This window comes from Corallococcus sp. AS-1-6 (genome assembly GCF_020037015.1).
Lineage (GTDB): Bacteria > Myxococcota > Myxococcia > Myxococcales > Myxococcaceae > Corallococcus.
The window spans coordinates 113937-171607 of sequence record NZ_JAIQDE010000012.1; the positions used below are offsets into that span (position 1 = coordinate 113937).

At 71.5% G+C, this 57671-nt stretch carries 40 protein-coding genes and 1 riboswitch (2 of these 41 cut by a window edge); of the genes, 18 read left to right on the forward strand and 22 right to left on the reverse strand.

Annotated elements, in window-relative coordinates:
• The 3 genes from K8612_RS18485 to K8612_RS18495 form a co-directional block, all read left to right on the forward strand.
• Positions 1 to 141, forward strand: partial view of a hypothetical protein gene (locus K8612_RS18485; RefSeq protein WP_223763227.1) — the 3' end only. Its footprint begins 459 nt before the window's first position; 141 of the gene's 600 nt are visible here — the last part of the coding sequence; its start codon lies beyond the left edge, outside the window; it ends in the stop codon at positions 139 to 141.
• Between the two features lie 1673 nt (positions 142 to 1814).
• Complete coding sequence (locus K8612_RS18490) at positions 1815 to 3602, forward strand: tetratricopeptide repeat protein (protein ID WP_223763228.1); 1788 nt, start codon at positions 1815 to 1817, stop codon at positions 3600 to 3602.
• Positions 3603 to 3749: 147 nt separating this feature from the next.
• Complete coding sequence (locus K8612_RS18495) at positions 3750 to 4328, forward strand: hypothetical protein (RefSeq protein WP_223739036.1); 579 nt, start codon at positions 3750 to 3752, stop codon at positions 4326 to 4328.
• Positions 4329 to 4373: 45 nt separating this feature from the next.
• Here K8612_RS18495 and K8612_RS18500 read toward each other — a convergent pair whose 3' ends face one another.
• The gene (locus K8612_RS18500) at positions 4374 to 4964 is read right to left on the reverse strand and encodes a DUF938 domain-containing protein (RefSeq protein WP_223763229.1); all 591 of its coding nucleotides are present in this window, start codon (positions 4962 to 4964) and stop codon (positions 4374 to 4376) included.
• Positions 4965 to 5158: 194 nt separating this feature from the next.
• Between K8612_RS18500 and K8612_RS18505 the strand changes: the two genes are divergently transcribed.
• The 3 genes from K8612_RS18505 (at position 5159) to K8612_RS18515 (ending at position 10221) form a co-directional block, all read left to right on the forward strand.
• Positions 5159 to 6760, forward strand: coding sequence for a cell wall anchor protein (locus K8612_RS18505; RefSeq protein ID WP_223763230.1), 1602 nt, complete (start codon positions 5159 to 5161; stop codon positions 6758 to 6760).
• A gap of 139 nt (positions 6761 to 6899) precedes the next feature.
• A complete protein-coding gene (locus K8612_RS18510) occupies positions 6900 to 8849 on the forward strand; it encodes an FG-GAP-like repeat-containing protein (protein WP_223763231.1) in 1950 nt (649 codons plus the stop codon).
• A gap of 91 nt (positions 8850 to 8940) precedes the next feature.
• Positions 8941 to 10221 carry an amidohydrolase family protein gene (locus K8612_RS18515; protein ID WP_223763232.1) on the forward strand — a complete coding sequence of 427 codons (1281 nt, stop codon included), beginning with the start codon at positions 8941 to 8943 and terminating at the stop codon, positions 10219 to 10221.
• Positions 10222 to 10229: 8 nt separating this feature from the next.
• Here the strand turns inward: K8612_RS18515 and K8612_RS18520 are convergent, their stop codons facing one another.
• Both K8612_RS18520 and K8612_RS18525 read right to left on the reverse strand, forming a co-directional pair.
• Positions 10230 to 10475, reverse strand: a complete 246-nt coding sequence (locus K8612_RS18520; protein WP_223739031.1) for a hypothetical protein — start codon at positions 10473 to 10475, stop codon at positions 10230 to 10232.
• Complete coding sequence (locus tag K8612_RS18525; RefSeq protein WP_223763233.1) at positions 10472 to 11602, reverse strand: hypothetical protein; 1131 nt, start codon at positions 11600 to 11602, stop codon at positions 10472 to 10474. Before K8612_RS18525 ends, K8612_RS18520 begins: the two co-directional genes overlap by 4 nt.
• A 151-nt stretch (positions 11603 to 11753) precedes the next feature.
• Here K8612_RS18525 and K8612_RS18530 point away from each other — a divergent pair, with 151 nt between their 5' ends.
• Entirely contained in the window at positions 11754 to 12716 is a 963-nt protein-coding gene (locus K8612_RS18530; protein WP_223763234.1) for a hypothetical protein, read from the forward strand.
• Between the two features lie 567 nt (positions 12717 to 13283).
• On the opposite strand, the gene K8612_RS18535 is transcribed toward K8612_RS18530, so the two are convergent.
• From K8612_RS18535 to K8612_RS18570, 8 genes are all read right to left on the reverse strand, one after another.
• The gene (locus K8612_RS18535; RefSeq protein ID WP_223763235.1) at positions 13284 to 15077 is read right to left on the reverse strand and encodes a hypothetical protein; all 1794 of its coding nucleotides are present in this window, start codon (positions 15075 to 15077) and stop codon (positions 13284 to 13286) included.
• Positions 15078 to 15190: 113 nt separating this feature from the next.
• The gene (locus K8612_RS18540; RefSeq protein ID WP_223763236.1) at positions 15191 to 17158 is read right to left on the reverse strand and encodes a putative metal-binding motif-containing protein; all 1968 of its coding nucleotides are present in this window, start codon (positions 17156 to 17158) and stop codon (positions 15191 to 15193) included.
• A gap of 139 nt (positions 17159 to 17297) precedes the next feature.
• Complete coding sequence (locus K8612_RS18545) at positions 17298 to 18542, reverse strand: hypothetical protein (RefSeq protein WP_223763237.1); 1245 nt, start codon at positions 18540 to 18542, stop codon at positions 17298 to 17300.
• 66 nt (positions 18543 to 18608) lie between these two features.
• Positions 18609 to 19808, reverse strand: coding sequence for a cytochrome P450 (locus tag K8612_RS18550; protein ID WP_223763238.1), 1200 nt, complete (start codon positions 19806 to 19808; stop codon positions 18609 to 18611).
• Positions 19805 to 21319 (reverse strand): condensation domain-containing protein, encoded by a 1515-nt coding sequence (locus tag K8612_RS18555; protein ID WP_223763239.1) that lies wholly within the window; start codon positions 21317 to 21319, stop codon positions 19805 to 19807. The genes K8612_RS18550 and K8612_RS18555 overlap by 4 nt, the downstream gene beginning before the upstream one ends.
• The gene (locus tag K8612_RS18560; protein WP_223763240.1) at positions 21316 to 26460 is read right to left on the reverse strand and encodes a non-ribosomal peptide synthetase; all 5145 of its coding nucleotides are present in this window, start codon (positions 26458 to 26460) and stop codon (positions 21316 to 21318) included. Before K8612_RS18560 ends, K8612_RS18555 begins: the two co-directional genes overlap by 4 nt.
• A 179-nt stretch (positions 26461 to 26639) precedes the next feature.
• The gene (locus K8612_RS18565) at positions 26640 to 27443 is read right to left on the reverse strand and encodes a hypothetical protein (protein WP_223763241.1); all 804 of its coding nucleotides are present in this window, start codon (positions 27441 to 27443) and stop codon (positions 26640 to 26642) included.
• 29 nt (positions 27444 to 27472) lie between these two features.
• Positions 27473 to 28039 (reverse strand): ATP-binding protein, encoded by a 567-nt coding sequence (locus K8612_RS18570; RefSeq protein WP_223763242.1) that lies wholly within the window; start codon positions 28037 to 28039, stop codon positions 27473 to 27475.
• 450 nt (positions 28040 to 28489) lie between these two features.
• Between K8612_RS18570 and K8612_RS18575 the strand changes: the two genes are divergently transcribed.
• Together K8612_RS18575 and K8612_RS18580 are read left to right on the forward strand one after the other, a co-directional pair.
• Positions 28490 to 29362, forward strand: a complete 873-nt coding sequence (locus K8612_RS18575; RefSeq protein WP_223763243.1) for a DMT family transporter — start codon at positions 28490 to 28492, stop codon at positions 29360 to 29362.
• A gap of 122 nt (positions 29363 to 29484) precedes the next feature.
• Complete coding sequence (locus K8612_RS18580) at positions 29485 to 29745, forward strand: hypothetical protein (RefSeq protein WP_223739019.1); 261 nt, start codon at positions 29485 to 29487, stop codon at positions 29743 to 29745.
• A gap of 60 nt (positions 29746 to 29805) precedes the next feature.
• Here K8612_RS18580 and K8612_RS18585 read toward each other — a convergent pair whose 3' ends face one another.
• The 3 genes from K8612_RS18585 to K8612_RS18595 all read right to left on the reverse strand — a co-directional run bounded on the left by K8612_RS18585 (position 29806) and on the right by K8612_RS18595 (position 33462).
• Positions 29806 to 30342, reverse strand: coding sequence for a DUF4833 domain-containing protein (locus tag K8612_RS18585; RefSeq protein WP_223763244.1), 537 nt, complete (start codon positions 30340 to 30342; stop codon positions 29806 to 29808).
• 84 nt (positions 30343 to 30426) lie between these two features.
• Positions 30427 to 31929, reverse strand: coding sequence for an acetyl-CoA acetyltransferase (locus tag K8612_RS18590; protein ID WP_223763245.1), 1503 nt, complete (start codon positions 31927 to 31929; stop codon positions 30427 to 30429).
• Between the two features lie 90 nt (positions 31930 to 32019).
• On the reverse strand, positions 32020 to 33462 hold the full coding sequence (locus K8612_RS18595; protein WP_223763246.1) for a PLP-dependent aminotransferase family protein: 1443 nt from the start codon (positions 33460 to 33462) through the stop codon (positions 32020 to 32022).
• 83 nt (positions 33463 to 33545) lie between these two features.
• Here K8612_RS18595 and K8612_RS18600 point away from each other — a divergent pair, with 83 nt between their 5' ends.
• The 3 genes from K8612_RS18600 to sthA all read left to right on the forward strand — a co-directional run bounded on the left by K8612_RS18600 (position 33546) and on the right by sthA (position 35737).
• Positions 33546 to 34001 (forward strand): cupin domain-containing protein, encoded by a 456-nt coding sequence (locus K8612_RS18600; protein WP_223763247.1) that lies wholly within the window; start codon positions 33546 to 33548, stop codon positions 33999 to 34001.
• Positions 34002 to 34073: 72 nt separating this feature from the next.
• The gene (locus K8612_RS18605; RefSeq protein WP_223739015.1) at positions 34074 to 34247 is read left to right on the forward strand and encodes a hypothetical protein; all 174 of its coding nucleotides are present in this window, start codon (positions 34074 to 34076) and stop codon (positions 34245 to 34247) included.
• Positions 34248 to 34339: 92 nt separating this feature from the next.
• Entirely contained in the window at positions 34340 to 35737 is a 1398-nt protein-coding gene (sthA, locus tag K8612_RS18610; protein WP_223739014.1) for a Si-specific NAD(P)(+) transhydrogenase, read from the forward strand.
• Between the two features lie 70 nt (positions 35738 to 35807).
• On the opposite strand, the gene ahcY is transcribed toward sthA, so the two are convergent.
• From ahcY to K8612_RS18625, 3 genes are all read right to left on the reverse strand, one after another.
• Complete coding sequence (gene ahcY / locus K8612_RS18615; protein ID WP_223739013.1) at positions 35808 to 37238, reverse strand: adenosylhomocysteinase; 1431 nt, start codon at positions 37236 to 37238, stop codon at positions 35808 to 35810.
• A 92-nt stretch (positions 37239 to 37330) separates the two neighbouring features.
• A riboswitch (S-adenosyl-L-homocysteine riboswitch) is annotated at positions 37331 to 37403 on the reverse strand.
• Between the two features lie 213 nt (positions 37404 to 37616).
• Entirely contained in the window at positions 37617 to 37967 is a 351-nt protein-coding gene (locus K8612_RS18620) for a hypothetical protein (protein ID WP_370639889.1), read from the reverse strand.
• A gap of 152 nt (positions 37968 to 38119) precedes the next feature.
• A complete protein-coding gene (locus tag K8612_RS18625) occupies positions 38120 to 39067 on the reverse strand; it encodes a DUF2381 family protein (protein ID WP_223763248.1) in 948 nt (315 codons plus the stop codon).
• A 157-nt stretch (positions 39068 to 39224) separates the two neighbouring features.
• Here K8612_RS18625 and K8612_RS18630 point away from each other — a divergent pair, with 157 nt between their 5' ends.
• From K8612_RS18630 to K8612_RS18645, 4 genes are read left to right on the forward strand one after another with little or no spacing between them, the layout of a single operon-like run.
• Positions 39225 to 40523, forward strand: coding sequence for an AHH domain-containing protein (locus tag K8612_RS18630; protein WP_223763249.1), 1299 nt, complete (start codon positions 39225 to 39227; stop codon positions 40521 to 40523).
• Positions 40510 to 41130, forward strand: coding sequence for an imm11 family protein (locus K8612_RS18635; RefSeq protein ID WP_223763250.1), 621 nt, complete (start codon positions 40510 to 40512; stop codon positions 41128 to 41130). Before K8612_RS18630 ends, K8612_RS18635 begins: the two co-directional genes overlap by 14 nt.
• A 24-nt stretch (positions 41131 to 41154) precedes the next feature.
• Positions 41155 to 41970, forward strand: coding sequence for an SDR family NAD(P)-dependent oxidoreductase (locus K8612_RS18640; protein WP_223763251.1), 816 nt, complete (start codon positions 41155 to 41157; stop codon positions 41968 to 41970).
• A 44-nt stretch (positions 41971 to 42014) separates the two neighbouring features.
• On the forward strand, positions 42015 to 44786 hold the full coding sequence (locus K8612_RS18645; RefSeq protein ID WP_223763252.1) for an HAD-IC family P-type ATPase: 2772 nt from the start codon (positions 42015 to 42017) through the stop codon (positions 44784 to 44786).
• On the opposite strand, the gene K8612_RS18650 is transcribed toward K8612_RS18645, so the two are convergent.
• The 3 genes from K8612_RS18650 to K8612_RS18660 form a co-directional block, all read right to left on the reverse strand.
• The gene (locus K8612_RS18650) at positions 44783 to 46231 is read right to left on the reverse strand and encodes a glycosyltransferase (RefSeq protein WP_223739007.1); all 1449 of its coding nucleotides are present in this window, start codon (positions 46229 to 46231) and stop codon (positions 44783 to 44785) included. The genes K8612_RS18645 and K8612_RS18650 overlap by 4 nt on opposite strands.
• A 10-nt stretch (positions 46232 to 46241) precedes the next feature.
• Entirely contained in the window at positions 46242 to 47597 is a 1356-nt protein-coding gene (locus K8612_RS18655) for a universal stress protein (RefSeq protein ID WP_223763253.1), read from the reverse strand.
• A 122-nt stretch (positions 47598 to 47719) separates the two neighbouring features.
• Positions 47720 to 49612: a bifunctional acetyl-CoA hydrolase/transferase family protein/GNAT family N-acetyltransferase gene (locus K8612_RS18660; RefSeq protein WP_223763254.1), complete on the reverse strand. Its 1893-nt coding sequence runs from the start codon at positions 49610 to 49612 to the stop codon at positions 47720 to 47722.
• Positions 49613 to 49728: 116 nt separating this feature from the next.
• On the opposite strand from K8612_RS18660, the gene ppsA reads away from it, so the two are divergent.
• Positions 49729 to 52071, forward strand: coding sequence for a phosphoenolpyruvate synthase (gene ppsA / locus K8612_RS18665; protein ID WP_223763255.1), 2343 nt, complete (start codon positions 49729 to 49731; stop codon positions 52069 to 52071).
• 7 nt (positions 52072 to 52078) lie between these two features.
• Here ppsA and K8612_RS18670 read toward each other — a convergent pair whose 3' ends face one another.
• Together K8612_RS18670 and K8612_RS18675 are read right to left on the reverse strand one after the other, a co-directional pair.
• Positions 52079 to 54898: a PAS domain S-box protein gene (locus tag K8612_RS18670; RefSeq protein ID WP_223763256.1), complete on the reverse strand. Its 2820-nt coding sequence runs from the start codon at positions 54896 to 54898 to the stop codon at positions 52079 to 52081.
• The gene (locus tag K8612_RS18675) at positions 54895 to 57378 is read right to left on the reverse strand and encodes a cation-transporting P-type ATPase (RefSeq protein ID WP_223763257.1); all 2484 of its coding nucleotides are present in this window, start codon (positions 57376 to 57378) and stop codon (positions 54895 to 54897) included. Before K8612_RS18675 ends, K8612_RS18670 begins: the two co-directional genes overlap by 4 nt.
• A gap of 247 nt (positions 57379 to 57625) precedes the next feature.
• Here K8612_RS18675 and K8612_RS18680 point away from each other — a divergent pair, with 247 nt between their 5' ends.
• Positions 57626 to 57671: the 5' portion of a flavodoxin domain-containing protein gene (locus tag K8612_RS18680; protein WP_223763258.1), read on the forward strand. The gene runs 491 nt beyond the window's last position; the window shows 46 of its 537 coding nt (coding positions 1–46); the start codon lies at positions 57626 to 57628; its stop codon lies off the right edge, out of view.

Genomic DNA, 57671 nt, shown 5'->3' on the forward strand with positions numbered 1-57671 from the left:
CAGCCCCTGAGCGCTGGCAGCAACGTGATTCCCATCGCGGTGCGCGGCCAGCGGCCGGGGCGCTATCTGGTGACGGCGCTGGCGCGCGCGGGCGACCAGCGCATCGAGCACGACGTGGTGCTGGAGGTCACGGGCGGATGAAGACGGGGTACTCGACACCGGCGCTCGCCGTCCTCCTCTGGTTGGGAGGCGGAGCCGCGCACGCCCAGCAGGCACCGGCCCCTCCGCCAACGGAGGCCGCGAGGCCGCCCGAGGCGCCCGTGCCGCCCCCTCCATCCGGAGCGCAGCAGGCGCACGTGCGCAGCTCGCACACGGTGGACGTCATCGCGCCGGGGGAACAGGTGGACACCATCCTGGGGCGCAGGAACGCGGAGCGCCCACCCCCGCCGCCCCGGGGAGACAGGGTCCGTCCAGCGCCGGGTCCGGACGCCCGGGGCCCTGCGGGAGGGCCGGGACATGACGGACGGCCCAACGGGTCGCGCCAGCCAGGGGATGAGGGCCGCATGCGCTCGCCGTCGCCCAGGACCGATGGAGCGCCACCGCCGCCCAATCAGCAGCCGCCCACGCAGCCCCACCAGGCACCGCGGCGCTGAACGAAGGCCTGTTGAGGAGCGCGGCACGCTGGCGTGCGAAGCCTGGACCTCTCCAGGAACAAGCCGTGCCCAAGAGCCGCGCTCGCGCCTCATGAAGCAGCAAGGAGCCAGGGGCGCCCCCCGCCCGAGGCGGTTCTCCAAAACCTGTCCGACAGTCGGACAGGTTTCCGCGGCTCGAATGGAACAGAGGTCCTCCAACCAGGTTGGCTGACGCGCCAGGTCCAAGGAGGGGACATCGGAGTGGCGGCCAGGAGTGCCACCCGCTTCGTCCAAACCTGTCCGACAGGTTCGCGCGATGCACCGCCAAGGAGGGCGTCCGCCACGCCCAAGCCTCTCCTTGTGGGCCGCGCAGCCCTCATGTCCGGAAGCCCCGCGCGGCCCAACCGGTCCGACAGTCCGACAAGCCCCCTCGGCCCGAATGAAGAGGCAGCGCCGTCCTGCCGCGGTTCACCCAAACCTGTCCGACTGTCCGACAGGTTGGTGCGGTTCACCGCCAAGGGGGCCGCCCCCACGGGTCTTCGACTCGCCGGCAGAGCGTCTCGGTGTTCCAGAACCTGTCGGACTGTCCGACAGGTTTCTGCAGTGCCCCCAAGGAGGGCGCACCCATGGGTCTTCGACTCGAGGGGAGAGCGTCGCTGTGCCCCCGAACCGGTCCGACTGTCCGACCAGTTGGTGCGGTGCACCGCCAAGGGGGCGGCCCCCACGGTCTTCGACTCGAAGGGAGAGAGTCTCGGCGCCCCTGAACCGGTCCGACTGTCCAACTGGTTGGGGCGGTGCGCCGCCAAGGGGGGCTCCCACGGAGGTTCTCGACTCGCAGAGAGAGCGTCCTGGTGCTCCAAACCTGTCCGACTGTCGGACAGGTTTCCGCGATGCATCCCAGGAGGGTTCTCGGCTCGCAGGGGGAGCGTCTCGGTGTTCCAGAACCGGTCCGACTGTCGGACCGGTTTCCGCGATGCATCCCAGGAAGGTTCTCGGCTCGCAGGGAGAGCGTCTTGGTGCTCCAGGACTGGTCCGACTGTCGGACAGGTTTCTACGGTGTGCCTCCAAGGGGCGCTCCGATGGAGGTTCTCGGCTCGGCTCTGGATGGACTTGGGCCTGGACTGGTGACTGGCGGGGCCGTTTGCACGGGATGGGTCTGTGCACACCGGTCCCTGCTCCTGTGCCTGCGGGGGCGGTGCGCCGCCCTCGCACCCTTGCGGGGAATGCGCTACGTCGCGATGCGTGTGGACGGGCCTGCTGCTTCTGGTAGCGCTCGCGGCCGGGGAGCCGCTGGAGGACGCGCGCGAGTCCTTCGCGGCGGGCCGGTATGCGGAGGCGGAACAGCAGGCACTCCTGGCCCCTTCTTCCGGCGCCTCGCTGTACCTCGCGGGCCTGGCCCGCTTCCGCCTGGGCCGCCCCGAGGAAGCGCTGGCGGCCCTGGATGCCGCGGGGCGTGCTCCGGATGCTCCCGAGCCCGACGCCTGGAACTTCAACCGGGGCGCTTGCCTCTATGCGCTCGGGCGCTTCGCGGAGGCCGAGGAGGCCTTCGCCCGCGTCCGTGAAGGGGCCCCGCTCGCTCGCGTGGCGTGGATCAACGCGGGCTTCGCCGCCTTCGACGCGGGCGCTCCAGAGCGCGCCGCGCAATGGGCGGAGCGCGCCTCGGCCGGTGCCTCCACGGAGGAGGCGCTGCAGGTGGAGGAGCTGCGCGCCCTGCTCGCGCCTCCCGTGAACGAAGGCGATGAGGCCTACCGACAGGGGCTCGCGTCCTTCGACGCCGGCCGCTTCGACGAGGCCCGTGCCCACTTCCTGCGCGCGGCGGAGCGACAGCCCGACTCCGGCAGGGCCCGGCTCATGGCGGGCGCGTCGGCCTGGCGCCTGGGCTTGCGCTCGGCGGCCCGCGAGGACCTCACCGCGGCGCTCGCGCTGACGTTGACTCCGGTGGACCGCGCGACGGCGCATCAGTACCTGGACCTGCTCTCCCACGGACTGCGCGCCAGCGGCCCGGGCCTCTGGGCCTCCGCGAGCGTGGGGCCGGGCTTCGACAGCAACGTGCTCCAGGTGGGCGTCGCCGCCCGCGACGTGTCCGGCGCGAACGCGGACGTGGTGACCGCGAGCGCCTTCGCCGAGGCCGGCGTGGGCCTCACCGCCCGCTTCCGCCTGTCCGACCGACTCTTCGCGGCCCTGTCCTACGGCGGCAGCCAGCGCGCCTACGCCGTCTCCTCCGTGCGGGACTACTCGCTCCAGCTCCACCGCGCGACGGCGTCCGCGGAGTGGGAGGCCGCGCGCAGGGTGCGCGTGGGGCTCCTCGCGGGCGGCGACATCTTCTTCACCGGCCTGGAGGACTTCCGGGGGCTCCAGGCCTCCGTCAACGCCAACGCGTGGCTGGCCTGGGACGAGACCGAACACACCCGCACGCGGCTGGACCTGGGGGTCGCCGGCAAGGACGGAATCGGAGAGGAGTTCGCCTACCTCACCGGTCCACGCCTGGACGCGACGCTGTCCCAGGAGTGGCACCTGGGCCCCGCGAACCTCACCGCGTGGTACCGCTACCGGCAGGACCGCATTGGCACGCTGGAGCAATCCTTCACCAGTGACGGCTCGGTCCTCCTGTCACAGACGTATGTCATTCCCTTCGGCTTCACGGGCCACGCCGTGGGCGCCTCCGGCCGGTGGCAACCGCGGCCCTGGCTCACCGCGAGCCTGGACGCGGACGTGGAGTGGCGCCGCTACCTGGACGACAACGCCCTGCGCGTCGTGACGGCCGGAGGAGACAGCGAGACGTGGAACGTCCGCCGCCGCCACGACACGCGCTTCGTGCTGATCCCCACCGTGAGCGCCCGGCTGTCAGGCCACCTGCGGCTCACCGCCCGCTACGAGCTGCTGGTGAACCGCTCCAACATCGACATGCGGCTGACGGACGACGACCCCGCCGCGTGCGAAGGCGCGGAGCACCTGTGCCACGCGTATGACGCCACGAACGGCAACTACGAGAAGCACGGGGTGATGCTCCAGCTCGAAGCCGCGTGGTGAGCCGGGCCCCCGCGTGTCGGCTCCGCGATGGAGCGGTCCACCTCCGGGGTGGGGCCTTCAGGCAGGGCGGCGCACAGGGCGCGTTGCGAGGGCGGGGGCGGCTCGCCACCTTGCCGCACGACGAACCCACGACAGAGGAGGCACACCATGCCCACGTCCCGACTTCCGCTGACGCTCGCCGCGGCCGCGGCGCTTTGTTTCTCCGCGGGTTGTTCCAAGAAGGGGATGCACAAGGAGGAGTCCCAGCAGCCGCTGCCCGCGTCCGCCCAGTCCGCCGCGACGCCGGCCACCACGGACCCGCGCTGCCCCATGTCGGTCCCAGGCACGCAGGTCCACACGAAGGACACGCCCAACGGCGTGTCGATGATGTTCACCACGTCCGACCCGTCGCAGGTGGGGGACCTCCAGATGCGCGCCCGGCGGCTGCTGGACGAGCAGTCCAAGCGCACCAACTCCGAGCCCGTCATGAACAGGGCGCAAGCGGAGGACCTGGGCGACAGCAGCACGGAGATCCAGAGCGGGCTCGACGAGAGCGGCACCGGCGGCGGCGGCAACCGGGACATGGCCGGAGCGCCCACCGTCCCCGCCGCCGCCGTGGGCGAGGACACGCCGGATGGCATCACCATCACCTACACCGCGCAGGACCCCAGGCAGACGCGCCGCCTCATCGACGAGATCCATGAGACCGCGCGCCAGATGCAGGGCGGCCACTGCCCCGGCATGTAGCCCCCGCGCCGGGACGGCGTGGCGAACGCCGTCCCGGTGGAGGCCCTACCGGCGGAACACCACCGTGAGGTTGTTGCTCGGCATCTCCACCACGCGCTCGCGCTGGAGCCCGTGGCGCGCCGCCTCGGCGGTCACCGCGCCCAGCTCGCGCACGCCCCAGGACGGGTCTCGCGCGCGGAGCGATTCGTCGAAGGCGAGGTTGCTCGGCGCGGTCTGCGTCCCCTCCACGAAGTAGGGGCCGTACAGCACCAGCCGCCCGCCCGGGCGCAGCACCCGCGCCGCGCCCCGCATCAACCCCTGGCAGGCCGCCCACGGCGCGATGTGGATCATGTTCACGCAGAGCATGGCGTCCGCGTGCTCCACCGGCCACGCGTCCGAGCTCGCGTCCAGCACGCGCGCGGGCAGGACGTTGGACAGCCCCTCCTCCCCGCGCCATGCGTCGATGCTCTCCAGCGCCGCCGGGTCGCCGTCCGTCGGCTGCCAGGCCAGCCCTGGGAACGCCTTCGCGAAGAAGGCCGCGTGCTGGCCGGTGCCGCTCGCCACCTCCAACAACGTGCCCTCCGCGGGCAGCACCTCCCGGAGGACGGCGAGGAGCGGTTCGCGGTTGCGTTCGGTGGCCGGGGCGTGACGCTTCATGCCCTCCCCTCTTCCACACCCGCGCACGCGAAGAAAGGCCGCTCGCGGAAGATTGCAATCACAGCCAACACAGCGGCCGCCCGCGCAGGGAATCCGCAACACTTTCCGGGTCCCTTCGAAAACCTCCTGCCTTGACTCGCCTCATCCCCCAGGCAGGAGTGACCTTGAGGTTCTTCAACCGGAATGTTTCACGCATGCTGTGCTCGGTGTCGCTGCTCGCGTTCGCGGGCTGCGGGCCGATGACGGAAGACGCCCCCTCCCTCCCCGAGCAGGAGGTCGCGACCGCCCGGCAGGCGGTGTCCACCATCGCGTACCGGAGCAGCGCCACGGCGGGCGGCAGCACGCGCACGTCGCTGAGCATCGCGCTGCCCGCGGGCACGGCGGCGGGTGACGTGCTGCTGGCGCGCATCATCAACCGCAACAACGTGGCCGCGGTGGCGACGCCGCCCGCGGGCTGGACGCTGGTGCGCTCGGACCAGAGCGCGTCGCAGATCAAGGCGTGGATCTTCTACAAGGTCGCCACCGCGTCCGAGCCGTCCACGTACGCGTTCAACATCGACATCGCCAGCTACATGGCCGGCAGCATCTCCGCGTTCTCCGGAGTGGACACGGCCAACCCCATCGACGCGCAGACGGGCCAGAAGAACGGCCTCACCGCCAGCTTCAACACGCCCGCCCTCACCACCAGCACGGCCAACGGCGTCGCGGTGTGGTTCGGCTCGCAGTTGTGGACCGGCACCGCGTGCCCGGCGAGCCCCATCGTCCCGCCCGCGGGCTTCACCGAGCCCGTGGACACCTGCCTCGTGTCCTCGTCCACGGGCCTCCTCTACAACGTGGCCCACAAGGACCTGGGCGCCGCGGGCGCGCAGGGCTCGTTCAACGGCTCGTCCCCCTACGCGGAGACGAACATCGCGCAGGTGGTGGCGCTGCGCGCGGCCAACGCCTCCGCCTCCTGCTCCGTGGGGGACACCTTCTCCACCGCGTACACCACCCAGGGCACCGTGACGGCCACCGCGCTGGTGGAGCCGTCCGGCCTGGCCGCCAGCCGCCTCACGCCGGGCGTCCTCTACGCGCACAACGAGGACACCACCGCCATCGTCGCCATCAGCACCGCGGACGCGAGCACCCGGGGCACCTTCACCGTGTCCAACGTGACGCCCGCGGACTGGGAGGACGTCGCCACCGGCCCGTGCCCCGCCGGCCAGTGCATCTACATGGGCGACATCGGCCGCTCGAGCGCCAACTTCCCCACGCCGCCGTCCACCTTCGCCGTCTACCGCATCCCGGAGCCCGACATCGGCGCGGGCCAGACGAGCGGAAACCTCACCGCCGAGGCCTTCCCCTTCCAATACCCGGACACGCCCAAGGACGCGGAGACCCTCATGGTCCACCCCACCACGGGCGACATCTACATCGTCACCAAGTCCTACTCGGGCGCGAGCAAGGTCTACAAGTTCCCCCAGCCGCTGCCCACGCCGGGAACCCTGAGCACGCTGGTGTTCGTGGCCAACCTGCCGCTGCCCACCACCACGGACACCAACTACGGCGCCGCCACGTCCGGCGCCATCCACCCGTGCGCCAACCGCTTCCTGCTGCGCACCTACCGCAAGGTGTATGAGTTCCGCGCCGCCGCCGGCGCGGCCTTCGAGACCGCGTTCGCCGCCACGCCCGTCTCCCTGACGGACACCGTGGAGGGCCAGGGCGAGGCCATCGAGTACGATCCGACCGGCACGGCCTATTACACGATGAGCGAGTCGCCCTCGCCCTTCAGGCTCAAGCGCGTCGTGCGCCAGTAGCGCGCAATCGCAGCCATGCGCAGGCCGCGTCCGGCGCCCGGGCCGGGCGCGGCCCCTCGTACGCCATGAGACATCCACGCCGTGACAACGCCTGGATGGAATTTAAGTTATTTCTCGTTTTCCGTGTATAATCGCAACCATGCGATGCCTCCGTTCCCGTCTCTCGCGCGCCGCCGCGCTGCTCTCGGTGTTCACTCCGCTGCTGGCCTGCGGGCCGGAAGCGGGCGCGCCGCCCTCCGCTGACGCGCTGTCCGCGCAGCCTCGGCCGCTGGCGGCGACGGGCCACAAGGCGTTCCGGGTGATGACGTACAACGTGCGCGGTCCGCTGGACACGGGGGTGCGCGCGTGGCCCAACCGCAAGGCGGCGGTCATCGAGCGCATCCTCGCGAACAACGCGGACATCGTCGGCGTGCAGGAGGCCCAGGCGCCCTCGGGCGGCCCCAGCATCCCCGCGGACCTCATCGCGGGGCTGACGGGCACGGACAAGCCCTACGGTGTCTTCAACCCGGGCGGCGGCAGCCCGAAGCTCATCTTCTTCAAGAAGAGCCGCTTCGAGCTGGCCCCGGAGGTGGGCCAGGGCAACGAGGCGCTCGTGAACCCCTACGCCTCCAGCGACCCGTGCTTCAGCCACGCGGAGGGGAAGAGGCTCGCCTGGGTGGGCCTGCGCGACCTGACGTCCGGCCAGGTGTACTTCGTGGCCAACACGCACTTCGCCTACGCGGCGGCGTGTTCCCTGGGGCGGCTCAAGGAAGCGGAGCAGATGGCGTCCTTCCTGGCCACGAAGCCCGGGGGCCTGCCGGTCGTCGCCATGGGGGACTTCAACTCCGACGCGCAGGGCCTGTCCACGCCGGGGGAGACGACCATCGCGGACCTGGAGGGCGGGGCCCGGCTGTTCCGCACCGCGCGCTTCGACGGCGTGACGGGCGTGGATGACGCCACGTTCAACAACGCGTGGAGCTTCTCCACGTCCACGAAGTACCAGCGGCTGGACTACATCTTCCACAACGGCGGCGCGCTCACCTCGTCCGCGCCCGCCATCGACCGGACGGAGAGCGGCGGCCTCACGCCGTCCGACCACTACCCGGTGCTCGCCACCCTTCGCCCGGCCGTCTTCTCCGCGGGCTCCACGCTTTCGCCGACGCCCAACGGCACGTCCACCAGCACGCAGCTCTTCTTCGCGGACGTCACCGGCGACGGCTGCGCGGACCGCATCACCTGGAACTACGCGGTGGGCGAGGGCGAGACGTGGGTGGCGAAGTCGAGGTGCGACGGCGGCTTCGCCACGGCGGTGAAGAACACGGGCGCGACGAGCGGTGTCGCCACCACGCGCTTCTTCTTCGCGGACGTCACCGGCGACGGCTGCGCGGACAAGGTCCTCTGGCGTCCCAACCTGGGGGACGGCGAGGTGCGCGTCTACCCCGCGAAGTGCGACGGCACCTTCGGCGACCGCGTGGCCGTCACCCAGGCGGCGAGCACCAGCGACGCGACGCGCTTCTTCTTCGCGGACATCACCGGTGACGGGTGCGCGGACCTGGTGCGCTGGAACCCCACGCAGAAGTCCGGCGCCTTCGACGCCTTCGTGTCGAAGTGCAACGGCACGGTGTCCTTCGGCGCCGCGGTGACGAGCACGACGGGGGCGAACACGAGCGCCGGCACGCGCGTGTCCTTCGCGGACGTGGACGGCGACGGCAAGGCGGACCGCATCCTCTGGAACCCGGACCAGGAGGGGGGCCGCACGCGCGTGTACCGCTCCACCGGCGCGGGCGCATTCGCGCTGTTCTTCCTGCACGAGGCAGGCACCAGCGGCGTGGACACGTCCCGCTTCTACTTCGCGGACGTGGACGGCGACGGCAAGGCGGACAAGGTCTTCTGGCGGCCGGGCTTCCGCGAGGGCCGGATGCAGATCTACCCGAGCACCGGCACCAACTTCGCGGGCAGCCCGGTGATGGACAACACGGGCTACAGCAACTCGGAGAACACCGGCTTCTTCTTCGCGGACATCGACGGCCGGGATGGCGCGGACAAGGTGTACTGGAACCCCAACAACTACGACGGCGACACGAAGGTGTTCCGCGCGCTGGCGCCGTAGCGCCCTCGTGCACGAAGCAGGGCACTCCGTGGGCACTGCCCCAGGAACCCATGGCCCCGGACGGTGCGACGCGCGCAGACTGCGCCTCCACATGCGCGCCCTGCTCATCGCCACCGTCCTGTCCGGGGTCCTCGGCTCCGCGTCCGCGCGGGCCCAGGCCCCCGCCCGTTCCTACGTGCTGCGCCCCGCGCGCGTCTTCGACGGCGCCACCGCGAAGCCCCACACGGGCTGGGTGGTGGTCGTCACCGGAGAGCGCATCGCCGCCGCGGGGCCCGCGCAGGGCGTGAAGGCGCCGGAGGACGCGGAGGTCATCGACCTGCCCGGCGCGACGCTGCTGCCCGGGCTCATCGAGGGCCACTCGCACCTGTTCCTGCACCCGTACAACGAGGCGCCCTGGAACGACCAGGTGCTCAAGGAGTCCCTGGCGCTGCGCGTGGCGCGGGCCACGAACCACGCCAGGGCGGCGCTGATGGCGGGCTTCACCACCACGCGCGACCTGGGCACGGAGGGCGCGGCGGACGCGGACGTGGGCCTCAAGCAGGCCATCGACCAGGGCATCATCCCGGGCCCGCGCATGGTCGTCACCACGCGCGCGCTGGTGGCCACCGGCAGCTACGGCCCCAAGGGCTTCGCGTCCGAATGGACGGTGCCCCAGGGCGCGGAGGAGGCGGACGGCGTGGACGGCCTCACGCGCGCGGTGCGCGGGCAGATGGGGCGCGGCGCGGAGTGGATCAAGGTCTACGGCGACTACCGCTGGGGCCCTCGCGGCGAGGCGCTCCCTACCTTCTCCCTGGAGGAGCTGCGCCTCATCGTGGAGACGGCCAGGAGCGGCGGGCGCCCGGTGGCCGTGCACGCCAGCACGCCGGAGGGCATGAAGCGCGCGGTGCTCGCGGGCGCGGAGAGCATCGAGCACGGCGACGCCGGCACGCCGGAGGTCTGGAAGCTGATGGCCCAGCGAGGCGTGTTCCTGTGCCCCACGCTGGCGGCGGGCGACGCCATGCTCCAGTACCGGGGCTGGAAGCGCGGCGTGGACCCGGAGCCCGAGTCCGCGAAGAAGAAGCGAGAGGGCCTCAAGGCCGCGCTGGCCGCGGGCGTGCCCCTGTGCGTGGGTGGGGACTCGGGCGTCTTCCCGCACGGGGAGAACGCGCGCGAGCTGGAGCTGCTGGTGGCCAGCGGCGTGACGCCCGCGCAGGCGCTCCAGGCCGCCACCTCCGGCAACGCGCGGATGCTGCACTGGGAGGACCGCGTCGGACAGGTGAAGGCCGGGCTCCTCGCGGACCTCGTGGCCGTGGAGGGCGACCCCACGCAGGACATCCGCGCCGTGCGCCAGGTGCGGCTGGTGATGAAGGGCGGCACGCTGTACCGGCGCTGAAGCGGCGCTCAAGGCCTCTCACGGCGGACGCGGCCGAGCAGGGCGTCCGCGAGCCCCGCCAGCAGCAGCACCGGCGCGGCCAGCACCGCGCCGAACCAGGACAGCGCGTAGAGGACCCCGAAGCCCATGCGCCAGGGACCGCCCACGACGGTCCCGGACAGCACGCCCACGGACTCGATGCCTCCGCCCAGGTGCAGCGCCAGGAAGAGCGCGCCAAGGCCCAGCGCGACGAGCACGAACGGGTGTCGCATCATCGGTGTTCCTCCTGGGTGAGGCGCCAGAGGGGTCCTTCGACGAGCGCGTACAGCAGCACCGCGTCCGCGAGCGGATTGCCCGCCGCGAAGCGCAAGCCGGTGCCGTCGTGCACCGGGAACGCCGCGAAGTGGAGGCTGGTGAGCAGCCCGTCCAGGGCCTCCTCGTCGTCGAACGCCGCCGCGCCCACGAGCGCGAGCCCGCTGGAGCCCGCGTTCGCGTTCACCCACGGAATCGTGGGACCGGAGTCGATGTCCTGCACCGCCTCCGCCTCCCCTGGCCACTCCCCCGCCCACGCGAAGCCCAGCGCCTGCCCCAAGAGCGCGGCGCGGGCCCGCTGGTACTGGTCGCGCGCGAAGTCCGCGTCCACCACCTGGAGCATGTGCGCCGCGAGCCACAGCGTGGAGCCCTCCGGCCCGTCCTTCGTCGCGCCGTCGTAGGTGAAGCTCGACACGAGCAGACCGGTCCGGCGGTCGGACAGGTGCTCCCGCGCGGAGGCCACCCACCGGCGCAGGAGCGCGCCATGGTCCCGCCCGTCCACCCGGTCCGACAGGCGCAGCGCCGCGAGCGCCACCGTGTTGCAGAAGGTCCAGCCCTCATCCGGGTAGCTCTCCGCGGCGAGCACCGGCGCGCGCTCCAACTGTCCGGCGATGAGGTTCACGCGCTCGCGCAGGAGCGGCGAATAGTCCGCGCGCTCCTCCACGCTCTGACGCGCGGCGAGCATCAGCGCCAGCTCGCCGTCCACGAAGAGGCTGCGCCCGGCCGGATCCTTGAAGGGGCCCGCGTGCACGTAGGGAAGGAAGAAGGCCTCATGCGCCCGCCGCTCGTCTCGCAGCGTCCGGGCGATGAGCACGTCCACCACGGCCAGGTGCTCCGCCTTCCGCGCGGGCTCCGACAGCGCGAGGTTGGCGAACGACAGCACGGAGAAGGTGCGCACCATCAGGTCCCACTCCGGGTTCGTGCGGTGGAGCACGTCGCGCTCCGCGCTCGATTCCTGGAGCGAGAACGCGCGTTGACGGGGGGCCAGCGCCGCCGTCAGCGCTCCCCGGTCGCGGGGCCGGAACAAAAGCTGGAGCGCCGGCAGCCACACCGCCACGGCCAGCACCAGCAGCACGAGTTTGCGTCGCATGCCCGGCAGTCTCGGCCGCTGGCAGGGCTGAAGCGTGGCCCCTCGGGCCGGACGGTCGGGCCCGCTCGCTGAACGGTCGCGGGCCCGCCCGAACCGGCGCATCCCTTGAACGTCATGTCCCAACCCGCCGGGCTCGCGTGTCCCAAGGGCCATGAAGACACCCGGATGGACCGCGCTGACGGTGGGAGTGTTCCTGGGAGGGCTGGGCCTGGCGAAGCCTCCTTCGGCGGAGGCCTGCAGTGGCGTCGCCTGTGACCCGCGGATGATCCGTGTCCCGCTGCCGGAGGACCCGGTCGTGCCCGCGAACGTGCCGGCCCTGGTGATGCTGCCGATGGGCTGGCCCCTGTTCGATTCCGAAAGCCTGCGCCTGCGCACGGAGGACGGCGCCGACGTGGAGGCGAGCCTCCTGCAGGGCCGTCACGGGAGCGCGGTCCTCGTTCCGGCCACCCCGCTCACGCCGGGAACCCGCTATCGCATGGAGGGCCACAGCCCGTGCGCGGGCTACCCGGAGGAATGGGACACGGTGTCGGCGACGTTCACCGCGGGCCCGGCGGTCGCGCTTCCAGCGGCCTCGGGGACCCTGCGAGCCGCTCCCGAGCAGCATGGCCCCTTCCAGGTCTTTGGCGGCGCTTCCTGTTCGACGGAGGTGGAGGGCAGCCAGGTGACGCTGGGCTTCACGCCCTCGCCGGAGCTGGTGCCCTTCCTGCCGTGGGTGCACTGGGCGCTGGATGTGGATGGGCAGCCGTGGGCCTCCGCACCGCACGGCGCGGTGGGGCCGGCGGGCACCCTCCTCTTCCTGGACCGGCTCCAGTACCCGCATGCGCTGCTCACCGTGTACTCGGTCTGCGAGTTCTCCCGGCAGCAGCCGCCCCCCACGGACCCGGGGCTCGCTCCCGGGACGCACGTGGCCACGCTGCGTCCGGTGCTCGAACAGTCCGGCACGCCGCTCTCGCCCCTGGAGGTCTTCTTCGAGCTGACGTGCCCCGAGAATGAGCCCGAGCCCGAGGCCCCCCGGAGCGAGGGGTGCTCCCAGGCGGGCGGGGGCCTCGCGGCGTTCGGGCTCCTGGCCACGCTCCGGCTCTGGCGACGCGGGCCGCGCACGAACCGTCCCTGAGGGATGTCCCAACCTCCCGGGCTCCCGTGTCTGATGAAGCAAATGCACGGACACGCTTGGACATGGGGCGCGGTGGGCATGTTCCTCCTGGGGCTGGGGGCGCTCGCGCCACCCTCCGCGGAGGCGTGCGCCGCGCCCAACTGCCTCGTCGACGTCCGCTTCCCGCTCCCCGAGGACGGCGGAGCGGTCCCCGCGAACGTCCCCGGCCTGGTGGTGGTGCCGCCGCTCCTGGAGAACACGGACGTCTCCACGCTCCGGCTGCTCCAGTCGGATGGCACGCCGGTGCCCTTCACGCTGGAGGATGGCGCTCGCCGGACGCAGGTCGTGGTGCCGAAGGCGCCGCTCGTGCCGGGCACGCAGTACCGCATCGAGGCGAAGGGCCTCTGCCAGTTCCAGGAGACGCGGACGCAGTCCGCGACCTTCACCGCGGGCCCGGAGCTGCCCCTGCCCACGACCCTGGGCACGCTGAGCGTGGACACGCCGAGCCGGGGGGTGTTCCCGGTGTACGGGGACTCGAACTGCGGCAGCCCGCAGGAGGGCGACGCCACCACGCTGCGCTTCACCCCGTCACCAGAGCTGGTGCCGTTCCTGCCCTGGGTGCACTGGACGGTGGAGGTGGACGGGCAGCCCTGGTCGTTCTCCAACCACCACGGGTTGACCGCGACGGGCGAGGACAACCCGGACAGCCACAAGTACGAGTACACCCGGCGGCTGCTCTTCCTCTACACGGTCTGCACGACGTACGACCCGCCGCCGCCCGGGCTGGGTGTCACGCCCGGACGTCATCAGGCCACGCTCCGGGGGACGCTGGAGCACGCGGACATCACGCTGCCGCCGCTGAGCGTGGACTTCGAGCTCTCCTGTCCCAGCTCCTGCATGTCCGCGGGCTGCGCCGACGGAGGCACCGGCGTTGTCGGAGACGCCGGGGACGAGGAGCCCATCCACGGCCCTTCCAAGAGCGGCTGCACCCAGGCGGGCGGGGGCCTGACGCTGCTGGGGCTCCTCGCCACGCTGCGGCTCTGGCGAAGGAGGACCTGACGCTCCGGGCGCGGGGGCCTCGCCTGCCACCCGCAGGGCCAGCGCGGCGAAGGTGGCGATGACCGACCAGTAGAGGAAGCGGAAGTCGCAGCCGATGCTGATGACCAGGTAGCTCAGCCCGTAGCCCAGGCCTGACAGCGCGGTGAAGAACGCAAGCGGCCGGCGCCTCACGTCGCGCAGCGAGAGCAGGGCCAGCACGGTGAGCGCTCCCAGCCAGGCCCAGCCCCGGAACAGCAGGGAGTCGCGCACGAGGTCCGCGGCCCCCCGGAACCACCGGTGCAGCCCGCCCTGCTCCGGCAGGCGGAATCCCCAGGGATTGGGGTCGATCCGTCCCTGGAAGGGGAAGAACACCGGCCCGTCGAAGGCTCCGAGGAGGCGCCGGAAGGTCTCCCAGCGGTGGTGCGCGTACGCGGCGGGCCAGGCGTGGACGACGCGGGCCCATTCGCGCACCAGCACGTCGCGCCGGCCGGGCAGGCTCTCCAGATGGATGGGCCGCGCGTCCGGCGCGCCCGCGAGGAGGAACCCGACGTGGAAGGGCGAATAGCCGCGCGCCAGCTCCGCGGCGGAGAGGTCCTGCGCCAGGGAGGAGGCCGGGAACAGCTCGGGGTGCGCCGCGTAGATGCCCGCGAGGTCGAAGACGAAGAGCTGGCCCGCGGCCCAGGCCCTGCTGGCGCCCAGCGCGCGGTTGATCAGCGAGGGCGTGAGGGCCAGTCCGGCCACGAGCCCTGCGAGCACCAGGGCCCGCGCGGGCCAGCGCCACGTCGGGCGCGCCACCTGGGCCATCACGGGAACCGCCAGGGGCAGGGCCGCGACGAGCGCGTTGTGCCGCAACGCCGTGCCCGCCACCATCAGCACCAGCGCCCAGAGCGGACGGCGATACCTGAGCGCGGCCACCGCGCCGAGCAGCACCGCGGCGGACATCACGTCCTTCCAGAGGGTGACCGCGAGCGCCCAGACCGTGGGCACGAGCAGGAAGGCCCCGAGGACGAACAGGCCCTTGCGTCCCGTGCGCCCATCGGGAGAGCGCACCAGCAGCGCCATGCTCCCCGCCAGCAGGAGGAGCTGGCCCAGGAGGACCAGCGACGGAGAGCCCACCCACCTCCCGCTGAGGCCCAGCAGCCACGAGCCCAGGGGCGGGTGGACGTCATTGAAGGTGCCGCGGAGCCCCTGCGCGTACTGGTCGAGCGTGTCGACCGACATCAGCCCCGGATGGAAGGCCGCGAACAGCACGCCCACCCAGAGCACGACGCCAGCCGCCGGAGGACCGACGTCCCGCCAGGGGACGTGAGCCGGCGAGGAGGAGACCTCCGAGGGGTGCGCCATGAGCATCGCCCTGCCTGTGCTGGAGTGGCCCAGGACCAGGGCCCGGGGAATCGCGCGTCAATCGAATCGACGCGCAATTCCAGCCGGTTTTGGATGGCTCAGGGAGGCGGCGGCTAGGGAGCCGTGAAGTTCACAACGGTGCTGCCGTCGCCTGCCGCGGCGAACCGGGTAGGCCTGGGGCCGTCCAGCGACCGGAGCGTCTTTGCTGCCGTGTGCACGGTGCTCCAGGCGCTGCCATTGAAGAACTCGATCGTATTCGCGGACGTCACCGCATAGATGCCGTTCTTGCTGAAGGCGAGCACGTCCAGGATGTCCGGGGGATTCGTCTGGCCGTTGGGAACAGGGATGGACGGCAGGGACTGCCAGCCTGTTCCGCCGATCCAGCCGAAGAGGCGACCCTTGTCACCCGCGACGTATGTGTATTGTCCGTTCAGGACATGCACCGCGCGCACGTATTCTGCGTCCGGAGCATTGAGAGACTCCTCCGTCCACGTGGTTCCTGCCGAATTGGTGCGATAGGCCCGCGCCTTGCCGTCCGTGTCCGAGACACCGACCGCCACGAGCGAATCCACCGTCTTCAAGCCACCAATCGCACGCAGGTTCGAGGGGACGTCCGTGACCTCAGCCAGAGCGTTGGGTGCATCGTAGGCAGGAGACCATTTGTAGATCTTGCCGTTGCTCGCGACCGCGTAGACCGTGGCACCGGCCATGGGATCGTCAATTCCAAAGACGCCATTGAAGTCCGTGTTGTTCTTGTCGGTCGCCACCTGAATTGTGAAACACGTGTTCCCGACGTCGGTCAACGTTCGAGTCGACACCCAGCCATCCTCTCCGACGACGAAGACCCGGCCACCCGGGGAGACCCAGGCTGCATTCCAGGACTTCCGACAGGAACCATCCGTCAACTCGTTGGCGCCAGGGAGTGTACCGTCCAGATGCGCCAGCTTGTTCGGGCCCGCGATCCAGGCCTTCTGCCCGTCTTCGTAAAGGGCAATGGCCTTCAGCGAGTCCCCGGCTCCGAGGACCCCTGCATCGGTGGCCCAAGGAGGGAGGGTGCACTCCTCGTCCACGCCGCCAGCGCAGTTGTTGTCCAGCCGGTCGCAGGCCTCCGGCAGTCCATTGCGGACGTAGATGGAGCTCTCATCGCAGTCCTCGGACTGGGCAACACCGCCGTCCACGGGCGACTCGCAGCCCAGTCCCGCGTCCTGGCCCTTGAAGCCGTCGCCGTCGCCGTCCACGAACCAGGCCACCGGATTCGCGGTCGCGAGTCGCGCGCAGGCCGTCTGGCTCGGGGTGGAGGCACACGCGGTCTTGCCCGCGCACTTGAGCTCATCCTTGCAATCAGCGCCGACGCCGAAGTCCTCGTCGTTCATGCCATTGCAGTTGTCATCCATGCCATCGCAGAGGAACTCCGTGCGACCCGGCCGGATCTGCCCGTTGCCGTCGTTGCAATCTCCGCCAACAGCCACGGTGCCCGCGGGCTGGACGCAGTTCTCCACCCGGGTGCTGCCGTAACCGTCGTTGTCCGCGTCCGTGTACCAGACCTTCTTGTCCGTCGCGTCCGACTCCCCGAGGGTGCAGTTGTCATCCTTCCCGTTGCACACCTCGAGGGCGCTGGGGTGCACGGCGCTGTCCGCGTCGTTGCAGTCGGAGCCGCTGACGACACCCTCCGCGTCGGCGCTGCTGAAGTAGCCGTCGCCGTCATCATCGAGGGCCCTCACGTTGAAGGCCACATCCAGCGTGCCCTCCTCGGGGACCTCCGCCCTCATCACCTGCGGCTCGCCCACCGCGGTGCCCGAACAGCCGAGCTCCCGGAGCTGCGTCGTCACGCTCAGCACGCGGCCCCAGTCCTTCTGCCGGAACACCGCCACCGACGCGGTTCCCGGCGTCTTGCTGGGGAGCGCCACGTCGACGCTCTTCGTGTTCCCCGCGTTCTCCACGTCCGTGGCGGTCACCGTGAAGCAGCCGCTCGTAAAGCCGCTGTAGCTGAGGGTGACTTTCAGCGCTCCGGCCTTCGAGTCGTCCTTCTTGCACCCCGCCAACACGGAGGCACACAGCACTGTCATCAGGAGTAGACGCATGGACCGGCATTTTCGGGCGCGCCCCGGAACCGGGCAAGGCGCATCGGAGAGAAAACATGCCTACACGCACCCCGACGTGTGTCAGGGGCATGCAGGCAGGCTGCGGCTCCGGCGGGGTGACCGAGGGCGCTTCACCGCCTCAGAGGTTGCTCTCGTCGGTGTCGGGGTCGAGGCGGACGAGGTAGGGCGGGACGGTCCACTTCAGGGCCTGGTCGACATCCCCCTTCCCGCTCTTGCCGAAGAGCATGAATTTGGAGAGCGCCATGCCGCTGATCAGGCCGTTGTTCTTGATGATGGCCTTGCGGAACTCGGAGAGGGTGTCCTGGAGGTGGGTGGTGTTGGGGCGCGACGCGATCAGCGCGTTCAGCATGCCCGCGGCGAGCATCCCCTTTTCGACCAGCGCGGAGAGCGCCTCCATGTATCCGTCGTATTCCTCCTTCGTGAGCAGGGGCCGGCGGCGGATCCGCTTGAGGAAGCGGAGCTTCGGGATCAGCGGGTCGGACTGGTCGCGCAGCAGGCTGCCCATGAGCGGCACCTCACCGTCCGGGTCGTTGTGGAAGTACGTCTGCGTGAGGTCCATGTCCCCCAGGGAGATGTCGACATCCATGTGGATGCCTCCCACGAAGTTGAGGTACAGCAGCCGCGCGAGGTCGGAGAAGTATTTGACCTCATCCCAGTTGCGCGACACCGCCGAGCCCCCGACGACGGTCGCGAGCTTCGAGAGCCAGTTGCTGGAGTCATCCAGCTTCTCGATGGGGAGCACCCGGAAGCCCGCCTGCTCCAACCTGCGCCGTTGGATGGCGCGCGTCGGCCGCTTGTCCTCGGGCTTCGGAGGCCGCTTCGAGAAGATGAAGATGCCCTCGCTCTTCTTCATCTCTCCTTCGAGATGCCCGTCCAGCACCCGCTCGACCTCGGCGGAGTACCACAGGTAGCAGGTCCAACCCGCCCGCCTGGCCCGTGCGCCGTCGGAGACCAGGTCGTCGACGACCGCCGGGCTCATCGGTCCGCCCGTCCAGAAGCGATGGATGTTCTTGGGGATCGCGTGCTTCGTCCCCATGGGGGAGTTGAGGAGCCGCGAGATGATCAGCGCTTCGTCCGATTGGCTGGGGTTCCAATACGTCCGGTTCTCCAGGCCGCTCAGGATGCCTCGAAGCGGCGTCGACGACACCGTCGTCAGCGCCGTGGAGGAGTTGTTGGAGCGCAGCGACCGCTTGAAGTCGAAGATCGGAACGGTCGTCTCCTCGACCGGCGGCCCCGAGGCGCCGTGGGTCAGGCAGATCCCCATCGAGCAGAAGACGCAGGTGTCGCGCACCCACTCGCGCACCAGCGACTTGCTTCGATGCCCGGGGTCGCTACAGATTCCCAGCTCACAGAACGTACACATGGCCCGCGCCCCTCGTGCGGTGGTCGAGCGGAGGACTCTCGCACTTCCCGCCCGGGGATGGGAGGCCTACCAGGTGATGGGCAGCTCGTGAACACCGAGCAGGTTCTCTTCCTTCTTGAAGCGGAGCTCCTCCGGTGACACGGCCAGCCGCAGCGTGGGGATGCGCTGGAAGAGCGTCTTGAAGACCACCTCGAACTCGATGAGCGCCAGCGCCCGCCCCGTGCACAGGTGGATGCCATGGCCGAAGGCGAAGTGACGGTGCACCTCGCGTTGGAGGTCCAGCCGGTCCGGCTCCTCGAAGACCGTCTCGTCGCGGTTGGCGGAGTCCGGCTGGGCGAGGATGCCCTCACCGGCGCGGATGCGCTGGCCGCCAAGGGTGACGTCCACCGTGGCGACGCGCTGCCGGGCCAGGTGCGAGACGTTGATGAAGCGCAGGAGCTCCTGGACGGCCGCGGTGATGGCCGCGGGGTCCTCCATCGCGCGGAACTTCGCCAGCTCGCCCGGGTCGAGCAGCAGCGCCAGCGTGCCCAGGCCGAACATGTACGCGGACGGCCCGTGGCCCGCGTAGAACAGCGCATGGAACAAGGCGGCGGCATCCGGGGCGCTCAGCTTGCCCGTCGCCACCTGCTCGGCCACGACGCGACCGATGAGCGTGTCCGTGGGCTCCCGCAGGTTCGCCTCCACCAGCGCCAGGAAGAAGGCATCCAGTCCGGCCAGGGCCGCCGTCGCCTCCTCGCGCGACGAGGTCCGGGAGCCGACGGTCCGGCTGAGGACGTGCAGCCGGTCCGCGCTGTCATGGGGCACCCCGAGCAGGTCGCAGATGACGCGAATGGCGACGGGCAGCGCGAACGTGGCCATCAGGTCCACCGGCCGAGGGCCGGCCAGCATCGCGCCGAGCGCCTCATCCACGGTGCGCTGGATGCTCGGCCGCAGGGCCTCCATCCGCCGGGGCAGGAACTCCTGCACGAGCATGGCCCGCTGCGCCCGGTACTCCGCGTCCGGACGCAGGAAGAATGGCAGGGGCCGCCCCTGCCGGGCCGCCGAGGAGGCGGAGATGTGCGGGAACCCTGGCAGCGTGGAGTCCAGGACCAGCCGGGGATCGCTCAGGACCGCGAGCACGTCCTGGTAGCGGCTGACCAGCCACGCCGTGTTGCCGTCGAACAGACGGACGGGACACACCGGGGCCTCCTGTCTCAACCGCTTGTATTCAGCGGGGGGCTCCAGCGGATGCCGCCAGTCCTTGGGGAATGGATAGGAATTGCTCATCGGGAGGCTCCTGGTCGTGTCAGCAGGGCGGCGGCGCCCGCCACGGTGGGGTGCTGGTACAGCTCACGCACTCCGAGGTCCCGGCCCAGCTCGGTCCGGACCCGGGCCGCGATTTCAATCAACTGAAGGGAGTGGCCGCCGAGCCGGAAGAAGTCGTCGTACGGGTCGACCGAAGCGACCTTCAGCACGTCGGCGAAGATGCGGGCGAGCCGCGCCTGCGTCGCGCTCGGGGGCGGGCGCAGGCTCGTCGCGCGCGCGGTGGGGCTCACGGTCCGGAGGACCTCCTCGTAGTCCGCCAGCAGCCCCTCGATGAACGCGAGGTCGAAGAGGCTCTCATCGAATTCGGCCCACACCGTGAACAGGCCATCGGAGCGCTCCTCGACCCGCAGGGTGAGCTCGAACTTCGCGGAGGGGAGGTCCAGCGACAGCTCCGTCGCCTCGCAGCCGTGCAGGGCCAGCGCTCCCGCCGTGTGGGGCGGATGGTGGGCGAAGTTCACCTGGACCACGGGAGACCGCGTGGGGTCCCTGGGAGGCGACAGGTCCGCGACGAGTTGCTCGAAGGGCAGGTCCTTGTGTGCATACGCGTCCGCCCTGGAGGCGGCCACCCTCGCGAGCAGTTGGCGGAAGTCGGGGTCGCCGCGCAGGTCCACTTCCAGCGCGACGGTGTTGACGAAGAAGCCGAGCACGCGCTCGACCTCGGGCAGGTCCCGGTTGGCCACGGCCAGCCCCAGCAACACCCGCTCACGTCCCGCGCGCTGACCGAGCACGAGCCCGCACGCGGCGGCCAGCACCGTGAACACCGTCTGACGTTCAGCGCTCGCGAGGGCGTGCACGGACCGGGCAAGGGCGGCGGGCAGCACGCGATGCGCGCGGCGCCCCCGGCCCAGCGCGGGACGCGGGGTGACGAGGTCGAGGATGAGGGGGACGCCCGCCAGCCGCTCGCGCCACCAGCGCGACAGGGACTCGCGCCGTGAAGCGGTGAGCTGTTCGCGCTGCCACGCGGTCCAGTCCACGTACTGCACGGGCAGCTCGGCCAGGCCCGTGGGTTCGCCCAGGACCGCCGCGCGGTAGGCCAGGGCCAGGTCCTCGGAGAAGACCTGAAGCGACGCGCCGTCCGCCGCGAGCAGGTGCAGCGCGAAGACCAGGAAGTGCGTCCCGGGCTCCAGCCGGAGCACGGTGAGCCGCAGCAGCGGCCCGTGCTCCACATCGAACGGACGCGCCGCCTCCGCTTGCGCGTGGCGCAGGGCCTCGGCTTCGGTCGCCACGTCCACGACGTGGACATGGGCCTGCCCCTGGGGCGAGAGGTGCTGCTGCGTCCCCAGGGGGAAGACGGTCCGCAGCGGTTCGTGCCGGGCCACCAGCGCGTCCAGGGCCTCCCGCAGGGCGCGCAGGTCCAGCGGCCCCGCCACCCGGTGGCAGCGGACCGTGGCGTGGGCCGCGCCGGTGGGGTCCATCCGGTGCAGGAAGCACAGCCGCTGCTGGGCGAAGGACATCGGGAACGCGGTCGTCATGCGCGCGGCAATCGCTTGATGGCCGTGGAGGCGGCCGGCGCCACGGTGAGCGCGTCCGCCAGTTGCGCGACGGTGGGCCCCATGAGGATGGTCGCGAGCCCGACCTCGCGCCCCATCATCCGCCCCAGCCGCGAGGCCAGCCGCATCGCCTGCAGGGAGTGCATGCCCAGCGCGAGCAGGCTCTCGTGGACATCCACCCGGGTGACGCCCAGCAGCTCCGAGACCACCGCCGCGATGCGGACCTCGGTCTCGGTCCTGGGCGCCGTGAAGGGCGCCTCCGGGCTCCGCTGGGTCGTGGTGGGCAGCCGGGAGCGGTCCACCTTTCCGTGCGGGGTCAACGGCCACGCCTCCAGGACCACGACCTCCGAGGGCACGAGGTGTCCCGGCAGCCTGCGCGCCAGGTCCTCGCGCACGGCCCGGGCGGACACCGCGACGCCCGGCTCGGCCACCACGTAGCCCACGAGGCGGGGCTCCTCCGCGCGCGAGTCGATGACCGCGAGGGTGTCCGCCACGCCGGGATGTCCGGCCAGGGCGGCGCGCACCTCCGCCAGCTCCACCCGGAAGCCCCGGACCTTCACCTGCTCATCACGGCGGCCCAGGAACTCGATGATGCCCCCCGGAAGCCACCGGCCCAGGTCTCCGCTGCGGTAGAGCCGCCCGCCAGGATGCGCCGCGAGCGGATCCGGCACGAACCGCTCCGCGGTGAGCTCCGGCCTGCCCCGGTACCCCCGCGCGACACCGTCCCCGCCGATGCAGATCTCCCCCACGGCGCCCGGCGGCGCCACCTGCCCGTGCGCGTCGAGCACGACGAGGTGGGCATTGAACAGCGCCCGGCCGATGGGCACGTTCGAGGCCTCGGGATCGTGTCCTTCGTCGAGCTTGTAGGCGCTGGCCATGACGGTGGCCTCCGTGGGGCCGTAGCCGTTCGTCAGCCTGGTGAAGCCCGCGCGATGGAGCGTGCGGAACGCCTCCGGAGGGAAGGCCTCTCCGCCCACGATCACCCGGTCCAGGGCCGCGAAGGACTCCGGGGCCTCCGCCGCCAGCCGGGGCAACACCACGGGGGGAATCACCGCATGCGTGATGCGCTCCTCGACGAGGCACCGGGCCAGCGAAGGCACGTCCCAGACCGGCGGCAGGAAGTGGACCGCGGCGCCGTTCAACAGCGCCCCCCAGACCTCCAGCACCGAGACATCGAAGGAGACCGACGCCATCGCCAGCATCGTCTTGCCCGGTCCCAGGTCCTCGGCCAGGGCCGTCCGGTGCAGGAGCGACACGACCGAGCGGTGTTCGATTTGAACGCCCTTGGGCTTGCCGGTGGAGCCGGAGGTGTAGAGGACGTAGGCCAGGTCCGACGGACTCACCGGGGGCAACGGCGGACCGGACGTCGCGGGAAGGTCGTCCAGCACGACGGTGGGCAGGCACGTGAGCCGGTCCGTCAGCGCCGCCGTGGTGACCAGCGCGTGGGCCCCGGCGTCCCGGACGAGCGACTCCAGGTACGCCGGTGGCGCCTTCGGATCCAGCGAGAGGAAGGCCGCCCCCGCCAGGAGGCTCCCCAACTGGGCCACGACCAGCTCCGCCGAGCGGTGGAGGCACACCGCCACCAGCGCCCCCTGGCGGACGCCCAGGGCTCGCAGGTGGTGCGCCAGGGTCTCCGCCCGGTGCCACAGCGCTCCGTACGTCAGCACGGAGGCCCCCGCCTTCACCGCCGGAGCGTCGGGCGAAAGCCGGGTCCAGTGGGCCAGCAGCTCATGCACCTGATACGTGGGAGCCTCCGTCCTGGCGCCCACGCTGACGAGCGCGCGCTGCCGCGCTTCGTTCATCAAGGCCAGCCGGGACACGCGGGTGTCCGGCGCGGCGGTGATGGAGCGCAGCAAGTGCTGGTACGCGGACAGCATGCCGGTGACGAAGAAGTCCTCGAAGAGGTCGGAGTCGAACTCCCACGAGAGCAGGATGCCGGACAGGGAGGCGCGGGGACTGGAGCGCACGGGGCCGTCGGAGCGGGGGATGCTCACCAGGTCCCCGGCGAAGCGGCTGATGTGTCCCGGTTCGGCGTAGAGGGGCACCGCGACGACGGACAGCTCGAACTTGGCGGAGCCATTGCTCAGGCCCTCGACGATGGTGACGTCGAGCGGAGACGCGTCGAGCGAGCCCACCGACGAGTCATGGAAGTTGAACATCGTCTGGATCAACGGGTTGAGCCCGCCCTGATGCCGCGCGGGTGACTCCGCGAAGATGTGCTCGTACGGCAGCTCCTGGTGGTCGAAGACCTCCAGCGTGTTGCGCCGCACCCGCGACAGGAGCTCCGTGAAGGTCGGGTCCTCGTGCAGCCGGCCGCGCAGCACCACCGTGTTGACGAACATGCCCAGCAGGCTCTCCGTGTCCTGCCAGCGCCGGTTCGCGACCGCGGTCCCCACGAGGATGTCCCGCGAGCCGGTGTAGCGGTGCAACAGGACGAAGAACGCCGCCAGGAGCGTGGTGAAGAGGGACGTGTGGTTGCGGTCCGCCAGGCCCTGCAGCCGGCGCGCGAGCTCCGCGTCCATCTCCATCCGGGGCGCCACCCCGCGGAAGCGCCGGGGCCCGGACACCCCGCGACGCGGGAGCTGGAGCTGCGTCTGCGCGCCCTCCAGGGCCTGACGCCAGAAGCGGCGCTGCGCGTTCGCGGCCTCCGTGCCCACCCACTCCCGCTGCCAGCGCGCGTAGTCGTAGTACTGCACGGCCAGCGGGGGGCGGCGCACCTCTCCGTGGCGGACATGGTCGGCGTAGCCGTTGATCAGCTCGCGGACGAAGACGTTGAACGACCAGCCGTCATGCACGACGTGGTGCTCGACGTGCACGAGGAGGTGCTCCTCCTCGCCCACCTTCAGGAGCCTCCAGCGGAACGGCCGGCCCTCCGCCAGCGCGAAGTGCGCCTGGACCGCCTCGCGAACCGCCTCGCCCACCCGGGCCTCCAGCACGTCCTCGCCCACGCCGCTGAGGTCCTGGAGCGGCACCTCCACCGCCCAGGGCGGCTCCAGCTCGCAGCGCAGCTCCCCATCCACCTCGGGGAAGCGGGTGCGCATCACGTCGTGGCGGCGGACGATGTCCGTGAGGCTCGCGTGCAGCGCGGTGAGGTCCAGGGCCCCCGCCAGCCGGAAGACGGCTTGCGTGTGGTAGGCCCGCGCGTCCGGGTTGAGCTTGTGCATCAACCACACGCGCTCCTGTCCAAACGACGGAGCGATGGCGGCACCGGCCTGACCTCCGCGAGGCCCCAGGTCCACCCCACCCTGCCCCTGCTGCAAGCCGGCCGCGAGCTGGGCGACCGTGGGCGACTGGAGCACCGCGCTCAACTCCAGCCGCGCGCCCAGGACACGGCGCACCCGGGCGACGAGCTGGGTCGCGAACAGCGAGTGCCCGCCCAGCTCGAACAGGTCGTCATGCCGCCCCACCCGCTCCATCCCGAGCAGCGCCGCCGCGATGCCCGCCAGGGCCTCCTCGGCGGGGGACTCCGGCGGCTGGTAGCCGGTCCGCTCCCTCCGCCGCGGACGGGGCAGCCGGGCCCGGTCCACCTTGCCGCTCGTGTTCAGCGGCCACGCGTCCACCACCACCACCACGTCCGGCACCAGATAGCCGGGCAGCCGGTGGCGCAGCTCCGCGCGCACCGCGTCGCCCGACAGCACCGCGCCGGCGACGGGCATCACGTAGCCCAGCAGACGCTCCCCCGTGCCGTCGACGAGCGCCACCGCGTCCCGCACGTCCGGCAGCGCGGCCAGGGCCGCCTCCACCTGACCCAGCTCGATGCGCGCGCCCCGGATCTTCACCTGGTCGTCGCGGCGGCCCAGGAACTCCAGCGTGCCGTCCGGCAACGCGCGGCCCAGGTCGCCACTGCGGTACAGGCGTCCTCCCGGCAGCGGGCTGAACGCGTCCGGAATGAACCGCTCGGCGGTGAGGCCCGGGAGGCCCAGGTAACCGCGTCCGACCCCGGCGCCTCCGATGCACAGCTCCCCCGGGGCTCCGTCGGGGACGGGGCGCAGGTGCTCATCGAGCAGGACCACGTGGTAGTTCGAGATGGGGCGGCCGATGGGCACGCGCTCGCCCTCCACGGAGCGCACGGCCTGGAGCGTGCTGGCCACCGTCACCTCCGTGGGGCCGTAGCCGTTGGTGAAGCGGTGCTGCGCGCCCCACTGCCGGACGGTCTCCGGCAGGCACACGTCCCCCACGCTCATCAGCATCTGGAGGTCGGGGAAGCCTCCCGGCCGCAGCGTGCGCAGCACCGTCGCGGGCAGCACCGCGTGGGTGATGCGGCGAGCCACCAGCACCTGGGCCAGCGGCTCGCCGGAGAGCTGTGCCGCGTCGAGGGTCTCCAGCCGCCCGCCGTTGGGCAGCGCCATCAGGACGTCGAACAGGGACGCGTCGAACGACGGGTGGAAGAACTGGAGCGCGCGCGTCTCCGGCCCCAGCGCGCCCAGGAGGTCCCGCTGGGCGTGCAGGAGGTTGGAGACCCCGCGATGCTCGCTCATCACCAGCTTGGGCTCACCCGTCGAGCCGGACGTGCAGATGATGTACGCGAGGTCCTCCGGAACGAGCACCGCGTCGTCCTCCCGCGACGCGACAGAGTCCGCTTCAGCCCCCGCATCCAGGAAGGGGATCGCCGGCACCGCGCTGTCCGGCGAGGCGCCGACCACGAGCGCCGCGCCGACCCTGCGAACGATGTCCTCCCGCCAGGCCCGCGGATGCGATGGCGACAGCGGGAGGTAGGCCGCGCCCACCCTCCACACCGCGAGTGCGAGCTCGACGAAGGCGGGGCCCCGGTCCAGCACGAGCGTGACCACGTCCCCCCGCCCGATGCCCCGGGCCCGCAGGTTCGAGGCCAGGGCGCGGGTGCGCGCGTCCAGTCGCGAATAGGTTGTTTCACGGGTCCCGTCCGAGAGCGCCACGCGGTCCGCGTGCAGCCGGCATTGCTCCGCGATGACGTCCACCACCGAGCGCCATGGACCGTGGTCGACCCGGGAGTCCGGGACGCGCGCGGCGACGTCCCCCAGCGCCTCCCGAGCCACCGCGCTGCTCCGGCCCTCCAGCGCCCAGGGGCTCTTGCGCCGCAGGCTTGCGAGCAGGCGTTCGTATTCGGTTCCGGTGACGCGGGAGGAAGGGGGCGAGGAGGGCAAGCGAGGGGCTCCTGATACAATAAAATAAACGCCGCGGGGCCCTCGTAATCGGCTCGCGGCTTCAGAGCACGTCGTTCTCCTCCAGCAAGCCCCGTGGGCCTGGCAGCGCGGGCTGTCTCACGCGCCACCTTCGTCCGTGGCTTACGGCGCAGGCCTCCAGGCCGGACTGGAATCCGCGTTCAGGGCGCAGCCTCAGGGCTCGTGACCCGCAGGCCGCGCACCTGGAGCCAGAGTGGAACCTCCATTGTCTTCGCGTGCCACGTTCCGTGCTCCCACAGCCCGTCCTCGCCCCAGCAGTCCCCATGATCCGCCGTGACGAGGATGGTCGCCTCGCTGAAGGCGTCGAGCAGCGGCGCGAGCCGGGCGTCGATGAACTCCAGACAGGAGCGCTGTCGTGACTCGCAGAGCGCACGGTTGTTGGTCTGGCCATAGGGAACGCAAGGGTTGTCCCCAAGGCTCCATGAGGCCCCTTCATGCCAGTAGGGCACATGCGTCTCGCCGGCATTGAGAAAGCAGAAGGTGGGAGCTTCGCCGGTGGTCAGTTCCCTGGACAGCCACGCCAACTGACGGCCCAGCGCGGAGGGAGTTCGCGGGTAGAAGAAGCGCTGGAAGTCCTGGCAGAGCCAGGCCCCGGTGGGTGTGCCGGGGTCGAACCAATCGACAGCGCCCGTGCCAACCGTGCGGTAACCGAGCTGGCCGAACCCGTCGATGATGCTGCGCCCCGGCAACAGGAAACCGTCTCGGGGCGTGGCGCGGACCTTTCCATTCACCAGCCGGAAGAGGCGTCCCCACTTCGGGTCGAGGAAGGGCTGCTTCAGGCCCGGAACGCCCGGCGTGGTGCCCACCCACATCGCCGCGTGCGAGGCGAACGTGAAGTGGGCCGGTGCCATGGCCCGGATGGGCAAGCCCAGCCGAGACAGCGAGGAACAGGTGGCCCGCACGGCCGTGTCATAGCGAAGCGAGTCCAGCGTCACGAGCAGCACACTCTCCGGCGGCTGTTTGCGAAGCTCCGTCATGGGCAGCCTCGGGAGGTGGGCTCCTGCACCAACTCCAGGAAGCGCTGGTGCAGGATTTCAAATGGGTCCACTGCCTCCAGCCGCGCGGCACGCCAGCCCGGCGGGCCCTCCCAGAAGCCCTGCGACAGGTCCTGCTCAAGGACCCGCTGGCCGTCCTCGTCGATGACACTGGAGGAAACCGCCAGGTTCCAGTCCGGCCACGGAGTGTCCGGCCTTTGGCGTGCGGCAAGCCGCTCGTGCCTGCGTGCATGCGGTATGACCAACCAGACGGTGAGCAGCGGGATGGCGCGCTCCTGAAATGCCTGCCGGACGGCGGCCCGGTGGATGCCGGAGCCGGAGAACTCGAAGATGCCCCGGGGCGTGCGCGAGCAGGCGCGGAGGAACCAGGCCCTGGCGAAGTAATCCCCTGCGACTGTGCCGTCACCGTACTCGCGGCGGAAACCGTCGATGTGGACGTGGGGCAGCTCCCAGCGGGAGCACAGGGCCTGCGCAAGCGTGGACTTCCCCACCCCAGAGAGTCCGATGAGAAGGATGCGCGGCGGCACGGCAACGGAACCGGACATTTCCAGACTCCTCCCCACGGCGGCAGGCACATCATCCTAGCCTCACTCCACGCTCATCCGGGGCTTGGCATGGCACAAACCACGTTCAACCGCGGTGAGGAGCGGATGGAAGCCGTGCTCAAGCCACTGTCCGAGTCGTCAGAGGATGGACGCGCCTCTCAAGCGATCCCCCGGGAGTATGTCTTGTCTGGACATTCACGACGACATTGGGAAATCCCAACTGGCATTGCGCAACCCTGGTGAGCCCGGCGCCCTCGACATCACGTCAGTGGCGGATCGGGTTCAACGGTCGACGCGTGATAAGCAGATGTGTGGGAACTGACGGCGCTCGGCGCGGTCGCGGTTCCCTCGTTCGGCCCGCCCCTGCGCAGTGGTTCACATCCCGGGACCTCGGGAGGCGATGCCCGGGTGACGTGACGCGCATCACGCGGTCCGCTATGTCCCTGCTGCGTGAGCACGCCCCTCCTCACCCTGCTGGCCCTCCTGGGCTTCGCCGCGAACTCGCTGCTGTGCCGCGCGGCCCTCTCGGGTGGCGCGGCGCGAAGCATCGACGCGGGTTCGTTCACGCTGGTCCGGCTTGCGTCGGGAGCGCTGGTGCTGGCGCTGCTGCTGCGGCTGCGACAGGGCGGCCGCGGAGCAACGGGGCACGGGAGCTGGGCCTCCGCGCTCGCGCTCTTCGTGTATGCGGCCGGCTTCAGCTTCGCGTATGTGCGCATCGGAGCGGGCGTGGGCGCCCTGCTGCTGTTCGGCTGCGTGCAGCTCACCATGCTCGCGGCAGGGCTCGCGCGCGGTGAGCGGCCCCGCGCGCTCGAATGGGCGGGGCTCGCGGTGGCACTCGCGGGGCTCGCGGGGCTCACGCTTCCTGGAGCGAGCGCGCCGGATGCGCTCGGCGCGGGGCTCATGGCCGCGGCGGGCGTGGCGTGGGGCATCTACAGCCTGCGGGGGCGTGGGAGCACGGACCCTCTGGCGGCAACGGCCGGCAACTTCGTGCGCGGCGTGCCGCTGGCCCTGGCGCTCGTGATGCTCGCCCGCGCTCTGGACGCGGCCCCACACCTCTCGTCGAAGGGGCTGCTGCTCGCCGTCACGTCAGGCGCGCTCGCCTCGGGTGTGGGCTACAGCCTCTGGTACGCGGCGCTGCCACACCTGAGCAGCGCGCGCGCGGCGGTGGTGCAATTGTCCGTCCCGGTCATCGCGGCGGTGGGCGCCGTGCTGCTGCTGGGAGAGCCCCTCACCCAGCGGCTGCTCTGGGGCGGCACCGCGCTGCTCGCGGGCGTTCTGCTGAGCCTGCGTGCGAAGCAGCGCCCCATGACGGCGAAACGCTAATCCCAGACGCCAAGACCGCCCCACGCGTAGCTTTTCAGCGGCATCGCGTTTTCCAGGCAAAGCTTGACCAACACTCTCATTCGCAGTTGCATCAATGCCTCACCAGCGAAAGGGAGCGTCACATGTTGCTTCGTGGGTTCGCGATGTTCGCCGTCGTCTCCATCTTCGGGATGGGCTGTGGTGGCGCGGAAGTGACGGATGATGCGGAGAGCGGTGTGCAGCCCGGTCAGGACTCCGCCGCGCTCGCCACGAGCTGTGAGACGCTCCAGACCCGCACCTGTTCTCCGGGGGCGGAGACGGGCTGCCAGTGGGCCAATGGCACCTTTGGCGAGTGCTTCTGCCAGGAGATCCCCTTCAACAAGTGGGTCTGCTTGAGCACCTGAAGTCCCCGCGGCAGCCGCCTCTGGCAGGGAAGGCCTGTCAGAGGCGCGGGGAACGCTGCCTCACTGGCGGATCAGCTCATGGACGGGCTGCCCATCCGGGCCCACGCCATCCAGCCGCACGAAGTCGACCGAGAAGGGCCAGGACGTCTTCACGAAGACGTGCTCCAGCCGGGAGACGCTGTCGCCCAGCTTCGTCCACGCCTGGAGCTGGCATTGGCCGTCGACCCGCGCGGCGGTGATGTCGATGGGGCGCGAGGGAAAGGCCCGCAGGCGCACCCGTACCCGCCAGCCATTGTCGGTGGCTTCGACCTGCTGCGGGTCCTCCAGCCCATACACGGGCTGCTCGACGCCCAGCAGCTCCTCCACCTCCGAGGGCCCGCGCTCCATCATCCGCCAGTACACCTGCACGGGATGCGTCCCCACGGGGCGGCAAGCCTCGTCCAGGCGCAGGGCGTAGTGGACCTGGTTCCGGTTCTCGCTCCGGGACAGGAAGAAGGCGGACTGCGCCGGGAGGGGCGCCCCGGCCGCGGAGGCCAGGGTCGCGACGGTCGTCAGCGCGACGGCGGTGAGGTTGCGGAGCCCGGATTCAGGAGACATAGGATGGCGCGGTGACGGCCGTCGCCCGCGAGGCCGTATCGGGAGGACGCATACCCCTGTTCCCCCGGCAATGTCACCCGTCCCTCAAGCCCGGCGCCAGAGGATGTCCCCGCCAGGACTGGAGACGGCCTGTCCTTCACTGCCCACGGGCTCCTCCTTCCCGTCGCACAGGAAGTCGATGCCCGCGGTGTCATGGGCCGGGACCTTCGCGAGGAAGCGCTCACCGGATGCCCCGCGCCCGACGATGACACCGAACCTCGGGCTGCCGTCGCGTTCGTACAGCACCGTGTACGTCTCGATACGGCCGGGGCCCGTGGCGTCCTCCACGAACGGAGGGATGGGGCCGCGCGCGGCGTCCGCTTCCGCCTGATGTTCGAAGGACTGGGGGACCGCTCCGGCGAGCCGCGGCTCGCGCGTGAGCACGAGGCTGTGATTGTAGGTCGCGAAGCCGCCGTTGCCGAAGAGCAGGCCGTGTCGTCCCTGCTCACGCAGCCGCTGCACCATGCTGACCACCGCGTGGCCCATGTAGTTGGCGATGGGGCCGCCGCCGAACGTGAGCCCACCGAACACGGTGGCGGGCTTCTCCACCGGCCAGCCCAGCACCCGGCGCGCCATCTTCGGCACGCAGGGGAAGCAACTGTAGAGCTCCACGAAGTCCAACGCGTCGACGGTCAGCCCGTTCAGCTCCAGCGTGCGGCGCAGCGACACGGCCATGCTCGGTGAGCTTGCATAGCCATCGCGCGCGAGGAAGTCCTCCGGCTCGTGCGCCGCCGCGCCCTGTCCCACGTACACGAGGCGGTCCTCCGGTACGCCCCGCGCGAGCGCCTTCGCCAGGCTGGTGACCAGGAACCCCGCGCCCTGGTTGACCGCGCTGTTCGCCACCATCCGCTTGCAGTACGGGAACGCGATGGGCCGGTTGGACGCGGAGGGCGTCAGGATGTCCGCCACGGACGCGGGCTCGCGGATCCACGCGCCCGGGTTGCTCGCGGCGACTTGCGAGAACCGCGACCAGATCTCCCCGCTCTCCCGCTGCGCCTCCGCCAGGGTCTGGCCATACGCGGCGCGGCCGGCGTTCTCATAGAGGGGATACACGTCGACCGGCGAGTTGAGGCCGTAGCGCTTCCGGTAGGCCGCGTGCGCCTGGACGCCGATGCTTGTCGCGGCGTTGTGCGCGGAGGGTGCGTCCCCCGCCGCCAGCGCCGCACGCCGGGCCGCCGTGCGCAGCGCCTCGCCGCCCACGACCGCCGCGACCTCCACCGCGCCGGAGGCAACGCGGAGGGCGGCCTCGTGGAGCAACCGCACCGGGCTGTCGCCGCTGGCCTCCGCCGTCTGCTCCTGGAGGCGAGGCCGGGCGCCCAGCCGCTCCGCCAGCGCCAGCGGCAACGGGCCCACCTGCCGGAACGAGAGCTGATCCACCACCGCCAGCGAGTCCAACCGGGAGAGCCAGCCACCGCCCGCATCCGCGTCCGCCGCTCGCAGCGCGGCCTCCATCAAGCCCAGCGAATCCAGGCCCCGCAGCGGGTCCTCCGGCCGGTCGTTGATCTGCCCCACGCCCACGATGACGGGAATCCGGTTCGCGTCCTTCATGCCTCGCCTCCTGACCGACCTGCTCCCACGGCCAGCCAGCCCGGTCAATGCGCCGATACTACCCGGGTCCTGGCGAGCGACAGGCGCTGCTCAATCCCTCGTCAGCCCCTCCAGCTTCGAAAGACAGACCCCCAGCCGCTTCATTCCTTCCGGAATGTGTGTCGCGGGAATGCCGCCATAACCCAACACCAGCCCCGGCCGGGCGCGCGGCCCCGCGAAGTAGCGCGACAGGGTGATGAGCCCGACGCCCGCGGCCCGCGCCCGGGTCACGGTCTCCCGTTCCAATGCCAGACCGCCCCGCCGGAATGTCGCGCACAGGTGCAGGCCCGCCACGGAGGGCACCTCCTGGAGCCAGTCGCCGCAGTGACGTGAGAGCCCGTCCACCACGCGCGCGTGCCGCGCCTCATAGTCCCGCCGCATCTTGCGGATGTGCCGCGCCAGCAGCCCGCTGTCGATGAACCGCGCGAGCGCGGCCTGCTCCGGCACCGGACTGTGCCAGTCCATCACGCGCCGGGCCCACCGCAGCTCCCGCTGGAGCGACGGCGGCGCGACGAGGAACCCCATCCGCAACATGGGGACCATCACCTTCGAGAACGAGCCCACGTAGAGCACCCGTCCGGAGCGGTCCATCCCATGCAGGGTCTCCAGGGGCCGGCCGCCAAAGCGGAACTCGCTGTCGTAGTCGTCTTCCATCACCACCGCGTCCCGCCGCTTCGCCCACTCCAGCAGCGCCACCCGGCGCGCGGGGGACATGGGCATGCCCAGCGGGAACTGGTGTGACGGCGTGACATAGACGAGCCGCGCGGTGTCCGGCAGCGCCGCCACGTCCAGCCCCTCCGCGTCCACCGGCACGGGCACGACGCGCGCGCCCAGCGACTGGAACACCTGCCGCGCGGGCGGATAGCCCGGCTCCTCCATGGCGACGCAATCCCCCGGCTCGATGAGCACCCGGCCCACGAGGTCCAACGCCTGCTGCGCGCCATTGGTGATGAACACGTCGTCCGCCTCCGCGCGCACGCCCCGCGCGACGCCCACGTGCCGCGCCACCGCCTCCCGCAGCCCCCGGTGCCCGGCGGCGTCCACGTAGCCTCCGGCCACCGTGGCGGGCCGGAGCTGGCGAGACACCAGCCGGCGCCAGGACTCGAAGGGGAAGCCCGAGACATCCGGGCTGCCCACGCCAAAGTCATACGCGGCGGGGGCCAGCGGCGCGGGCAGGTCCGGCAGCGCGCGCCAGAAGGCCCGGGCTCGCAGCGGCACCTGCGCCGCCCGCCCTGCCCTGCCGCGCGGCCGGGAGGCCTCTCCCTGGACGAAGCTCCCCGCCCGCGTGCGCCCCGCGATGAGGCCCTCGGCGGTGAGCCACTCATACGCCACGCCCACGGTGTTGCGAGCCACGTCCAGGCGCAGGGCCAGCTCGCGGGTGGGCGGCAACCGCTCCCCGCGCCGCAGCCGTCCGTCCAGGATGGCCGCGCGCAGCCCCCGGTAGATCTGCCCGGCCAGGTCCCGGCGCCCCCGGAGCTCCACATGGAAGTCCATGCGGCATCCTCCCACGGATTGGCCCAATGGAATTCGTCAATCCTGGCCCTGTCACCGGGCCAGCGGCGGACCATCCTGCGGGCATGACCGATTCCTCCTACGCCTCCCACCCCGTCGACTCCGAACGCATGCCGTGGATCCCCATGGGCCGGCCCGGGCTCGCGTTCAAGCCGCTGCGCTTCTTCCGCGACGGCAGCGGCTGGATGTACCTCTTCCGCCTGGAGCCCGGCACCCTCATCCCCCGGCACCGCCATGTCGGCGAGTCGCACGCCTTCAACATCTCCGGGCGCCGCAAGCTGCTCGACACCGGCGAGGTGATTGGCCCGGGCACGTATGTCCATGAGCCGCCCGGCAACGTCGATAGCTGGCAGGTCGTGGGCGACGAGCCCGTTGTCCTGCACATCACCGTGAAGGGCGCCATCGAATACCTGGGCGAAGACGGCCAGGTCCTCAAGAGCGTGAGCCCCGCGGAGCGGCTGGAGACGTACCGGCGCTGGTGCCAGGAGCACGGCGCCGAGTTCCTCGCCACGCTCGAGTAGCCCGAAGGAGCCTCGGCCACGCGCGGCCATCCCGCGGCAGCAATGCCAGACACGCTTGCCTGGCGGGGTGCGGTGCGGAGCTGGAGCCCACCGGAGTCCTGGAAGCGGGAGGCATCGGAGCGCCGCCTCCTGACCGGCGGCAACACGGAGCCGTGCCTCATCAACGCCCCCACGGCGGGCGTCTATCACGTGATGATCAAGGGCTACACGGACTCCTCCGGGCTGACGCTTCAGGCGTCCTACTGACGTCGTCCCAGCCGCCCTGATGTGTGAAGCAGTGCCCGGCCCCCAGGTGATTTCTTCCCTCGGGGCCGGGGTTGGGGGAACACTCCGGCCCCATGAGCGCTCGGCGGTTCGACGTGGTGGTCCTCGGCTCCGGTCCCGGCGGTGAAGGGGCCTCGATGAAGGCGGTGAAGTCCGGCCGCAAGGTGTGCACCGTGGAGCAGGGAGCCCTGGTGGGCGGCGCCTGCACCCACACCGCCACCATCCCCTCCAAGGCGCTGCGCCACGCCATCCAGCGGCTGCTGGACGTGCAGCAGGACCACCCGGAGATGCGGGCGGAGCTGGCCCGGCACACCACGCTCAACGACATGATGCGCGTGGCGACCACCGTCGTGTCCAAGCAGGTGCAGCTCCGCACCACCTTCTACGAGCGCAACCGCGTGGAGCTGTTGACGGGCCGCGCGAAGTTCCGGGACGCGCACACGGTGGAGGTGACGGAGCCGCGCGGCTCCGTGGAGCTGCTCACCGCGGACGCCTTCGTCATCGCCACGGGCTCCAGGCCCTACCGGCCCGCGGGCGTGGACTTCCGCCACCCGCGCATCTTCGACTCGGACACCATCCTCAAGCTGCGCGAGTCCCCGCTGTCGATGATCATCTACGGCGCGGGCGTCATCGGCTGCGAGTACGCCTCCATGTTCCGGATGCTCGGCGTGAAGGTGGACCTGGTGAACACGCGCGACCGGCTCCTGTCCTTCCTGGACGATGAAATCTCCGACGCCCTGTCCTACCACCTGCGGGAGCAGGGCGTGCTCATCCGCCACCAGGAGGAGATGGTCTCCGTGGAGCCGCACGACGACAGCGTGGTGCTCCAGCTCAAGAGCGGCAAGCGGCTGAAGGCGGACGTCTTCCTCTGGGCCAACGGCCGCTCCGGCAACAGCCAGGACCTGGGGCTGGAGGCGCTGGGCATCGCGGTGGACTCGCGCGGGTGCATCCAGGTCAACGACGGCTACCAGACGTCCGTGCCCCACATCTACGCGGTGGGCGACGTGGTGGGCGCCCCGTCCCTGGCGAGCGCGTCCTATGACCAGGGCCGCTTCGCCGCCACGCACATCGTGGAGGGGCGGATGGAGCACAAGCTGGTGAAGGACATCCCCACCGGCATCTACACCAGCCCCGAAATCAGCAGCCTGGGCCGCACCGAGCGCGAGCTCACCCAGGCGGGGGTCCCCTATGAAGTGGGCCACGCCTTCTTCAAGAGCCTGGCGCGCGCGCAGATCACGGGCCGCACCGTGGGCATGCTGAAGCTGCTGTTCCACCGGGAGACGCGAGAGATTCTCGGCATCCACTGCTTCGGGGACAACGCCTCCGAGATCATCCACATCGGCCAGGCCATCATGGCGCAGGACTGGCCGGGCAACGGCATCGACTACTTCATCAACACGACCTTCAACTACCCCACCATGGCGGAGGCGTACCGCGTGGCGGCGCTCAACGGCCTCAACCGGCTGTTCTGAAAACACGAAGGGCACCGCGGGCGCTGGAAGGCCCACGGTGCCCCGAATGTGTCACGTCAGGACGCGCCGCTTAGTAGCGGTAGGTGTCCTGCTTGTAGGGGCCGCTCTTCTCCACGCCGATGTACTTCGCCTGCTCGGGGGTGAGCTCCGTGAGCTGGGCGTTGAGCTTCTTGAGCTGGAGGCGGGCGACCTTCTCGTCCAGGTGCTTGGGCAGCACGTACACCTTGCCCACCTGGTACTTGTCGCTGTGCGAGTACAGCTCGATCTGCGCGATGGTCTGGTTCGCGAAGGAGCTGGACATCACGTAGCTGGGGTGGCCGGTGCCGCAGCCCAGGTTCACCAGACGGCCCTTGGCCAGCAGGATGATGCGCTTGTTGTCCGGGAAGATGACGTGGTCGACCTGGGGCTTGATCTCCTCCCACTGGTACTTCTCCAGGGAGGCGACCTCGATCTCATTGTCGAAGTGGCCGATGTTGCAGACGATGGCCTGGTCCTTCATCTTGGCCATGTGCTCATGGGTGATGACGGACTTGTTGCCCGTGGCGGTGACGAAGATGTCCGCCTTGTCCGCGGCGTAGTCCATGGTCACGACGCGGTAGCCCTCCATCGCGGCCTGGAGCGCGCAGATGGGGTCGATTTCGGTCACCCACACCTGGGCGGACAGCGCGCGCAGGGCCTGCGCGGAGCCCTTGCCCACGTCGCCGTAGCCCGCGACGACGGCGATCTTCCCGGCCACCATCACGTCCGTGGCGCGCTTGATGCCGTCCACCAGGGACTCACGGCAGCCGTAGAGGTTGTCGAACTTGCTCTTCGTCACGCTGTCGTTGACGTTGATGGCGCGGAACAGGAGCGTGCCCTTCTGGGACATCTCCTGCAGGCGGTGCACGCCCGTGGTCGTCTCCTCGGTGACGCCGAGGATCTTGGCGCTCTTGCGCGAGTACCAGGTGGCGTCCTCGGCGAGCTTGGCCTTGATGGAGGCGTACAGCTCCGTCTCCTCCTCGCTCTGGGGGTTCGCGATGACGGAGGGGTCCTTCTCCGCGCGCTTGCCCAGGTGCATGAGCAGCGTGGCGTCACCGCCGTCGTCGAGGATCATGTTCGGACCCTCGTGGTCGCTGCCGGCGGGGCCGAACTCGAAGATGCGGTGGGTGAAGTCCCAGTACTCCTTGAGGGACTCGCCCTTGTGGGCGAACACCGGGGTGCCGGCCTCCACCAGCGCGGCGGCGGCGTGGTCCTGGGTGGAGAAGATGTTGCAGGACGCCCAGCGGACCTGCGCGCCCAGCGCCTGGAGCGTCTCCACCAGCACGGCCGTCTGGATGGTCATGTGCAGCGAGCCCGTGACGCGAGCGCCCTTGAGCGGCTGCTGCTTCGCGTACTCCTCGCGGATCGCCATGAGCGCGGGCATCTCGCTCTCGGCGATGCGGATCTCCTTGCGGCCCCAGCTCGCGAGCTTGAGGTCGGCGATGGCGTAGTCCTGATTCTGCTGCTTGGTAACCGCGGTCATGGTGTGGCTCCGGATCCAGGGTGGCGCGCCTGCTGGCAAGGGAGCGGCCGAGCCCTGGGAAGAAAGGCCGCCTCACCCTCGCAAGAAACGCGTTCAGGTGAGCGCCGTTGGGTCATTCGGCTTCGAGCCTGGGGCCGGGAAGGCCTCGCAACGCTCCTCGAAGTCGCGGGGGAAACTACGGGAAGGCGCCCTGAATTTCAAAGGGAGTTTGCCTCCCTGGAGGGCAGCCGGAAGTCGCACCCGGGGTGCCCTGGCGGACAGACTCAGGGAATGTCACGAGGGGTGGGAGAAGCTGCCCCCTCCTCCGGCTGAACGCGGGCGTGCTCTCCCTGTGGAGGGCAGGAGACCGGGCGAGTCCCCATCGTGGTGTCCGAGGTGTCACCGGAACGCATTGACCACGACGGCTGACGCCACGGAGCCATCGAGAATGGCCGTGCCGGGCTTTGACTCGGGCCGCTTCCGCATCTGGTCCTCGCTCAGCCGTGCCACGGCGCAGATGGGGACCTCGTCGCCGTCGGGTGGATGGGCCTTGTAGTACCGGACAACGGCCTGTGGCCCGCTCGTCCAGACCTCTCCGTACAGCCGTGTTGTCGTCTCCAACGGGCCCAGATCGCGCATGAGGACGCTCTCAATCGGGCCATCGTAGAGGGTGATGCGGCGCGATCTCATCTGGTTCGCGTCCAGTTCCACGAGCGCGGCGTCCCCCACATGCAGCTTCAGGTATCGCATGGCTTCGAGCGCCTTCTCTGGACACGCCTGCATTCCAGGAGAGCCGTCCGAGCGCAATGAAACGCCACCGGCCGTGGTGCACGCAGAGGACGTGACAAGCAGGATGACAGAGGAGAGCAGGGGGGCTCGGCGGGTGGGCATGTCAGGAACTTCTACTGCCGAACCAGGGTGCGATCCATCCTCACCAGGACCTGCTGGTTGCCGTCAGACCTGAAGATCTGAAGGGCCAGATCCACCAGTTGCCCGTTCTTCTCGAAGGCTCTCTTGTCCGCTACGACGGCGATGGTTCCTGACTGCCCTGGAGCGATCGCGGAACGGGTCATCCGAAGCGCGAAGGACTGCTTCGTGTGGCTCGTCATGTCGCGCGTCAGGTAGGCGTCCGCGAACTCCCATGTGCCGACGGAGCCCGTGTTCGTCAGGGAGATAACGGCTGCCGCCTTGCCTTGGCCCGAGTAGACCTCAACGATCATTTCCATGTCCGGGTCCTTCGGGCGGGCGGATGCCACGAATCGAAACGGCGTCTTCTTTGCCTGCCCATTCGCCAGAAGCGTCGCGTAGGCATGGTCGATGGAGTTCTCCTCCTTGCGATAGCGCTCGTTTTCCTCGGTCAGGACGTCGTTCTTCTTGAGGGCGTCCATCAGGGCCGAGTGCATGGCCGCGTAGCTCTCCCGATTCTTGAATACGTCGACCTGCTGGTCGAGAATCGGTGGCCACCCACCGCCATCCTTCTCCCTCCACGGAGGCCTTACGAGGAATGGGATCCCAGTGCCATCCGCAAGGGTCACGATCAGGGGGAGCCCTTCATCGCTGTCGAGGTCCCGGATGGGCTCGATGATGACCTTGTTGCGAACCACCGTCAGCGGTTCGAGCCGGCCCTCCCAGCCAATGACTTTCGTCTCGCTCGGATCAACGAACGCCTCGAAGCGCAAGGTCGTGATGACATGACCCTTCACGTAGACGGTTTGGGTGCCGTCTGACGGGTGCTCCGAGAGCAGGATGGTCCGCTGATTGGGGCGGTCGCACTTGTCGCTTGCCTTCACGGCCGCTCCGGTCAGCAGGACGAAAAGCAGGATCGATCTTGCGAGTGGGCCCAGCCGCATAGAATAGGCAACGTATCAGGATGGAAGGCCGACGGCCAACCCAAGACCACCCCATAACCCCACAAAGATGCAGATCACACCAAGCCTTGAAATCTAAAAACCTGAAGTAAGGATGACGCACCCCTGATCTCCAGAGGGGCCGGCTCCTGGGAGTTCCATGCAATCCATCTGGCTTGTTCTGTTACTCCTCTTGCTGGGAGGGTGTGCAACCACCCGCGTCGTCCACGTGGATGTTGGAGCCGGCAGGCAGGTGGTTCACGAGTCCCTGGACGTGGATCTGGTCCGGGTGGGTGAGGACGACTTCAAGGCGGCCCTCACGCGGCTCATCCTGGACATGCGCATGGACGTGGCCTTCCGCGAGACGGATGCGGCCGACCAGCGGGGGTGGGTACGGTCCAGGGCCCTGCTCGCGTCCTCGAAGGGATTCGCGGACCCGGGCTCGGGCAGTTCACCTGACGCGCTGTACGCGCGCATCTGCCCTGACGGGGACGACTGCTTGCCCCTGGTGGGTGGGACGGGGCTGACGTTCTCGCGCAAGGACCGGACGTTGATGGCCCTGTCGTTCGCGCTGGATGCGGTCTGGAGGAGTGTCGAGGCGGAGATCGGCAAGCTGCTGAACCCGGTGGTGCTCAAGGCCATGGTGACCTCGGCCGCGTTATCCGTACTCCTCACCATGACGCTTCCCGAGCCCGTCACCAAGGTCATCGCGGTGGCGTTGACCGCGGCGATGGTGGCCTATCTGGGCATCGTGCCGGTCTGGGAGATGGGCCGGGGCTTCGTGCGGCTGTGGGATGACGCAGGGACGGCGACGAGCGTCATCGAGTTGCAGGACATCGGGCACCGCTTCGGCAAGGTGCTCGGGACCAATGGGACGCGTGTCCTGGTGTTGCTCGTCACCGCGGCCCTGGGCGGAAGGAGTGCGATGGCGGCCCAGGGGCCCAGGCTCCCGGGCTTCCCTCTGGCCGCGCTTCGAGGACAGGCCGAGGCGGGATTCATCCTCGGAGAGGCACTGAATGGCGGCGTGACGTCCATCTCGATGCCTGCCGCGGGAGTGCTGAACGTGGCGCTGGCTCCGGGGGGGGCCGCTGCCGGCGCGATGTACTCGAATGGCATTCCGGGTGATGCCGAAGGCCCGGTCCATCACATCTGCACGAACAAGAACCTGGTTTCGACTGCCTCAGGCGGCCCTTGGACGCCGAAATGTGAGGACGTGTTCAAGAAGGCAGGGATGGGCCTGGAAGATGCCGCCAACAAGGTGCGGCTCAAGGGGCACGAGGGACCTCACCCCGAGCTGTATCACCGAGAGGTGATTCGGCGCCTCAATCGTTCTGTTTCGCGCTGCCAAACGACGGAGGCTTGCCGGGCCAGTTTGACGAGAGAACCTGCGAGAATCGCCAACGACCTTCTAACGCAGGGCTCCGACCTGCGGAGGTTGATTGTGAATGGGGAGCATTGAAGTGGAACGTCACTTTTACTCGGTGGTGCTTGGAGATGTGCCCCAGTGGCTCCTTGCGACGCCGACACGGGATTCGGGGCAGGCGTTTGACGAACCTTGGATGTTCACGGATGGCCGCGTCCTACCAGACTCTGGCCTAGCCAGATCCTGGGTGACACATCCCGGAGTGAGGCGCACCTTCGTGTTCGCAGGAGTAGAGGAAACGCCCATTGTCAGCGAAGCCGTCGCGAACGTCTTCAGGGCGCTCGCACCCGGCGACGTGCAGCTCTTCCCGATGTCCATTGAGGGAGAGGCCGACCCGTTCTTCGTCGTCAACGCCACCAAGGTGGTTGATGCCATCGACGAGGCACGGTGCCGGGAGGTGCATCACTACGACGAGGGCGACCACCCCCCTGGATTGGAAGGGGAGTACAATTGGATCTACGGACTGCGAATCGACCCCGCCAAGACCGAGGGCGCGCAGGTCTTCCGGCTGAAGAAGTTCAAGGTTGCGTTCATCGTCTCGGAAGACGTCAAGAACGCCCTCGAAGCGGTCGGCAACCTGGGCGTGTCGTTCGAGCGCGTCACGGGCAGCGCGTCCAATGACACGCGGACCTTCAATTCCTGAGTCCCTCCTGGCACGCTTGGAACCATGACGGACCTCATCCTGACTGGTGCCTCCCGTGGGATTGGCCATGCACTGGCATTGGCGCTGGCCCCGTCCAGGGATACGCGGCTGTTGCTCGTGGCCCGTGACGCGGGCCGGCTCCAGGCGCTGGCGGCGGACGTGGAGCGGCTCGGGGGCCGGGCGCTGGCGGTGCCGGGGGACCTGGGGACGCTGGCCGGGGCCCGGGAGCTGGGGGCGCGCCTGACGGAGATCGCCGCGCCGGGGGCGACGCTCGTGCACAACGCGGGGCTGTGGCCGTCCCAGCGGGTGCTCAACGCGGACGGGCTGGAGACGGCGTTCGTCACCAACCACCTGGCGCCGCTGGTGATGCAGCGCCCGCTGCTGGAGTCCGGTCGGCTGCGGCGCATCCTGGTCGTCAGCGCCGGCCTCATCATCAAGGGCCGCTTCGACGCCGCCCGCACGCCCACGGGCGAGGACTTCTCCAGCATCCGCACCTACTGCGACACCAAGCTGTGCTTCGCGCTGGCCATGCGCGACGTGGCCACCGCGCACCCGGAGGTGGACGTGGTGGTGCTCCACCCGGGCGTGGTGCGCACCGACCTGGGCTCGCGGCCGGGGTTCGTGGGCTGGCTGCTGTCCCAGGTGAAGCGCGCCTGGGAGCGCCCGGAGGTCTGCGCCGCCCGGCTTGCGCGCATCCTCGCGCGCGAGCGCTGGTCCCCTCCCGGGGATGCCCGCTGGCTGCTGGAGGAGACCGAGCAGCCGTGGCCCGCCGTGGCCCGGGACGCGGCCACACAACAGGCGTTGCGCGACACCACCGCCCGACTGCTCGCCTCCCGCTGACGGGCGGCCCTGCCCGTGGCCAGCTTCCCCAGGGGAGGCACGCCATGCAGGAGCCGACACAGCCGAGGAAGCAGGCAGGACTTCGCGCCCCGGACGCGCCTCCCGTCCCCTGGCACGCGCTGCTCCCGGAGGCCGTGCTGGAGCGGCTCTCCAGCACGCCGCAGGGACTGACGGAGGCGGCGGCCCGGGAGCGGCTCGCGCGCCATGGCCCCAACGTGCTGGAGCGCTCGCGGCCGGACAGCGCGTGGCGGCTGCTGTGGCGGCAGATCGACAGCCCGCTCATCTGGGTCCTCATCGCGTCCGCGGGCCTGGCCATCCTGCTGGGCAAGGTGACCGACGGGCTCGTCGTCGCCGCCGTCGTGGTCCTCAACACCCTCATCGGCTTCGTGCAGGAGTACCGCGCGGGCCGGGCCATCGAGGCGCTGAACCACATGGTGCCGGAGACCGCGCAGGTGCTGCGCGACGGGCACCCTGTCACCCGGCCCGCGGCGGAGCTCGTCCCCGGAGACGTCGTGCAGCTCGCGTCCGGGGACCGCGTGCCCGCGGACCTGCGCCTGCTGCGCTCGCGCAACTTCCAGGTGGAGGAGGCCGCCCTCACTGGCGAGTCCGTGCCCTCGAGCAAGCACGTCGCGGCCGTGGCCGAGGACTCGGAGCTGGGGGACCGGGCGAGCCTCGCCTTCGGCGGCACGCTGGTGACGTCCGGCACCTCCACCGCCGTCGTCGTCGCCACCGGCGGCGCCACGGAGCTGGGCCGCATCTCCCACCTGATGCAGCAGGCCGCGGACCTGAGCACGCCGCTCACGCGGGAGCTGGCCCGGCTGGGCCGCCTCATCAGCGCGGGCATCGTCGTGCTGTCCGCCGTGCTGCTCGGGGTGGGCATGGTCCGGGGGTATGCCTTCAGCGACGCGGTGCTGGTGGCCATCACCCTCGCGGTGGCCGCCATCCCGGAGGGGCTGCCCGCCATCGTCACCATCGCCCTGGCCATCGGCGTGCAGCGCATGGCGTCCCGCCGCGCCGTCATCCGCAAGCTGCCCGCCGTGGAGACCCTGGGCAGCACGACCGTCATCTGCACGGACAAGACGGGCACCCTTACCCGCAACGAGATGACCGTGCAGGCGCTGTGGACCTGGCGCGGGCACTACACCCTCACCGGCGTGGGCCACTCCCCCCTCGGCGAGCTCTTCCGCGCGGGGCGCGCCCTGGACGTGGCTCCGGACGACGTGCGGGCGCTGCTCGTCGCGGGCGTGCTGTGCAACGAGGCCGACCTCCAGCCTCGCGAGGGGCGCTGGGGGATGACGGGCGACCCCACGGAGGGGGCGCTGCTGTTCGCCGCGAAGAAGGCGGACCTGGGCGTGATGGAGCTGCGCGAGCGCAACCCTCGCCTGGACGCCATCCCCTTCGAGTCCGAGCACCAGTACATGGCCACGCTCCACGCGGGGGGACCGGAGGGGCGCGAGCTGGTCCTCAAGGGCGCCCCGGAGGTCGTGCTGCGCCGCTGCGGGCCGGCGGTGGACCGCGACGCCGTGCTGGTGGAGGTGGAGCGCATGGCGCGGCAGGGGCTGCGCGTGCTCGCCTTCGCGCGCAAGGGCCTGCCCGGGGCGGAGGCCCTGCGGCCCCAGGACGTGGAGGCCGGCTTCACGCTGCTGGGCCTGCAGGGGATGATCGACCCGCCCCGCGAGGAGGCCGTGGCCTCCGTGAAGGCCTGCCACGCCGCCGGCATCCGCGTGAAGATGATGACCGGGGACCACCCGGGCACGGCGGAGGCCATTGGCCTTCAGCTCGGCCTCCAGGACCCGGGCCAGCCGGGCCTCACCGGCGCGCACCTGTCCGGCATGAGCGACGCGGAGCTGGCCGTGGCGGTGAAGGACACGAACGTGTTCGCGCGCCTGGCCCCCGAACACAAGCTGCGGCTGGTGCGCGCGCTCCAGACGCAGCGCCACGTGGTGGCCATGACGGGCGACGGCGTCAACGACGCGCCCGCGCTCAAGCAGGCGGACATCGGCGTGGCCATGGGCATCACCGGCACGGCCGTGTCCCGCGAGGCCGCGGACCTGGTGCTGACGGACGACAACTTCGCCACCATCGTCGCCGCCGTCGAGGAGGGCCGCCGCGTCTACGACAACCTCGTCAAGTCGCTCGCCTTCGTGCTGCCCACCAACCTGGGGCTCGCCCTCATCCTCATGCTGGGCGTGACGTTCTTCCCCCTGCAGGAGGCCGGCGGCGTGCGCGAGCCGCTGCTGGCCATGCGCCCCACGCAGTTGCTGTGGATCAACCTGGTGGCCACCGTCACCCTGGCGCTGCCCCTGGCCTTCGAGGCGAAGGAGCGCCACGTCATGCGCCGCCCGCCGCGCGCGCCGGACACGCCCGTCCTGAGCCGCTTCGTGGTGATGCGCACGGGGCTCGTCGCGCTGCTGATGGCGGCGGGCGCCATCGGCCTGTTCCTCTGGGAGTTCACGCGCCAGGGCGGCACCCCCAACCCCCTGGCCCTGGCCGAGGCGCGCACCATGGCCGTGAACACCGTGGTCAGCTTCCAGATCTTCTACCTGTGGCTGTGCCGCACGCTGACGGGCTCCTCGCGCGAGGTGGGCTTCGCGAGCAACCCCACCGTGTTCGTGGGCGTCGCCGCGCTGGTGCTGCTCCAGGCCGCGTTCATGTACGTGCCCTTCCTCCAGCGCCTCTTCGGCTCCGCGCCCCTGTCGCTGGCGGACATCGCGCGGTCGGTGCTGGTGGGCGCCTGCGTGCTGCCCGTGGTGGGCCTGGAGAAGTGGCTGCGCTCGCGGCGGCGGGAGGCGGGCCGGAGCGTGAGCGCCACCTAGACGCCCCCGTCCGCGCGCACGCCCAGCTCCTGGAGCAGGGCCATGAAGTCGGTGAGGTGGCGGGCGGCGGTGAAGCGGGTGCGGACATGTTCGTGCGCCTGGGTCCCCAGGCGGGCCGCGAGGACGGGGTCGTCCAGCAGCCGTCGCACCGCGGCGGCGAACCCGGCCAGGTCCCCGGGGTCCCGCACGAGCAGGCCGTCCACCTCGTGGCGGACCTGGTCCTGGAGGCCGCCCACCGCGCTGGCCACCACGGGCCGGGACTTCCACATGGCCTCCGTGATGGTGAGCCCGAAGCCCTCCCGCAGGCTCTTCTGCACCACCACCGCCGCCTGGCGCTGGAGCGCGTTGACGATGGCGGCGTTCTCGTCCGGGTCCACCATGGGCAGACAGGCCAGGTGGACGCGCTGGCGCAGGAAGTGCGGCTGCTCGTGCCACGCGGCGATGACGGACTCGAGCGTCGCCGCCGCCTCCGGATCATCCGCGACGGACGTCACGGAGGGCCCCGCCAGGACCAGCTCCGCGCGCAGGCCGGGCGACTCGCGCAGGAGCCGCGCGAAGCCCCGCAGCACCCCCACCGGGTCCTTCAGGGGGTCCCACCGGGAGACCTGCACCACGAGCGGCGTGCCGGGGACGGGCGCCGAGCCCAGCCGCGTGATGTCCGCGCCACGCGACACGCGGGCCGGGACCCCGTCCATCCGGGTGAAGACCGGGTCGGGCGCGTCTGGCGCGAGCCCCACGAGCCCCGTATGGCCCAGGATGGCGAGCGCGACCTCCGGCGCCATGGGCTGGTTCTTCACCGCGAAGATGTCGATGGAGGGCGGGATGACGACGGACCGGTCCGCGAGCAGGGGGGGCACGTAGGCGGCCCTTGAGAAGACCGCGAGCCGCGCGGCGGCCAGGTCCGGCGCGAGGAAGGCCCACGCCCGCGCCACCTCCTCGTCGGGCGTGTCACACCCGATGTGGCAGCGCCAGACCACGTGCGCGCCCGCCGCGGTGAACGTCGGGGCCAGCCCCGCGGTCTGGGGGTCGTGCAGCAGCACCACGTCCCCGGGCCGCACCAGGACGAGCAGCTCCTCCGCGTTGTCGCGGAGCACCTCCTCGTAGCAGGCGCGCTCGGCGGCCCCCAGCGGCGAGCCGTCTCCCCGCGAGCCATGCAGCGCGTGGTGCAGCCGCTTGGTGACGTGGAAGAACGCGGGCGTGCCCTGCACCACCATCCAGCGCGTGTCCACGCCCGCCCCGCGCGCGTACGCGAGCAGCCGGGGCAGCATCTCCGCCACGCCGCCGCCCCGGGCCGTGGAGTTCACGTTCCAGAAGGTGCGGCCCAGCATGCGCGCGCGGGCCTCGTCCGCGTTCGCCTGGAGCATCTCCCACTCCAGCCCCGTGAGCCCCGGCCGGAAGCGCTCCAGGGAGCTGGCCTGCACGTGGACCTCGAAGGGCTTCAGCATGGCGTCACCATCACGGCAGCGTGGGGTGCTTGACGACCAGCACGGGCCGGCGGCTTCGGGCCACCACCTCCTGCGCCACGGAGCCGAGCACCGCGCGGCGCACACCCGTGCGCCCGTGCGAGCTGAGGCAGAAGATGTCCGCCCCGTACCGCTCCGCCGCCTGGCAGAGCGCCTGCGCGGCGTGGACCCCGGGCAGCAGCTCCAGCCGGACGGTGATGCCCCGGCCGGCCACGTCACGGGGGACCAGCGCCTGGAGCTGGCGCCGCAGCTCGGGCTCGTCGTCCTCGTCCCCGCTCAGCGCCACCGCGGGCCAGAAGTCCGCGTAGACGATGGGGACCGGCGACTCGATGACGTACGCCAGGATGAGCTCTCCGCCCCGGGGCAGGAGCGACAGGGCGTGGGGGATGGCCCGGTTCGCCAGCGGCGAGAAGTCCGTCGACACGAGGACGCGCTGGATGGCCGGGATCTCCACGGGCGCCTCGGCCTCCCGCTCCACGCAGGTCGGGACGCAGGCGACCGCCGCCACCGGCGCGAGCTGGAGGGCGGAGAGCGACACCGAGCCATGCCGCACGCGCCGCAGCCCCCGCCGCTGGTGGGTGCCCAGCAGGAGGAGGTCCGCCCGCGCCGCCTCCGCCAGCCGGGACAGCGGCTCCGCCACGTTCCCGTGGTCCGAGGCCATCCGGACCTCCGCGTGGGGCTCGCCGATGCGCGACAGGCGCTCCCGCAAGTCCCTCTCGAGGATGGCCTCCAGGTTCTCCGACTCCGGGTTCACGCGGTACAGCCCGAGCCGTCCGTACTCCGTGGCCGGGTTGTAGACATGGGCGACCGTCAGGTCGACCGGCCCCACCCGCCGCAGCTCCGGCAGCCAGCGCAGCGCGAGCTCCGCGCTGTGGGAGAAGTCATCGCCCACGGCGACCCGCAGGGGGCGCTTGCCCTGGCACCAGTCCAGGAACGGCTCGGGCAGGCGGACCATCAGGAAGGGGCAGCGCGACATCTGCGCGATGCGCGCCGGGACGCCGCCCAGCCGCCAGCGCTTCTCCGAGCGCCAGCCCAGGGCCGCCGTGATGATCATCCGCGCCTGGATCTTCGCGGCGTGCTCGACCAGCGCCTCGTCCGGCATGCCCAGCAGCACCTGGGGCTCCACGGACAGCCCCGGGTGGCTCAACCGGTCGGCCTCGGCGGCCAGCCGCTGCTCCAGCTCGGTGATGGCGCTGCCGCGCTCGGCCGGCCAGTCCCGCCGGAGCATGCCGGGCTCCGCGGCGTGCACGAGCACCAGCGGCGTGCGCGTCCGCTCCGCGATGGCCGCCGCGACGCGGACGGCCTCCCGGGCATGGTCGGTGAAATCCGTGCCGACGACGATGGCCATGACGTCTCCCCAGGGCCTTCGCATGCCCCGCTGCCGCGCGGGACGCGCCCCTCCCGTGGAACGTTGGGGCCGGCGGCGGAGCGCGCAAGCGATCCGGGCAGGCGCAGGCGGCGAGCGGTCCCTCAGCCGGGCCCGGGGGCCGGCGCGGCGGGCGCCTCCGGGAAGAGCAGCTCCAAATGGTACGTGCCGTCCACGCGGCTACTGCGCACGGGCAGGCCGCTTTCGTGGAAGACGTCCAGCATGGAGGTGTTCGTCACCAGGACGTCCGCCTGGAAGCCGGGGATGCCCCGGGCCATGGCGGCCTCGCGGATGCGCCGCATCAGCACCGTGCCCACGCCCCGCCCCTGCCAGTCGTCGCGGACCACGAAGGACACGTCCGCCAGGCGCGTGGCCGGGTCCACGATGTAGTGCACCACGCCCACCACCTCCTCCGTGCCGGGCGGGCATGCGACCAGGGCCATGTCGTGCTCGAAGTCCAGGTCCACCAGCCGTTGGATCTCCTCGTGCGGGTGCTCCTTCTTGAAGCCCATGAAGCGCCGGTAGCAGCTCTCTTGCGACAGGCCGTACAGCAGGTCCTGCAGGGCGCGCTCGTCGGTGATGCGGGCCGCGCGGACGACCAGCGCGTCGTGCGACAGCGTGTGCTCCAGCCGCTCCTCCGCCCAGGGGTAGCGCGCGCGAGGGACCACTTGATCCGGCAGCACCCAGCGGCGGCCCTTGGCCTCGGCCAGCAGCTCCGCGCGGAAGTCCGGGTGGGCGACGTTGATGAGCGCGAGCGCGCGCTCCCGGATGCTCTTGCCCCAGAGCTCCGCGACGCCGTACTCCGTGACGACGGAGTGGACGTCCCCCCGGCTCGTCACGACGCCGGTGCCGGGCTCCAGCGCGAGCTGGATGCGGCTCACGGTGCCGCCGTGCGCGGTGGAGGGCAGCGCGATGATGGCCCGGCCTCCGGGGCTGCGGCTCGCGCCCCGGATGAAGTCCACCTGCCCGCCGATGCCGGAGTAGAAGCAGCCGCCCAGCGTGTCGGCCGCCACCTGGCCGGTGAGGTCCACCGCCAGGGCGGAGTTGATGGCGACCATCCGCGCGTTGCGCGCCACCACCGCCGGGTCGTTGGTGTCGTCGCTCGGCCGCATCTCGATGGCCGGGTGGTCATGCGCCCACGCGTAGAGCCGCTGGCTGCCCATGATGAACGACGTGACGAGCTTGCCCGCGAGCACCGTCTTCCTGCGCCCGGTGATGACGCCCGCCTCCACCAGGTGCATGACGCCGTCGGAGAGCATCTCCGTGTGGATGCCCAGGTCGTGGTGGTTCACCAGCGCCGCCAGGACCGCGTCCGGGATCCTCCCGATGCCCGACTGCAGCGTGGCGCCATCCGGGATGAGCCGGGCGACGTGCGCCCCGATGCTCCGGGACACCGCGTCGGGCGGCTCGGGGTGGACCTCCAGCAGCGGGAGCGACACCGGCACCAGGTGGTGGATGCGGCGCACGTCCAGGAACGAGTCCCCGTGCGTGCGCGGCATGTTCGGGTTGACCTCCGCGATGATGAGCGAGGCCGCGTCCACCGCGGCGCGCACGATGTCCACGGAGACGCCCAGGCTGACGTAGCCGTGGGCGTCCGGCGGGCTGACCTGGATGAGCGCCACGTCGATGCGGACCCGCCGGCTCCGGATGAGCTCCGGAATCTCCGAGAGGAACACCGGCATGAAGTCCGCCCGCCCCTCCTGCACGGCCTGCCGCACGTTGGGCCCGATGAAGAAGGCCACGTGGCGGAAGCGCCCGGCCTGCGCGGGCTCCACGTAGGGCGCGGGCCCCAGCGTCAGCAGGTGCACCACCTCGTTGTCCGAGAGGGAGGGGCCCCGCTGCTCCACCAGGCCCCGCACCAGCGTCACCGGCTCGGCCGCGCCCGAGCCGATGAGGATGCGCCTCCCCGGCAGCACGGCGCGCAGGGCCTCCTCGGCCGTCCTCACCCGGTCCGCGTAGCGTCGAGTCCAGTCGTCCATACCGGTGCGGATAAGCACGGGGCGCGGCCTCCGCGCGCGGGGGCGGTCAGGCTCGCGGGGTCCCTGCTCCCCTGACGGTGTACGTCCAGGAGGCGCCAGCCCCAGCTTGGAAGAAGCGCGAGGAGCCCAAGACCATGGATCCGTCCCTTCCCCCCGAGCCCTCTCTCCAGACACCGGAGCCCCGTCCGGCCCCTCCCCCGTCCATCCTCTGGTTCGACAGCCTGTCCCGCGAGGACGTGGCCCAGGCCGGAGGCAAGGGCGCCAACCTGGGCGAGCTGACCCGCGCCGGGCTGCCCGTGCCCCCGGGCTTCGTCATCACCGCCGCCGCCTTCCACCAGGCGATGGAGCCCGTGCGCGCCCGGCTGCGCGAGCTGTGGGAGCAAGTCGACCCGGATGACACGCGGTCGCTCGCCGGGGTCACGGAGTCGCTGCGCGCGCTCGTGCTCCAGGCGCCCCTGCCCGACTGGCTGGAGACCGCCATCCTCGCCGCCTACCACCGGCTGAGGGAGGGCGCCGCGGTGGCGGTGCGCTCGTCCGCCACGGCGGAGGACACCACCACCACCTCCTTCGCGGGCATGCACGAGTCGTTCACCAACGTGGTGGGCGATGACGCGCTCCTCGGCCGCGTGCGCGCGTGCTGGGCGTCCGCCTTTGGCCCGCGCGTGGTGGCCTACCGCAAGGCGCAGGGGCTCACGGAGCTGCCGGAGATCGCCGTGGTGGTGCAGGCCATGGTGGACTCGACGCGCTCGGGCGTCATGTTCACCGTGGACCCCACCACCGGCAACCGCCGGCACCTCGTCATCGAGGGGGCCTTCGGCCTGGGAGAGGTCGTCGTGGGGGGACAGGTGGAGCCCGACACGCACGTCGTGGACCGCGAGGGGCCGCGCCTGCTGGAGACACGCGTGGGCGTGAAGTCCTTCCAGTGGGTGCGCGACGGCGTGGGCCGGGAGAAGCGCGAGGAGCTCCCTCCGGAGCGGGCCCGCGCGCGGGTGCTCAAGGACGTGGAGGTGCTGGAGCTGGCGCGGCTGGGGATGCGCGTGGAGCGGCACTACGGCTCCCCCCAGGACATCGAGTGGGCGGAGCAGGACGGCCGCTTCTACCTGGTCCAGTCGCGGCCGGTGACGACGGGCGCCGCCGCCGCGCCGGAGGCCCCGGAGCCTGGCGCGTCCACGGGCAAGGCGCGGGTGAGCGGCCTGGGCGCGTCTCCCGGCGTGGTCTCCGGCCGCGTGCGGGTGCTGCGCGACGCGAAGGAGGGCTCCAGGCTGGAGGCCGGTGAAATCCTCGTGGCGCCCATGACTTCTCCGGACTGGGTGCCCACGCTGCGGCGCGCGGGGGCGGTCGTCACCGACAGCGGCGGCATGACGTGCCACGCGGCCATCGTCAGCCGCGAGCTGCGCAAGCCCTGCGTGGTGGGCACCCGCACCGCCACGAAGGTCCTGCGCGACGGGGAGGAGGTCACCGTGGATGGCGCCGCCGGCACCGTGCGCGAGGGCCGCGTCCGGGAAGCGCCCTCCGTGGCGGTGGTGGGGACCCCCGCACCCCAGGCGGCCCCCCGGGAGGCCCTGGGGCCGGAGGCGCTGGGCACGCGGCTCTACGTGAACCTGGCCCTGCCGGGACAGGCCCGGGAGGCGGCGGCGCTCCCGGTGGACGGCGTGGGGCTGCTGCGGGCGGAGTTCATGCTCACCGAGGCCCTGGGCGGCGTGCACCCGCGCAAGCTCATCGCCGAGGGGAGGAGCCGCGAGTTCGTCGAGCGGATGTCCCAGGCGCTCCTGACCATCACCCGCGCCTTCCGGGGCCGCCCGGTCGTGTACCGGACCACGGACTTCCGCACGAACGAGTTCCGGGGGCTGGAGGGCGGCGACGCGTACGAGACCGTCGAGGCCAACCCGATGATCGGCTTCCGGGGCTGCTACCGCTACCTGCGCGAGCCCGAGGTGTTCCAGTTGGAGCTGGAGGTGCTCGCCCGCGTGCGGGACGAGACGCCCAACCTGCACCTGATGATTCCCTTCGTGAGGACGAAGTGGGAGCTGGAGGCGTGCCTGGAGGCCGTGGACGCGAGCCCCCTGGGACACCACCGGGGGATGGAGCGCTGGGTGATGGCGGAGGTGCCCTCCGTCGTCTACCGCATCCCGGAGTACGCGCGCATGGGCATCACCGGCGTGTCCATCGGCTCCAACGACCTGACGCAGCTCATGCTGGGCGTGGACCGGGACTCGGAGTCGTGCGCGGAGCTCTTCGACGAGGAGGACGCGGCGGTGCTGGACGCCATCGTCCGCATCATCCGGGCCAGCCGCGAGGCGGGCATCACGGCGTCCCTGTGCGGACAGGCCCCGTCCAACCGGCCCGCCTTCGCGGAGCACCTGGTCCGCGCGGGCATCACCTCCGTGTCGGTGGACCCGGCGGCCGTCGGCGCGACCCGCGCGGCCGTGGCGGCGGCGGAGCGGCGGCTCCTGCTGGAGTCCGCCCTGCGCCGGTAGGCCTGCCTCAGGCGTACGTCCCGGCGTGCGCCTCCGCGCCCTCCGCCAGGGGCAGCGTGAAGAAGAACGTGCTGCCCACGCCGGGCGCGCTGTCCACGCCGACCTGACCGCCGTGGGCCTCCACCAGCCCCTTCACGATGGCGAGCCCCAGCCCCGCGCCCTCCTTGCGCTTCGGTCCGGCCTGCCAGAAGCGCTCGAAGATGCGCGGCCGGTCCTCCGCCGAGATGCCGGGGCCCGTGTCGCTCACCAGGAAGCGCACCTGGCCCGCCTCCGGCTGGACGCGCAGGAGCACCCGGCCGCCCTCGGGCGTGAACTTGAGCGCGTTGCCCAGCAGGTTGGAGAGGATCTGCGACAGCCGCTGCGGATCCGCCAGGACGCGGGGCACGCCCTCCGGCACGTGGGCCTGGAGGCTGAGCGACCTGGACTCCGCGAGCCCCCGGTGCTGCTCCAGGGCGTCCTGGATGAGCGGCGCCACCTCCAGCGGCGCGCGCTCCACCGTCAGGCTCCCGCCCTCCATCCGGGCCACGTCCAGCAGGTCCTGGATGAGCCGGTTCGCCCGCTGGACCGACTTCTGGAGGGTCTCCAGGCGCGGCCGGGCGCGGTCGCCTGGAGGCAGGTGCTTCTCCATCATCGTCGCGCTGAGCTGGATGACGTTGAGCGGGGCGCGCAGGTCGTGCGCCACGATGCGCAGGACCTCCTCGCGCATGCCGATGGCCTGCTCGGCCCGCTCGAAGAGGCCGGCGTTGTCGATGGCGAGCGCCGCGCGCCGGGCGAGCTCCTCCGCCTGGGCCTGCTCCCGGGCTCCGTAGCGGCGCCCTTCCCCGGACATCGCGAACAGGATGACGCCCAGGTTCCGCTCCCGGCTGCGCAGCGGCACGATGAGGGCCGAGCGCAGCGGCAGCGGCTCCCGGTGCCCGGCGTCCACCGCGGCCGCGTCGAACATCCCGGGCGGCACCTCCGCCAGCAGCAGGGTCCTCCCCGTGCGCTGCACGGAGGCGATGAGCGGGGCCGGCAAGAGGGACTCCGGCCCGTGCGCCGCGTCCAGCGCCCGCAGCCGCTCCGCCGTGCGCGCGTCCGAGGCCGCGTGCGCGGTCCGGTGGACGCGCCCGCTCGCGTCCAGGCAGGCCACCACGCACCAGTCCGCCAGCGCCGGCACGGCGAGCGACGCCACCGTGGCCAGCGTCGTGCGGGATGACAGCGACGCCGCGAGCCGCGGCCCCACGTCCGCGAGGAAGCGCCAGGCCTGCGCCAGGTCCTGGCGCTCCGTGATGTCCTGCATCTGCGAGATGAAGTGGAGCGGCATGCCCCGCGCGTCACGCACCACCGCGCTCCAGATGAGGATGGCGATGCGGCGGCCATCCTTGCGCACGTAGTGCTTCTCCCGCTGGAAGGAGGACAGCTCCCCCTGGCGCATCCGCTTGGCGTACTCCACGTCCATCGCCAGGTCCTCCGGCGCGGTGAGGTCCTGGAACGACCGGTGGAGCATCTCGTCCCGCGAGTAGCCCACCAGGTCGCAGAGCGCCGCGTTCACGTGGAGGAAGCGGCCATCCAGCCCCACCAGCGCCATGCCGACGGGCGCGCCCTCGAACGCGGTGCGGAAGCGCTCCTCGCTCAGGCGCAGCAGGTCCTCCGCCTTCCGCCGCGCGCTGATGTCCCGGAGGATGACGGTGAGCCACAGCGTGCCCTCCACGTCCAGCTTCATGATGCTGGCCTCCGCCGGGAAGGACTCTCCGCCGCGGCGCTGCCCGAGGATGGGCAGCCGCTCCCCCATGTGCCGGGACATCGCCGTGCCCTGCGCGAAGCGCCGCACGTGCTCCCGATGGACGGCCCGGAGGTTCTCCGGGAGGAGGATGTCCAGCGGCTGGCCCAGGACCTCCCGCGCGGAGTAGCCGAAGATGCGCTCCGCGCTCGCGTTGAACAGGACGATGCGCTGCTCCGCGTCGATGGAGATGATGGCGTCCGCGGCGTGGGTGACGATGCCCCCGAAGCGCGCCTCCGACAGCCGCAGCGACTGCTCCACCCCCCGCCGGCTCGCGTCCAGCCGGGAGAGGGCGTTCGCGTTCCAGAGGACCACGGCGAGGAAGGCCGCCATCGTCAGGAGCACGAAGAGCGTGATGCCCTCGGTGGTGCCGTAGAGCCCCAGCCGCTCCCCCAGGAGCCGGACGGCGCCCGCCGCGGGCACGACCAGCAGGACCGCGAGCAGCAGCCGCCGCGCCGAGTGGCCCCCGAAGTCCTCGCGCAGCAGCACGCCCGTCAGCCCGCGGTCCGGGTGGAGCGAGAGCAGCCCTCCCGACAGCAGCAGCAGGGCCAGCGACAGGAGGAGTCCCGGCGCCCTGGAGACCCCCGTCACGGTGTTCAGGGGGGGCAACCCGAACCAGTGCCCCTGGTACAGCCCTCCGACGAGGCCCCACACCGCGAGCAGCGCGGCGCACGTGGCCAGCCACCGCGCGGGGTACCCGCCCTGGCGCGTGCGCAGGTGCAACGTCCCGAGCGACAGCCCCGTGAACAGCAGGCCCAGCCCGCCGCCAGGGTTGCCCCGGGTGAGCTCCGCGACGCCCAGGACCACGACCCCGGCCGCCAGCACCCGCCCCACCGCGCGCCGCGCGCCACGCGCCTCCTGGGAGTGGAGCAGCCAGAGCGCGCCTCCCGCGAACATCAGGCCCCAGCCGTCCCAGGGAGGAGGACGGCCCGGGCCCGTGGAGGACGACAGGGCCTGGCCCCCCACCAGGAGCGCGCCCGCCAGGAGCGAGAACGCGCTCGCCACGGTGGCGACCTTCGCGAGCCCCCGCCAGAACAGGGGCGGGGTGACGGGAGGCGGACTCGTCATGAGGCCCCCGGGGCCGGCGTGCGCCGGCCGGTGCGCCACCGGTGGCCCCGGAGCAGGCCGCCCCGCGCGCGCGGCCCCGCGACGAGCAGGGGCACCAGCGGGGCGGCGACGGCGACGAGGACCCGGCCCCAGTCGCGAGCACCGGGCGGGTGCAGCCCCACGAGCGCGGCCAGCGCGGGCACCTGGATGAGCAGCACGGAGAGCCCCAGCGACAGGCCGCAGACCCACCGCGCGGTGCGGGTCCGCAGCCGGGTGAGCACGGCCGCGAAGGTGGCGCTCGCCAGCGTGAGCGTGGCCATCGCCACCGCCCGCGCGCGCTCGATGTCGTTGCCCTCCGACAGGCACCGCGCGAAGGCCCAGACGAGCCCGCACGCCAACAGCACGCCCACCGCCGTGAGCAGGGTCCACTCCCGCCAGGAGAAGAAGCGCGCCGCGGGCCTCGCGCGCAGCGGGGTGAGCCGCCCGGGCCGCGCGGCCGCCTGGAAGGCCAGCATCGCGGTGGGGTGGATGATGAGCTCCAGCCACACGATGTGGATGGGCAGGTACAGCAGCGGCTTGCCCCAGAGCGGCACCAGCGCCGCCGTGCCCACCAGCGGGATGTGGATGAGCAGCAGGTAGAGGAAGCAGCGCTGGAGGTTGGAGAAGAGCTGGCGGCCCTCCGCGATGGCGCGCACCAGCGTGCCGAAGTCGTCGTTGAGCAGCACGATGGAGGACGCCTCGCGGGCGCTGCGCGTCCCCCGCTCCCCCATGGCGATGCCCACGTCCGCGACCTGGAGCGCCGGCACGTCGTTCACCCCGTCCCCCGTGGCGGCCACCACCTCGCCCTGTCTCCGGAGCGCCTTCACCAGCGCGTACTTCTGGGCGGGCAGCGCGCGCGCCACCACGTCCACGGGGGGCACCCTCCCCGTGTCGTCCAGCCGCGCCACCAGGGCCTCTCCCGTGAGCACCACCGGGTGCTCGCCTCCCAGCCCCAGCCGCCTTGCGACCGCGAGCGCCGTCCGGGGGTGGTCGCCGGTCACCATCACCGTGCGCAGCCCCGCGTCGCGGCACTCCCGCACCGCCTCCTCCACGCCCGCGCGCACCGGGTCCTCGCACCCCACGAGCCCCACGAAGTCGAAGCCCCGGTCCGGCTCACCGCCATGCCAGTGCGCCGCGTCCAGCGTCCGGCTCGCGCACGCGATGACCTTGTGGCCCTCGCGCGCGAGCGCGTCCACGCGAAGCGCCCACTCCCGCCGGGCGTCCTCGGACAACGCGCACAGGTCCAGCACCCGCTCCGGCGCGCCCTTCACCGCGGCGAGCAGCGTCCCCGCGCCCTGCCGCACCACCGCCGTCTCGCGCTGGCGCTCCTCGGTGAAGGGGAAGGTGGCCTCGCGGGTGGGAGCGGGCAGCTCCGGCAGGTCCCGCGCGCCCGCCTCCAACAGCGCCACGTCCAGCGGATCCTTCCCCTCCTCCCGGGACGCCAGCACCGCGGTCCGCAGCAGCGCCTGGGGCGAGGTCCCGGGGGCAGGCAGCAGCCGGGCCACCCGCAGGAGCCCCTCCGTCAGCGTGCCCGTCTTGTCCGAGCACACGCAGCTCACGCGGCCGATGTTCTCCACGGAGATGGCCTGGCGCACCAGCGCCTGCCGCCGGGCCAGGCGGTACACCCCCGCGCCCAGGAAGAACGTGAGGGCCACCGGGAACTCCTCGGGCAGCGCCGCCACGCCGAGCGTCGCCGCGCTCAAGAGCGCGTCCAGCCACCCGAACCCCTGGCGCAGGCGGACGAGCGCCAGCACCACGCAGAGCGACGCGGCCACGCCCACCAGCACCGCCACCAGGTGCGCCACCGCGTGCTGGAGCGGCGTCCGCGCCCGCCCCTCCTGCCCCGCCGAGCGGATGATGCTCCCGTAGAGCGTCTCCTGACCGGTGGAGACGACGCGCACCCAGGCCGTCCCGGTGAGCAGCCGCGTGCCCGCGAGCCCCCAGTGCGTCGAGTCCACCGGCGGCTCCGAGCCGGGCGGGAGGCGCTCCAACGGCCGCTTGCGCACGGGCAGCGACTCGCCGGTGAGCGAGGACTCCTCGGCCTGCAGGCCCTGCCCCCGCACGACCAGCCCATCCGCGGGGAACGTGCCGCCTGCCTCCACGCGCACGAGGTCTCCGGGCACCACGTCCTCCGCCGGCACCTCCACCTCATGGCCGTCGCGAGACACCGTGGCGCGCTCGGCCAGGCGTCCGCGCAGGCCCTCGGTGGAGGCCTGGGTCCGGTGGTGCAGGTAGACGTCCATGCCCATCAGCGGCACGAGGGCCAGCAGCATCACCCCGCCATTCACCTGCTCGCCCAGGGCGAAGTAGAGGGCGCTCGTGCCCACGAGGAACCAGAGCATCGGGTCGCTCGCGGCCTCGCGCACGCTCTGGAGCGCGGAGCGGGGAGGCCGGCCCCGCACGTCGTTACGGCCGTAGCGCACGCGGCGCGCCAACACTTCATCCGCCCCCAGGCCACGCACGTCTTCCCAGCCCTGAGGCAGGCGATCGACTGGAACCAGGACTCGCATGACGCCCCCGGAAGAAGCTGGGGTCCTGAACGGGCGTCGGCAACGCGTCCGGTCCCCCGTGAGCCCCTTGGGACACGGGCGGCACGTCGCGCAGCCGCGGACGGGCCGTGCCGCCGGGAGGGACGCCTGGCCGCGGCCTCCTTGCGCCCGCGCTCCGGCCGCTCCACGCATCAGGGTGGACTCATGCGGGAGGGCACGGATGCGGATCCTCATCACCTCTGGAAGCAAGCTGGGCGGGACCCGGG

Bases quoted from the DNA above. Each gene is read 5' to 3' on its own strand.
- K8612_RS18495 (WP_223739036.1), top strand. From the start codon at position 3,750: ATGCCCACGTCCCGACTTCCGCTGACGCTCGCCGCGGCCGCGGCGCTT.
- K8612_RS18500 (WP_223763229.1), bottom strand. From the start codon at position 4,964: ATGAAGCGTCACGCCCCGGCCACCGAACGCAACCGCGAACCGCTCCTC.
- K8612_RS18505 (WP_223763230.1), top strand. From the start codon at position 5,159: ATGCTGTGCTCGGTGTCGCTGCTCGCGTTCGCGGGCTGCGGGCCGATG.
- K8612_RS18510 (WP_223763231.1), top strand. From the start codon at position 6,900: ATGCGATGCCTCCGTTCCCGTCTCTCGCGCGCCGCCGCGCTGCTCTCG.
- K8612_RS18515 (WP_223763232.1), top strand. From the start codon at position 8,941: ATGCGCGCCCTGCTCATCGCCACCGTCCTGTCCGGGGTCCTCGGCTCC.
- K8612_RS18520 (WP_223739031.1), bottom strand. From the start codon at position 10,475: ATGATGCGACACCCGTTCGTGCTCGTCGCGCTGGGCCTTGGCGCGCTC.
- K8612_RS18525 (WP_223763233.1), bottom strand. From the start codon at position 11,602: ATGCGACGCAAACTCGTGCTGCTGGTGCTGGCCGTGGCGGTGTGGCTG.
- K8612_RS18530 (WP_223763234.1), top strand. From the start codon at position 11,754: ATGAAGACACCCGGATGGACCGCGCTGACGGTGGGAGTGTTCCTGGGA.
- K8612_RS18535 (WP_223763235.1), bottom strand. From the start codon at position 15,077: ATGGCGCACCCCTCGGAGGTCTCCTCCTCGCCGGCTCACGTCCCCTGG.
- K8612_RS18540 (WP_223763236.1), bottom strand. From the start codon at position 17,158: ATGCGTCTACTCCTGATGACAGTGCTGTGTGCCTCCGTGTTGGCGGGG.
- K8612_RS18545 (WP_223763237.1), bottom strand. From the start codon at position 18,542: ATGTGTACGTTCTGTGAGCTGGGAATCTGTAGCGACCCCGGGCATCGA.
- K8612_RS18550 (WP_223763238.1), bottom strand. From the start codon at position 19,808: ATGAGCAATTCCTATCCATTCCCCAAGGACTGGCGGCATCCGCTGGAG.
- K8612_RS18555 (WP_223763239.1), bottom strand. From the start codon at position 21,319: ATGACGACCGCGTTCCCGATGTCCTTCGCCCAGCAGCGGCTGTGCTTC.
- K8612_RS18570 (WP_223763242.1), bottom strand. From the start codon at position 28,039: ATGTCCGGTTCCGTTGCCGTGCCGCCGCGCATCCTTCTCATCGGACTC.
- K8612_RS18580 (WP_223739019.1), top strand. From the start codon at position 29,485: ATGTTGCTTCGTGGGTTCGCGATGTTCGCCGTCGTCTCCATCTTCGGG.
- K8612_RS18585 (WP_223763244.1), bottom strand. From the start codon at position 30,342: ATGTCTCCTGAATCCGGGCTCCGCAACCTCACCGCCGTCGCGCTGACG.
- K8612_RS18590 (WP_223763245.1), bottom strand. From the start codon at position 31,929: ATGAAGGACGCGAACCGGATTCCCGTCATCGTGGGCGTGGGGCAGATC.
- K8612_RS18595 (WP_223763246.1), bottom strand. From the start codon at position 33,462: ATGGACTTCCATGTGGAGCTCCGGGGGCGCCGGGACCTGGCCGGGCAG.
- K8612_RS18600 (WP_223763247.1), top strand. From the start codon at position 33,546: ATGACCGATTCCTCCTACGCCTCCCACCCCGTCGACTCCGAACGCATG.
- sthA (WP_223739014.1), top strand. From the start codon at position 34,340: ATGAGCGCTCGGCGGTTCGACGTGGTGGTCCTCGGCTCCGGTCCCGGC.
- ahcY (WP_223739013.1), bottom strand. From the start codon at position 37,238: ATGACCGCGGTTACCAAGCAGCAGAATCAGGACTACGCCATCGCCGAC.
- K8612_RS18620 (WP_370639889.1), bottom strand. From the start codon at position 37,967: ATGCGATACCTGAAGCTGCATGTGGGGGACGCCGCGCTCGTGGAACTG.
- K8612_RS18625 (WP_223763248.1), bottom strand. From the start codon at position 39,067: ATGCGGCTGGGCCCACTCGCAAGATCGATCCTGCTTTTCGTCCTGCTG.
- K8612_RS18630 (WP_223763249.1), top strand. From the start codon at position 39,225: ATGCAATCCATCTGGCTTGTTCTGTTACTCCTCTTGCTGGGAGGGTGT.
- K8612_RS18635 (WP_223763250.1), top strand. From the start codon at position 40,510: ATGGGGAGCATTGAAGTGGAACGTCACTTTTACTCGGTGGTGCTTGGA.
- K8612_RS18640 (WP_223763251.1), top strand. From the start codon at position 41,155: ATGACGGACCTCATCCTGACTGGTGCCTCCCGTGGGATTGGCCATGCA.
- K8612_RS18645 (WP_223763252.1), top strand. From the start codon at position 42,015: ATGCAGGAGCCGACACAGCCGAGGAAGCAGGCAGGACTTCGCGCCCCG.
- K8612_RS18650 (WP_223739007.1), bottom strand. From the start codon at position 46,231: ATGCTGAAGCCCTTCGAGGTCCACGTGCAGGCCAGCTCCCTGGAGCGC.
- K8612_RS18655 (WP_223763253.1), bottom strand. From the start codon at position 47,597: ATGGCCATCGTCGTCGGCACGGATTTCACCGACCATGCCCGGGAGGCC.
- ppsA (WP_223763255.1), top strand. From the start codon at position 49,729: ATGGATCCGTCCCTTCCCCCCGAGCCCTCTCTCCAGACACCGGAGCCC.
- K8612_RS18670 (WP_223763256.1), bottom strand. From the start codon at position 54,898: ATGACGAGTCCGCCTCCCGTCACCCCGCCCCTGTTCTGGCGGGGGCTC.